This window comes from Flavobacterium notoginsengisoli, assembly GCF_014207905.1.
In the GTDB taxonomy this organism is placed as follows: Bacteria; Bacteroidota; Bacteroidia; order Flavobacteriales; family Flavobacteriaceae; genus Flavobacterium; species Flavobacterium notoginsengisoli_A.
In genome coordinates this window covers 986065-1043735 of record NZ_JACHLB010000001.1, presented here as the reverse complement: position 1 = coordinate 1043735, position 57671 = coordinate 986065, and the positions used below count along the sequence as shown (strand labels likewise).

Below are 57671 nucleotides of genomic sequence, written 5' to 3'. Positions count from 1 at the left end.
TGGACAATGTACGTAGTATCAACGTTCTAACTGGAGGATATTATGTTGGACCAAAAGTCTTTAACGGAATAGTTAGTATTATTACCGAAGAAGGTAATTATGTTAGTCCACAAAAAGAAAATTATATCTTAAAACCAGCACTTTTAAGACCATCATTAAAAAAATCATATTATAAAGCTGATTACGCTGATAGCGCCAAATATGAAAGAATTCCAGATTACAGAAGTCAATTATTTTGGAATCCAGAATTAGATTTTAGCAACGGAAAATCTATAACTTTTTTCACTTCTGATCTTTCTGGAACTTATGAAATCAGCATGGAAGGTTTTACAGAGAAAGGAAATCCCGTTTCAATTAAAGATTATATTGAAATAAAAGACATCTCATCAAATTAAAATTCAAAATAATGCCTCTTAAAAACTCCACTGCATCAATGCTTTGGAGTTTTTTTTTATTTTTTTTCTAATTAATTGTAACTTTTTTGACACTCTTTACGTATAACCATTTGTACACTTTAAAAAATAGGGAGACAACAACATGAGACAACTTAAAATCACCAAGCAGGTAACTAATCGTGAAACTGCATCGTTAGATAAATATCTACAAGAAATTGGAAAAGTTGACCTAATTACCGCTGATGAAGAGGTAGAATTAGCACAAAGAATAAAGGCTGGTGATCAAAGAGCTTTAGAAAAACTAACAAAAGCCAACCTACGTTTCGTAGTATCTGTGGCTAAACAATATCAAAATCAAGGATTAACTCTTCCGGATTTAATTAATGAAGGAAACTTAGGTTTAATTAAAGCAGCTCAACGTTTTGATGAAACTCGTGGTTTCAAATTCATTTCTTACGCTGTATGGTGGATTCGTCAATCGATTCTTCAAGCTTTAGCTGAACAATCTCGTATTGTACGTTTACCATTAAATAAAATTGGTTCTATCAATAAAATCAACAAGATGTACGCATTATTAGAGCAATCTAACGAGCGTCCGCCTTCTGCTGAAGAAATTGCAAAAGAACTTGACATGACAGTAAATGACGTAAAAGAGTCTATGAAAAACTCTGGACGTCACCTATCTATGGATGCACCTCTTGTTGAAGGTGAAGATTCTAACCTTTATGACGTATTGCGTTCTGGAGAATCTCCAAATCCTGATAGAGAATTAATTCACGAATCTCTTCGTACTGAAATCGAACGTTCTTTAGAAACACTAACTCCAAGAGAGGCAGATGTTGTACGTTTGTATTTTGGTCTTGGCGATCAGCACCCAATGACTCTTGAAGAAATTGGAGAAACTTTCGACTTAACTCGTGAGCGTGTTCGTCAAATTAAAGAAAAAGCAATCCGTAGATTGAAACACACTTCTAGAAGTAAAATCCTTAAAACTTATTTAGGATAAACAATATTAAATTTCAATATTTAAAATTCCAAATTCCAATCTAACTGGGATTTGGTTATTTTAAAATTGGAATTTTACGGTAAACAACAGTTTGATTGACTGTTCGTTTTTTGATTGATGATTGAAACTCCGGCTGATTACCGGAGTTTTTTATTTTTCTTTGTTTAATTTTTTTAACGCAAAGCACGCTAAGAATTTTCGCAAAGTTCGCAAAGTTTTTTGTTTGAGATTCTTCAAGAATAGAGAGTTTACAAAGCTTTGTGTTCTCTGTATACTTTTAAAATAAAGAAAAAACTTTCCGAACTTTGCGTAAAATCTTAGCGCACTTTGCGGTTAAACTTTATCTTTGCTATAAAACAACACTAAAATGAAAAATACATTTATTGCTCCTTCTGTTCTTGCAGCCGATTTCGCAAATTTACAGCGCGATGTCGAAATGATTAATAACAGTCAAGCTGATTGGTTTCATATCGATATTATGGACGGAGTTTTTGTACCTAATATCTCTTTTGGAATGCCAGTTTTGGAAGCTATTTCAAAACACGCCAAAAAATATATTGACGTACATTTAATGATTATTGATCCTGATCGCTATATAAAAACTTTTGCCGATTTAGGCGTGAATGGCTTAACGGTGCATTACGAAGCTTGCACGCACTTACATAGAACACTTCAAGCCATTAAAGCAGAAGGAATGAGAGCTGGAGTAGCAATGAACCCTCATACAAATGTCGATTTATTAGAAGACGTTATTAATGATATTGATGTGGTTTGCATTATGAGCGTGAATCCAGGATTTGGCGGACAATCATTCATAGAAAACACTTACGATAAAGTAAAAAAACTAAAAGCTTTGATTACACGCAAAAACGCATCAACATTAATTGAAATTGACGGCGGTGTAACCAGCAAAAATGCCAAACAATTAGTCGAAGCCGGAGCAGATGTTTTAGTAGCTGGAAGTTTCGTTTTTAGAGCCGAAAACCCAACAGAAACGATTGCCGATTTAAAAGTCCTTACTACTTTTTAAGTTTTTAAGGTTCGGAAAGAAATCAATTCCAGTCATTTTTTCTAAAGTCTCAATCGGAACTACGAAATCGTAAATAGATTTGTCGCTTTTTTCGTTTGGAACCAAAAATGCAATTGCTTTGTGTTCTTTTCCAGATTTAGCCAAAACAATTTTATAGAAATATTTAGGAACAGCAACTTCTTCTGTTCCTATTTTTTTATCTGAATCTTTCGCAATTCCACCTGTTACGACGTAAATATCATTATATTTCTCTGCCCAATAACGCGTCTTTTGCTCTATTCTATTCCAAATTCCGGCATTAAATTCTTTTTTCTGAGGGGAAATATTCGAAGTGTAAAATGTATCATTATAAGCCTCTTTACTGAATTCCATATCTCCAGCTGGACAAAGATGTCCCTTATCATAACCAGATTTTTTGTAATTTCTCCAATCGGCAGAACCTGTAGTTACTTTTGGATCTTCAATAAAATAAGGCCTTTTAAAATCGTTATTTTTTAAATATTCCTTTTTCAATTCGTATGCAACCCATTCGGCCTGTTCGAATTTTTCATTATAAGAAAGCGTATAATATTTATGCTTTACAATTTGTTTGGTTGTCGAAGTCGGAAGATAAGCAAATGTGTATAAAGAATCTTTCGTTGTCGAATTTCCTTTAAAAGAAACAACTTCTTCTTTAGTTATATTTTCATTAATTTCTGCATTTTCTTTTTTGCACGAAAACAGAGTAAAAACCAGCAGTAGTAAACTAAAACAACCTTTCATAATAACTTTTTTAAGAAGTTAAACTTACAAAAAAACGCTCCATAAATTAAAATTTATAGAGCGTTTTTAAACAAATTAAATTCCTTTAGAACTTAAGACTTTACCAATTTATCCTTTTTCATTTTAGGAGAAACGTTATTTTTCACCAATCCTTTTGTTTGCAAATCATCCAAAACATTTAAAGCTTCTTCAACATAAACATCTTTAGATAAAGCTTGGTGCCAAGCATCTCTTTTTTCCTTTAAAGCCGCATCATTAGCTGTTTCAGCATCTTCGTATGGAAGAGATTTGAAAACTAAATTATTTTTATAATCAGAAATTGGTTTGTATTTTTTTCCTTCATTTTCAACTTGCTCTTGAGTTTCTTTAAAACTCTTAATATTCAAGCTGTATGTGTTTTCTTTATTTTTTACATCAATCCATTTTGCATTGTCTTCAATCAATTTGAATTGAGCATTTTGAGCAATTCTATTTTTACTGTTTAAAATCGCTTTATTAAAGTTTTCACTAGAAGTCCAAGTTGTGTAATCTGCCGGGTCAATTTTATCCCAAGGCATTGCATTATCAATATCTCTTTCTCCCATTTTTAGGTAAGCATAACGATCTGGCATAACTACATCACTATGAACACCTTCTAATTGAGTAGAACCTCCATTAATTCTGTAAAACTTCTGACCTGTAATTTTCAAAGCTCCAAGGTCTCCGTAATTTGCATTACGCACAAATTGATTTAAGTCTAATACATTTTGAACAGTACCTTTACCATAAGTTTGTTTACTTCCAATAATTACACCACGTTTGTAATCCTGAATTGCAGCAGCTAAAATTTCAGATGCCGAAGCAGAGAAACTATTTACCATAATTACTAACGGACCGTCCCATTCGATTTTTTTATCTTTATCGTATAAAACTTCTTTCTTTTTACCAGCAGATTTTACCTGAACAATTGGCCCTTCTTCGATAAATAAACCAGCAATATCAACTACTGTAGAAAGAGATCCTCCACCGTCATCACGAACGTCTAAAACAATTCCGTTTATATTTTCTTTTTTCAATCTTTCTACCTCAAGCGCGATATCTTTTCCTGCATCACGACCATCTTTGTTTTCAAAATCGATATAGAATTTAGGAAGATAAATTACTCCATATTTCAAACCGTTTTTCTCAACAATACTAGATTTTGCATAAGTTTCTTCGATCTCAACAACATCACGAATGATTGAAATTACTTTAATAGAACCATCAACTTTTTTAACTGTAAGTTTTACTTCAGTTCCTTTATGTCCTTTAATTTTCTTAACAACATCGTCTAAACGCATTCCGACAACATCTACAGGCTCTTCATTTCCTTGAGCAACTTTCAAGATCAAATCACCTGCTTCTAGCTGTTTTCCTTTCCAGGCTGGACCTCCAGAAATTAATTCGTCAATTTGAGTAAAGTCGTTTTTCTTAGTCAAACGAGCTCCAATACCTTCCAATTTACCACTGATATTCACATCAAAACGGTCTTTTTCTTCTGGTGCAAAATAACTTGTGTGTGGATCAAAACGAGCCATAATTGAATTCAAATACACAGAAAACCAATATTCTCTATTTAAATCTTTTATAACACTAAAATTGTCATCTAAAGATTTTAAAGAGCTTTCGCGCGTTTCTTTTTCTAAAGCATCAAAAGTTTTCTCTTTATATGAAGGATCTTTTTTCTTCTTTTCCTCTTCAATTTTTTGTTTCGTTACCAATGAAGAAAGTGTCGACAATTTAATTTGCTTTCTCCATCTTTCATTGATTTCAGTAAGATTTTTTGCGTACGGAATATTCTCGTAATCAGCATTAAAAGTCTCATCAACATTGTAGTTAAAAGGCTGTGCTAAAATCGTTTTGTAACGTTTTTTACTTTCTTCCATACGTTTCATCAATCTTGTATAAGTAAGATTGAAGAACGTGATATCTTTATTCAAAAATTGATCATCAAGCATTAATTCATATTGCTTAAATTCATCAATATCAGATTGAAGGAAAAACCTTTTTGAAGGGTCTAATGCATCAATATAATCCTTAAAAATACCTTTTGAAAATTCATCATTTATTTCTGCAGGGCTGTAATGTCCTTTTTCAATAACAAATGCTAATAATTCTAAAAGTGTTTTATCTCTGTTCGGATCCGGATCGATTGTCCTATCGGCATTCATCTTAAAAGCGAATAATGTCAGCGATAAGCACAACACGGCTATAATTATCTTATAATTTCTTTTCATAAACTTTATAATAGCATTCATCAATTTTTTTATCTAAGTTACGTTAAAAACTATGCCACGATAGCTAACGTCACGATAATTTTTTGTTAAAGATATAAAAATGTTTAATTCGCAAAAAAGTTCTTTAAATTAGTTGACAAATTTTACAATATTTGTGACTTATCTCAAAGAATCTGTCACTACATTTGTTTTTAAAATCTTACAATTGTTAAAATTACACATAATATTCATAAAATGAAAGCCGAAAAACCATTAATACTTGTCACTAACGATGACGGTATTTTAGCCCCTGGAATTAGAGCGCTAATAAGTGTTATGGAAACCATCGGCGAAGTTATCGTCGTTGCGCCAGACAAACCTCAAAGTGCAATGGGACACGCCATTACAATCAACAACACTTTATTTTTAGATAAAATTTCGAAAGATGGCGATGCAATTGCAGAGTACAGCTGTTCTGGAACGCCTGTAGATTGTGTAAAATTGGCTGTGAATGAAATTTTAAAACGCAAACCCGATCTATGTGTTTCGGGTATTAATCACGGCTCTAACTCTTCTATAAATGTAATTTATTCAGGAACAATGAGCGCCGCTGTAGAAGCAGGAATAGAAGGCATTCAATCGATTGGATTTTCTTTATTAGATTTTGACTGGAATGCTGACTTTGAACAAATTAAATCTTTCGTAAAAAAAATAGCTTTGGAAACTTTAGCTAATAAACTGCCACCTGGAGTTGTTTTAAATGTCAATTTTCCGAAATTAAAAGAATCTGAAATAAAGGGAATTAAAGTTTGTCGTCAAGCGAAAGCATATTACGCACAAAAATTTGACAAAAGACAAACTCCTTTTGGAAAAGATTATTACTGGCTTGCCGGAAAATTTGTCAATGAAGACAAAGGCGAAGATACAGACGAATGGGCATTAGAAAATGGATATGTTTCTGTAGTTCCTGTTCAATTCGACTTAACGGCTCATCACTCAATTCAGCAACTTAACACTTGGAAATTAAATGATTAAAGAAATAGCAATCGGTTTTATAATCGGAATTTTTACAGCACTTTTAGGAAGTTATTTATTCATCACTTTTTTTACCACTTTTGATGTTTCTTCTGGAATTCATGTCATGAAAGAGTATGGATATCTTGGAAAAATAATCACTTTAGGAACATTACTTGATCTTGCTGTTTTTGCCATTTTATTAAAAAGAAATAAAGAATTTATGGCACGAGGCGTAATTTTAGCGGTGATTGTACTGGCAATTTCTACATTAATTGTTTAAAATCTTATCTTTGCGAAGTTAACGCTAATGCGGAATTACAACTTTAGCACATTCAAAAAAACCAACATGAAATATTACATAATTGCAGGAGAAGCCTCTGGAGATTTACACGGTTCTAACTTAATGAAAGCCTTATTGGTTGAAGATCCTGAAGCCGAAATAAGATTTTGGGGAGGCGATTTAATGCAAAAAGTTGGCGGAACTTTAGTGAAACACTACCGTGAACTGGCTTTTATGGGATTCATTGAAGTTGTTTTTAACTTGAAAACCATTTTAAACAATATCAAAATCTGTAAAAAGGATATTTCTGAATTTCAGCCTGATGTAATTATTTTTATTGATTATCCAGGTTTCAATATGCGAATTGCAAAATGGGCTAAAGAATTAGGATACAAAACGCATTATTATATTTCTCCACAAATTTGGGCATGGAAAGAAAATCGTATTAATGCGATCAAACAAGATGTTGACAAGATGTTTGTTATTCTTCCTTTCGAAAAGAGCTTTTACGAAGACAAACACCATTTTCCAGTAGATTTTGTTGGACACCCCTTGATTGATGCTATTCAGAATCAACCTGCTTTTGATGAAGCTTTATTTAGAAAGGAAAATAATTTAGGTGAAAAACCAATTATTGCTGTTTTACCAGGAAGCCGCAAGCAAGAAATTACCAAAATGCTAAGTGTTATGCTAAGCGTTGTTGATGATTTTCAAGATTATGAATTTGTAATTGCTGGAGCTCCAAGTCAGGAATATGAATTTTATCAGCAATTTCTAAAAAATAAAAACATTGCCTTTGTTTCGAATAAAACTTACGACTTGCTTCGTTCATCAACCGCAGCTTTAGTTACTTCTGGAACTGCAACTCTTGAAACGGCACTTTTTAAAGTTCCCGAAGTAGTTTGCTATAAAGGAAGCGAAGTTTCGTATCAAATTGCAAAACGTATTATTACTCTAAAATACATTTCTCTTGTCAATTTAATTATGGATCAAGAAGTTGTGACTGAATTAATTCAGGGCGAATGCAATAAAAAACGAATTAAAGAAGAACTTCAAAAATTACTAGAGCCAGAGTATCGCAAGAAAGTACTTCATGATTATGATGTTTTAGAACAAAAATTAGGAGGAATTGGCGCGAGTAAAAAAACCGCAGAATTGATTGTTGCCGATTTAAAAAAATAAATTTAAAACTTCTGTTTTGAAAAGAATTATAATTTTCTTGCTGCTTGCCGTTGCTTTTACTTCTTGTAAATCGACTTCTGCGGTTGCAAACAAAAACGAATCAAAAAAAGAAAATCGAGCTTTAGTCAATAATCTAATTGAAAAAGCAATGGACAATATTGGCGTTCGATACAAAGCTGGTGGAACTACAAGAAATGGTTTTGATTGCTCTGGATTAGTTTACACCACTTTTCAAAGTGAAAATATAACATTGCCAAGAGCATCTTATGAGCAGGCAAAAATCGGAAAAGTGATCCCACTAAATGATGCAAGAAAAGGCGATTTGATTTTCTTTAAAACCAATAAAAGCAGACAAATCAACCACGTTGGACTTATCACAGAAGTCAATTCTGATGAAATAAAATTTGTTCATTCTTCTACTTCCAAAGGCGTAATTATTTCTTCGACCAAAGAAACCTATTATAAAAATGCTTTTGAACAAGTAAATAGAATTCTTCCGTAAAAACATTTTTTTATTATTTTTCTTACAAATATTTAATACTTTTGTCACATGAAAGTATTAGATTTTCCGTTAGCAAAAGTTACAATTGCCTTTTTAAGTGGAGTAATTACTGCCTATTATCTTAATTTTTCGATCACCACAATATTAATAGCACTTTCCTTTTCATTAGTTTTATTTTGCTTCTCCTATTTTTGGAATTTAAAATACCGCAGAAACAATTTTCTGTTTGGAACTTCAACTTATTTTCTCGCTTTTTTTATTGGTGCTTTAACCTTATTTAGTCACACCGAAAGCTTTCAAGAAAGCAATTACACTCATTGCAAAAAAGCATTTGAGAAAAAACAGCTTATAACTTTAATTCTAAGAGAAAAACTAAAAGGAAACGATTATAGCGATCGCTATATTGGCCACATAAAATCTATTTCTGGTAAAAGTTATTCAGGCAAAATAATCATCAATATTCAAAAAGACAGTGCAAAAAATCATTTGATAATTGGTAATATTATTAAAATTGAAACTGTTTTACAACGCAGTCCATCCAATAAAAATCCTAATCAGTTTGATTACAGCAAATATTTGTCTAACAAACAGATATACGCGCAAATCTATTGCCGGAAAAATGAAATATTGGTTAATAAACTAATTCAAAAAGACATCTGGTATTACTGCGCCAAATTACATTCGAGAATACTTTCAAACCTTGAAAAATCAAATTTCAATAAAGCAGAAATGAATGTTGCTCTTGCATTGATTTTAGGACAACAACAAGAAATTTCACAAGATATTATTCAAGATTACCAATATTCTGGAGCAACACATATATTATCGGTTTCTGGATTGCACGTTGGCTTTATAATGCTTTTTATAACTTTTATTCTAAAACCAATTCCAAACACAAAAAAAGGATCGTTATTTAAGCTTTTATCCGTTTTAATTTCTTTAGCTGGATTTGCAATTATTTCTGGTTTATCACCGTCAGTTTTAAGATCAGTAGTTATGTTTTCTTTTCTCGCAATTGGAAATCATTTAAGGAGAAACGGCAATATTTACCATACTTTATTGGTTTCAATTCTACTGATATTATTATTCGAACCTTACTTTTTATTTGATGTCGGATTTCAATTAAGCTATTTGGCATTGTTTTTCATTCTTTGGCTTCAGCCACTCCTAAAAAATCTTTACAAACCAAAATACAAACTAACAAATTACATTTGGGAAGCCTTGACCGTTTCTTTTGCAGCTCAAATAGGAACTTTACCTTTATGTCTTTATTATTTTCATCAATTTCCAGGTTTATTTTTTGTAACGAATATTATAATTCTCCCCGTTTTGTCTTTTATAATGATTGCCGGAATCGTAGTAATTATAATTGCCATTTTTACTAGTCCGCCATTATTTATAACCATGATTTTTGAAAAGAGCATTTATCTTTTAAACCTGATGATACACGCTGTAGCCTCAGCAGACACATTTGTTATTCGAAATATTGGTTTTAATTCTTATTATCTGCTAGCCTTTTATCTTTTGATAATAAGCACTATAATGTGGCTCAAAAAACCAAATTTTAATAAAACAATATTTGTTTTGAGTGCCGTAATTTTAGTGCAGTTGTCATTCATTATAACTAAAATTCAAACTGAAAAAGGGCAAGAATTTATTATTTACAACCAAAAAAAGAGCACATTAATTTCTACTCGCACAGGAAAAAACATTGTGTTTTATAAAAGAGATACTTTATCTAAAAACGAACAAATTGACAGAATTATAAATTCTTATTTAGTTGGAAATTCGGTCACTTTCAACAAAAGTGAAAAGCTAAAAAACCTAATGTATTTTAAAAACAAAAAAATACTCTTGATAGACAGTTCTGGAGTTTATCCTTCTAATTTATCTCCAGATCTGCTGGTCATTACCCAAAATCCTAAGATAAATCTAGACCGATTATTAAACAAAATACAGCCAAAAATTATAATAGCAGACGGATCAAATTCCAATTCCATTCAAAAATATTGGGAAGAAAGTTGTTTCAAAAAAAATATCCCTTTTCATTCAACGAAAGAAAAGGGATATTATAAATTCTAATTGGATTATTCTTTATTCAACATAGAATTACATTCAGCGATCCAAGATTTCACACCCAGTTGATTATCTGTCATTAAACCTAATTTATTAAAGCTTGTTCTTCCTTTCCTTAAATAAACTTCGGTTAAACATACTTGCGGAATTTGTTCAACTCCAAAAGCATTTTTTAATCGTATTGTCTGTTCTTTGATGTTTTCAGAAACTGTTGGATCTGAAAGATCAAGTTTTACTAAAACAACATTTTTACGAGACCAATCTTCAAAATCACGAGTAGCAAAAATCTCATTTTGAAATTTCTGTCCAACACCTTGACCCGTAAAAAAAATGAGCAATGGCTTTCTTTGTTCTGAACTTACTGTAACAGCATCATTAATATCGGTTCTCCAAACTAAACCTTGAGAACGCACAAAAAAGGAGCTCAAAAAGAGCACTAAAATAAGTAGTTTTTGGAGCATAATAAATTGGTTTTGGTTAAGTTATTACGACTAAAATAATATAAAAACAACACCAAACTAATTATTTAACGAATAAAAAATACTCATTTAATAATTAAAATCACATTGATAATAAACGATTCTTATTTTAATAATTTTATAAAAAACAATGCCATAAAAAATCAAATTCTCGGTTCGAAATTTTTAAATTCAAAAAAAATACCTCCCTGTCGGGGACAGAGAGGTATCAAAAAAAAATTAAAATAAAAGTTGAAATGAAATCTTTATTCAGGCGGATGTAAAATCGTATTCGATTCTGCAATCCAAGCTTTTGCTCCTCCAGGTTTATAAGCTATTTTCCCTAGGGCACTGAATGTTGTTTTGTTTTTTCTAACTGATGCCATGGCAAAGCATACTTCTGGAAGTTCTTCGACACCAAATGCATTTTTCAATTTTAAATTTTGTTCACGATCACTATCAGAAGCATTCATGTCTGATAAATCTAATTTTACTAAGACCACGTTATCGCGCGACCATACGGCAAAATCTGGAGTCTTAAAAATTTCGTTTTGAAGATTGTCTGGTACACCTGAGGCAGTGAATAAAATCAACATTGGTTTTCTTTGTTCATTACTAATTGCAATTGCATCTGTCATGTTAGTTCGCCATGCCAAATTTTGCGCTTGCATAAAAAATGAACCCAAAAAAAACAGTAGGATAAGTAGTTTTTTGGTCATATTAATTGGTTTTGGTTAGATTAGCGAAACGAAATTAACATTATATTTTAATTATCCAATTTTTATTAGCACAAAAAATACATTATATGTTTTTTTAATAACAATAAAATATAAAAATCATAATTAAACCTTTTAATTGAAATTATTTTCCTACTAAACAAAAAAGTCCTTTGCTTGCACAAAGGACTTTTTTTATAATTTATGATTGTATTTTTAAGATTTCTTCGGATGAACAATTCCGTCTGCGACTGTTAACCAAGCAGAAGGTCCTCCAGCCACATATCCTGTTTTGCCAAGACCTTTAAAATTAACTTTTCCATCTTTAGCTTCTGCACTAGTAAAGAAAATAGTCGGAAAACCTTGAATTTGGAAAGCTTGTTGCAATTCAAGATTTTGATTTTTAAGTTCTGGCGTTTGAGCAACAGCTCTTGGATAATCTAATTCGACCAAAACTACGTTTGTTACCGCCCATTTTTTAAATTCTTCCGTCTTTAAAACCTCATTTTGCAGACGAATACACCAACCGCACCAATCGCTTCCTGTAAAAAACATTAACATTGGTTTCTGTTCTTTATTGCTCACAGTAATTGCTTCTCTAACATCTGTATACCATTTTAACTCTTGTGCTTGAAGGTTCATTGCACCAAGTAAAAAGAAAGCGATAAGTATTATTTTTTTCATAATGAGAAATTTTCCACAAATTTATGTAAAAACTAATTACAATCTAATTATTTAACTTCTTGCATTAATCTTCTAATTAACGGAGTTAAAACAATAAAAGCAATACCAGCAACAAGTGCATATACGGCTAATTGATAATATCCGCCAGTGTAAGCAATAAGTTTAGACATTAATGTTGTTCCAGTATTCGAATCAGACATTTCGGCTCCTAATTTACCTGCTGCAAACTGGCCAAATGCACTCGAAAGAAACCATAATCCCATCATCATTCCGAATAATCTTTTAGGAGATAATTTTGTAATTACAGACATTCCGATTGGACCAATGCACAATTCTCCAAGTGTATACAAAAGATATCCTAAAGCAAATACATCTAGAGAACTTAAGCCATCTTGATTTACAAAATATCTAGCAGCATAAAAGATAAAGAAACCTGCCGCCAACAAAATAAATGACAAACCGAATTTGATAACCGTATTTGGTTCTATTTTACGTTTAGACATGTAAATCCACAAAAAGCCTACTAATGGACTAAAAATAATAACATAAAGAGAATTTATACTATTATTAACCACATTTGGATCAATATTGAAAAACAACAGTTTATTCGTTAAATTATCTTTAGCAAATAAAGACAAAGAACCTCCCGATTGCTCAGAAATTGCCATAAACATAAAATAGGCAAAAATAAAGATAAAAGCAGCCAAAAACTTGAGTTGCTGTTTTCTCTCTTTTATCATTATCAATTCATATAAAAAATATACTAATGCCAAAATTCCAATGGTATACATAAAATACTCTGTAAAATCGGAATTAATAACCATTATGTATACTAACGGCACTACAACAAAAGAGCCTACATAAACGGCAATTTCATACAAATTACGTTTTTTAGGTTCATGATTTTCTAAAGGAGAATTTCCAATTGGTGCTAAATGTTTTTTTGTTAAAAGAAAAGTCACCACTCCTATTATCATAACAATCGCTGCCGAAAGAAAACATAGACTCCATGAATAATTCTTTCCTAAATAAATTGGTATTGCGCCTCCTAGCATTCCACCAATATTAATTCCAGCATAAAATAATCCGTAACCTGCATCACGACGACTGTCGTTTTCGTGATAAAGCTCCCCAACCATTGAAGAAACGTTCGGTTTAAAAAAGCCTGTTCCAATAATAGAAAGCGTTATTCCGTAATAAAAGAAATCATGTGGATTTGCAGCAATTAGCAAATTCCCCAGAATCATAACGATTCCTCCAAAAAGAAGTGATTTTTTAAATCCTAAAATTTTGTCGGCAAAAATTCCTCCAATAAATGTAAAAGCATAAACAAAAGCCTGCACAGCACCATATTGAAGATTTGCTTTGCCTTCAGCCAGACCTAATTGATCTACCATAAAAACTGCTAAAACCCCTCTCATTCCGTAGAAACAAAAACGTTCCCACATTTCCACTAAAAACAAATACCATAATTGCTTTGGGTAATTGCCTTTAAAATTTTGAATTTCTTCTAAACTTAAATTCTGACTCATTTTACTTTATTATTTAAAGTACTAAATAAAAAACATCATCTTTCATAATTATATAAAAGATGATGTTTTAAAAATATTTTTATTTCATTAATCTATCTAACACCGTGCATCATTTTTTTCAACAATGGAGTCAAAGCAAATAATACTATTGCAGCAATTCCAGTAAGCACTACAAACACCATGAAAAACTCATAAAGGTTGTGAATTTCAAATCCAGCAAAAAAGTGATTTGCTGCACTAATTTGGTGTTTTTCCAAAAGAGCTAATTGCTCTGCAGTTGGCGTAACAGTTTTATCTAAAATTGCTTGAAGATCTATTCCTAATTCTTTTGCTTTTGCAAATTTGTCTCCTGTTGCAGGAAGAATAGAACCTAAAGTTCCTCCTAAAGCATAACCAGAAGCATTAGACAAAAAGAATACCCCGTATAATAAAGATGCAAAACGTTTTGGAGATAATTTACCAACCAATGACAAACCAATTGGAGATAAGCATAATTCAGCACAAGTGTTCAAGAAATATAATAAAATCAACCATTTTACCAATAACAAACCTGAAGTTCCTAAACCAGCAACTTGATTTGCAATCATGAAAAAACTGATTGTAATAATAACTAAACCAACTGCTAATTTTACAGGAGAAATTGGCTCTTTACCTTTTGCTCTTAAAGTATCCCATAAAACACTAAAAGGAACCGCTAGCAACACAACGAACATTCCATTAAAAATTTGAACCATAGATGCTGGCATCAAAAATCCAAAGAAATTTCTATCTGTTTGATTATCTGCTATAAATGTTAAAGAAGAACCTGCTTGCTCAAATGCTGCCCAGAAGAAAATAATAAAGAACGAAACGATATAAATTACAAAAATTCTATCACGCTCTATTTTAGTTAAAGATTTATCCGAAATAATTAATCCGGCTAAAGCCAAACCACTTGAATAAATTAAAGTATAAATTAAATTTTGACCTACAACGTAGTGAAAAAACAATCCTAACACTAAAAATGCAACTCCAGCGATAGTTAAAGATTTAGAAGAAAAATTAGCTTGTTGCGCTTCACCTTCTTCAAAGTCTTCTGCCACATTTTTAGAAGGCAATCCTCCTAATGGCCTTCCTTCTGGAGAAACAACATATTTATTTTTCAAAAAGTAAAATAAAATTGTTCCTAAAAGCATTGCAATTGCCGCTGCCAAGAAACCCCATTTAAAAGCGTGAACATCTCTAAAACCGCCAGCATCTTTAACATCTCCTAAAAGCGGACAGATAGATTGTCCTAAAAATGCTCCGATATTAATTCCCATGTAGAAAATTGTAAAAGCAGAATCTAGTTTTGTTTTCTCTTGTTTTGGATACAAACTTCCAACCATACTAGAGATATTTGGTTTAAAGAATCCGTTTCCAAAAACGATTGTTCCTAAACCGCAAAACATGATTATTCTAGCTAATTCTTGATTTCCTTCAAAAATACTTCCACTTGTAAACAATAATAATTGCCCGCAAGCCATCATTAAACCTCCAAGTAAAATACAATTTCTATTTCCAAAATACCTGTCAGCAATAAAACCTCCAAGCATTGGCGTTAAATAACAAAGTCCTAAGAAACCTCCATAAATTAATGACGCTTCTTCTTCTTTCATTAATAATGAATTTACAAGAAATAAAGTCAATAAAGCTCGCATTCCATAAAAATTGAACCGCTCCCACATCTCCGTTCCAAACAATACCCAAAGTCCTTTTGGATGCGCAGTTTTTACTTGAGTTTCTCCCATATTATTCGCTTATTTAATTAAGTTTAAAAGATTTAAGATTATAGATTTTCTTTGATAAAATTAGTCATTTTATTGTACAGCTGGATTCTAGTAGCCCCACCATAAATACCGTGATTTTTATCTGGATAAATTTGAGAATCAAATTGTTTATTTGCCTGAATTAAAGCTTCCATCATTTGCATTGAATTCTGAACGTGAACGTTATCATCACCAGAACCGTGAATCAATAAAAATTTACCTTTCAATTTATCTACGTGATTAATTGGTGAATTTTGATCGTATCCGCTTGCATTTTCTTGTGGAGTCTGCATGTATCTTTCTGTGTAAACGCTATCGTAGAATCTCCAGTTAGTTACAGGAGCAACAGCGATTGCCATTTTGAAAACATCATTTCCTTGGAAAATACAGTTTGAAGCCATAAATCCTCCATAACTCCATCCGAAAATTCCAATTCTTGCAGGATCAACATAAGAATAAGAACCAATTACTTTTGCAGCATCGATTTGATCTTCTACCTCATATTTCCCTAATTCTTTTTGAGTCACTTTTTTGAAATCTGCACCTTTAAAACCAGTTCCTCTTCCGTCAACACAAGCTACAATGTAACCTTGTTGCGTAAGAGATAAAAACCAATAATCGTCAGTATTATTCCAATCGTTGTTTACCTGCTGAGATCCTGGACCAGAATATTGGTACATAAAAACTGGATATTTTTTTGAAGGATCAAAATCTTTTGGTTTTAAAATCCAAGCGTTTAATTCGTTTCCTTTTGCTGTTTTTAAAACGATAAACTCTTTTGCTGGCAAGTTGTATGCTTTTAATTTATCAGCAAGAGCTTGATTGTTTTCTATAACTTGAATTTCTTTTCCTGTTTTAGACTCGTTTAAAGTATAAGTCGTAGGCACTAAATTACTTGAGAAAGTAGTAATAAAATATTGAAAGTTAGGGCTGAAAGTTGCAGCACTTGTTCCCACTTTTTTAGACAAACGCAATTTGTTTTTTCCGTCTAATGAGATTCTGTAAAGATCTCTGTTAATTGAACCATTTTCTGTAGATTGGTAGAAAATAGTTTTTGTTTTTTCGTCGAAACCGTAGTATGAAGTTACTTCCCAGTTTCCTTTCGTAACCTGATTTTTAAGTTTTCCTGTTTTATCATAAACATAAATATGATTAAAACCGTCTTTTTCGCTTGTCCAGATAAAACTGTTATCTTTTAAGAAAGTTAAATTATCTGTTACGTCTACGTAAGCTTTGTCTTTTTCATTTAAAACCACTTTTGCAACTGCAGTATTTCCATCAACAAACAATAAATCTAAATTATCTTGGTGGCGATTTAAAACTTGTGCAGAAAGCACATTTGCATCGTTAGTCCATTGTAATCTTGCAATATAGAAGTCATTATATTTTCCTAAATCAACTTTCTTAGTTGCACCTGCTGCTACATCATATATATATAATGAAACATCTGAATTTTTTTCTCCTGCTTTTGGATATTTAAAAGTCTCAATTGTTGGATACAAATCTTTGTGAAACATTGACATTGAAAATTCAGGAACCTGGCTTTCGTCAAAACGAATGTATGCTACTTTTTTACTGTCTTTACTCCAATCGAAAGCACGAACAAATGCAAATTCTTCTTCGTAAACCCAGTCAGTAATACCGTTAATTACAGCATTCTTTTTACCATCAGTTGTAATTGGTGTAGATTTTTTTGAAGCTACATCGTATACATATAAGTTATTTTCTTTTGCATAAGCGATTTTTGATCCGTCAGGAGAGAAAGTTGGCTCTTGAACTTGAAAATCAAAAAGTTTTGTTAGCGATTTAGAAGCGATATCATACAAATAATAATCAGCTGTGAAAGAATGGCGGAAAATCTGATTGGTATTGCAAGCAATTAAAATTTTCTTTTCCGAAGCATCAAATGTATAACTATCAATACCTTCTGCTAACTCTCTATGATTTTTTGTATCAATTAAATTAGATACTTTTTTTAAAGTGGCAAAATCATATAAATCAATCTGCATACTTCTGCTTGCTCTATCGATATTTAATACAGTATATTGATCTGTATTTTTTAAAGACTGCAGCTCATCCATTCCTTTTGCTCGGAAAGCGCCGCCATAAATATTTTCGATAGTGATTTTTTGTTGACCAAAAACGGTTGCAACTAGAAATAAAAGTATTACAGTAATTTTACTTGTATTCATTACAATTAATTTAAATATAAAAAAGAGCCCAATTTTAGTAAAAAAAATAAACATAATACACATTTTAAGTGTTAAATGTTAAAAAAAATAACGATTGCGTAGTACCTCTTTTTAAAATAGATTTTAAACAAATCTCTTAAAATGGTATATTTGCCGCAACATTATTATTTAATATACTGAGAATGAACAACGCTGTTGCCGGATTTTCTAAATTATCCAAAAAAGAAAAAATCAACTGGATTGCAAATGAATATTTTTCTAACCCTGAAGAGGCCAAAAATATTATAAGAAATTACTGGAATTCAGATGAAAAGCTTCAGCAACTTCATGACGAATTTATCGAAAACACCATTACAAACCTCTATATCCCACTTGGAGTTGCTCCAAACTTTTTAATCAACGGAAAATACAAAACCATTCCGATGGCAATTGAAGAGAGTTCTGTGGTCGCTGCGGCATCAAAAGCGGCAAAATATTGGTCAACTCGCGGTGGCTTTAAAACTACAATCATTAATACCGAAAAAATTGGTCAAGTTCATTTTAATTATAGCGGAGATGCAGAAAAATTAAAAACTTTCTTTGATCAAATTAAACCTAAATTCTTTTCAGAAACGCAAAGCATTACCAAAAATATGCAACAGCGTGGTGGTGGTATTTTAGATATTAAACTAAAAGACAAAAGAAGTTTACTTGAAAATTATTATCAGCTGCATGCTACTTTTGAAACAAAAGATAGTATGGGAGCTAATTTTATAAATTCTTGTTTAGAGCAATTTGCTACGACTTTAAAAGAAGAAGCACACAATTCTGATTTGTGTGAGAATGGAGAAAATTTGGAAGTTGTAATGAGCATTTTGTCTAATTATGTTCCGAATTGCCTTGTAAGAGCAGAAGTTTCTTGCCCGATTGAAGATTTAACTGAAAAACATATTTCGAACCCAACAGCATTTGCCGAACGTTTTGTTCAAGCCGTTCAAATTGCCGAAGTAGAACCTTTTAGAGCGGTAACGCATAATAAAGGAATTATGAACGGAGTCGATGCAGTAATCTTAGCAACTGGAAATGATTTTAGAGCTGTAGAAGCTGGCGTTCATGCGTACGCAGCAAAAAATGGACAATATGCGAGTTTATCTCACGCCAAAATAGAGAACGGAATTTTTACTTTCTGGCTTGAAATTCCGCTTGCGTTAGGAACTGTCGGCGGACTGACATCTTTGCATCCTTTGGTAAAACTTTGTTTAGAAATTTTAGAAAAACCATCTGCACAAGAATTAATGGAAATTGTTGCCGTTGCAGGTTTAGCACAGAATTTTGCAGCTTTACGTTCCTTAACTACAACTGGAATTCAGGAAGGCCACATGAAAATGCACCTAAACAATATCATCAATCAATTTGAAGCTACCGAAGAAGAGCGTCAATTAATAAAGACGCATTTCAAAAAAACAGCCGTTTCTCATAGTGCTGTGGTAGAATTTATTGAGAATCTAAGAAAATAAATAAAATTCCAAAAATTATAGCATTCAACAAAGTACCAAATCCCAATCTTAGTTGGAATTTGGAATTTTTAGATTTTGGAGTTTTAAAAAAAATAAAGCATGAAGAACACCTTTTACAGTAACGGAAAACTTTTTATCGCAGGAGAATATTTGGTTTTAGACGGAGCAGAAGCTTTTGCACTTCCAACAAAATTTGGTCAAGATTTAATTATAGAAAATCTTGAAAACAAAGAAATTGAATGGAAAAGTTACGATTCTGACGGACATTTATGGTTTCAAGAAACGCTATCTTTTTATGAAGTTATTAAGGGTTCTAATTTGCAAATCGATACTGTAAAATCAACTTTAATTAATATTCTACACGAAGCATATATTTTAAATCCAAAGTTTATTGACAATTCTAATGGTTACAAAGTAAGCACTCACTTGACTTTTCCAAGAAATTGGGGATTAGGAACTTCTTCTACATTAATCAACAATATTGCACAATGGGCAGATGTTAATGCTTTTACCTTATTAAATAATAGTTTTGGAGGCAGTGGTTATGATATTGCATGCGCACAAAATAACACTCCTGTTTTGTATCGCATAAAAGACAATTTAGTAGAACAAGTTGAGTTTAATCCAGATTTTAAAGATCATATTTATTTTGTTTATTTAAACAAAAAACAAAATAGCAAATCAGCTATATACGCTTACAATAATCATAAAAACAATCATTTAGCGCAAAGTGTTGCTGAAAATGACAAAATAACTCACGCTATTCTAAATGCCAAAACATTAAAGGAATTTGCATCAGCAGTTCAGCGACATGAAATTCACCTAAGCAATATTCTGGAAATGCAAACAATAAAAGAAGCCGTTTTTCCAGATTTTAATGGTGTAATCAAAAGCCTTGGTGCTTGGGGAGGCGATTTTGTTATGGTAGTTTCTAATGAAAATCCTAAAGAATATTTTGCTAAAAAAGGCTACGAAACAATATTAACCTACTCTGAGATGATTTTATAACAAGAGATTTAGAAGTTATTAATTCTCTTTTTTTTCGTTGGTTTTATATCCAAACGGCGTACTGTTTGATCTTGCTCATTTGACTCTATAAGTCTATTGTGCAAGCGCTCAGCCATTTTCTCTATACTATTTGTAATAGAATCGTACACAAGTTCCATTCTACGATGTTTTTCTTCTTTTACAGCTTTTAGAACATCTTCAACAAAAACCTTATCGTATTTCTCGGCAACAGAATCATGTGTATTAGTTAACCTAATAACATAATCATTACTTAAGATCGTAACTTTAAAGTGTTGTTCTTCATTACTTAAATAATACTTTCCACCCAATTCATCTACATTGATGTCGGTGCTGCTCACTTTTAAAAGTTCTATAATAATACCATAAATATGACTTTCTATTTTGGTATATTCTCTTTGCTTTCTTCTAAAAAAATTAAACGTAGTAAACATTCAAATAGCTGATTATTAAAGCAATTCGTTAATAATGTATTTCGTCGATTATTTTACACTGAAAAATCCCGTTAAACGAGAAAATCGAACAAATTAACTGTAATAATTTGAATATCACAAATTTTTTAGATTAAATATCTACTTTCCCTACAGACTTTCAAAAAATTAACTAAAAAATATTACAAAACGAAATTGTATAATATCCATAAAAAAGAAGCCCGAAACTTTCAACGAAAGTTTCGGGCCTTTATAGAGTAGATTGCTAATTCTTAGTAATTGAATTGTAATCTGTTATCTTCAATTTTTGCATTGTTTTTCAACGCTGGTAATACTCTGCTTCCGTCTGCTGCACTTTGAGCTTTTACTTTCTCTACATAAGCAGCGTGATTTGCAATTGCAGGTGCTTTTACCGTTTTAATGTTTTTTACAACATAAACTCCAGTATTTCCTTCAATTGGAGCAGAAACTTTATTTGCTGTTAAAGCAAATGCATTTCCAACAACTCTTGGCTCTTGCCCAACTCCTCCAGGTAAAACTGGATTATCCAAAGTTACATCGGCTGCTTGCTGAACAGCAACTCCTACAGCTTTAGCAATAGCATCAAGATTAGAACCTGTCATTTTAGCTTTTAACAATTCAGCTTTTTTCTTGTTTTTCAAGATTGGCTCAACATAAGGTCTTGCCATTGTAACAGAAACTAAACCTGATTTGTTTTCACCTTTATATTGTGCAATTACGTGTCCGATATTTGCAATTTCAAAACGTTTAACATCTCCAGTGCTAGTTTCTTTATCAAACGCCCATCTAACAATGTTACGTTGATTTCCTAATGGTCCAAATGCTTCATCCATAGCTTTAGCGTCTACCGGTGGAGCAACTTTTAAACCTAGTTCTTTTGCAGCAGCATTAAAATCTTTGCTTGCAGCATCCATTTCAAATTTAGTTGCTAATGTAAATACTTTATCAGAAGTAGCTTCAGAAGGCTCAATTTTTTGAGCGATTGTAGCTAAACGAATTCCGTCTTGTTTATCAGTAATTTTAATTACGTGAAATCCGAAAGGAGTTTCTACTAAACCAACTTTACCAATTCCGTTGCTGAATACAAAATCATTAAATGGTTTTACCATTTGGTTTGGACCAAAATATCCTAAATCACCACCTTGTTGTGCAGATGAATCATCAGAACTTGTAAAAGCCAACATCATAAAACTATCTGGATTAGCTTGTACTTGAGCTAAGATTTCTTCAGCTTTAGCTTTAGCTTCTTCTTTAGTTCTTTTTTCTTTTTGGTTTGGAGTTTGAGATCCTTCGTAACCAATTAAGATATGGCTTGCTTTTGCATTAACTCCAGCTTTAAATCCTTGAGATTTAGAAATAGCATAGTATTTTCCGTAAACATATGGACCGTAAATTGCTCCAGCTGGTAAGCTGAATAATTTATCAGCATCAACTGCTGGTAAAGCATTTTTAGGAACATAAGTAGAATCGTAAGGAACGTCAGAATTTGCATTTACAAATTCAGCAACGTTTGTAGCATTTTTGAATCCAGGTAATGTATCATTTTTACCAGTTTTAGCATTGTAAACAACACTTCCAGATAATAATGCAGTTAATTTACCTTTAATTTCAGCTTCATCTTCTTTAGAAGGTTTGTCTTCAACTAAAACATATTGAATTTCGCGAGTTGCGTCTGCTTTGAATTTTTTCTCATTTTTCTTCATGTAGTCTACAATCTCTGAATCAGAAATTTTAACTTCACTATCTTTAATAGAAGAATAAGGAGCTGCAGCAAATGCAAAAGTAACTTTGTTTGCTTCCATTTCGTACTTCAATTTCCCTTCACTAGCAGTTGTGTAAAGTCCTGATTTGATTAAAGTATTATAGATTTGGAATTTTGCATTTAATTCTGCGTCTTTTTCTTTTTCAGCAATAAATTGTGCCGCTTCTGGATTTGCTTTGAAGTAATCTTTAAATTTAACTACGTCAAAAATTCCTGCTGCATTTAAGAACATTGGATTTTTACCAATATTTGGATCTGATTTTAAAACCTCTAATAAGTGTTTCTCACCTACTCTCAATCCTAATTTTTCAAATTGTGATGACAATAAAGCGATTGAAACTTCTTGATCCCAAACTCTGTTTGCAGCTTCAGTGGAAGTAATACCTTGCCCACTTTTTTCAAGATTACTAACTTTAATTCTAAAGTCTTCAAATGAAATATCTTTTCCGTCGATGCTTCCTACATCTTTTGAACTTTGACTAAATGTTCCTTTACCGATTAAGTCTTGTATTATAAATGCAAATAATGCAAGTGCAATAACTCCTATCAATAAAGCGGAACGCTGTCTAATTTTTGCTAAAACTGCCATTTTATTATCGTTAATTTTATATTCAGTTTGCGAAAATACAATTATCTAGTTAATAACAATACAACTAGCGTTTTATTTTCAACATTTTTTTTCATTAATTTAAAAAATCACTCTTTAATTGTTAATTTGACCAGTTCAATTTTCTTATTTGAGGCCTCTTTTATAAAAAAATGATACTTATCTATTACAATTTTATCTCCTTTTTGTGGGATTTCCTTCGTATGATTAACAATAAAACCTCCTAAAGTTCCGTAAGAGTCTTCTTCGGGAATCATTAATTTGTACGTTTCATTCAAATATTCCACATCTAATCGGGTTGAGAACAAATATTTCCCTTCTCCTATTTCTTCTTCTATTAATTCTTCATCCAAATCATGTTCGTCCTCAATTTCCCCAAAAAGCTCTTCTACAATATCTTCAATGGTCATAATTCCAGAAGTTCCTCCGTATTCATCCAAAACAACTGCGACATTTTTTCGTTTTTTGATCAGTAAATTCAAAACATCTTTTATCAAAATGGTTTCTGGAACAAATTCTACTGTCATCAGAACAGATTTGATTGTTGCTGGCTTTTTAAACAAATCGAACGAATGCACATAACCTACAATATCATCTAAAGAATTCTGACTTATAATTATTTTAGAATATCCTGTCTCAATAAACATCTTTTTCAGATCGTCGACCGAGTCAAAAAGATCCATATCTACAATTTCCGTTCTTGGCGTCATGATATCGCGCGCTTTTACAGCAGAAAATTCTAATGCATTCTGGAAAATCTGAATTTCAGAATCGACCTCTTCATCTTCTTCAACAGTGCTCATTTGTTCTGTGATATAATTACCCAGTTCACTTCTGCTAAATAAATGAATCTGACTTCCTTCAGTTCTAAAAAATTTACTTAATACAAAATCTGCAATCCAAATAAAGAAAGTAGAAATGTAATAAAACAGACGATAAAACAAATAAGCTGGAAGCGCCAAAATCTTAATTAACGAATTGGCATAAATCTGAAAGAACACCTTAGGAAAAAACTCAGAAGTCAGCAAAACTATAAATGCAGCAAGCAAAGTCTGAATTAAAATATCCCACCAATCAGAAAAAACGAAACCGAGTTGAGTGATCCAATTTAGAATCAGATCGCCCATAAAAAAACCGTAAATTACCAAAGCTACATTGTTGCCAATAAGCATTGCGGCAATAAATTTCGAAGGATTTTCGGTGAGTTTAGTTAAGATTCGAGACAAGAAATCATCCTGCTTTTTCTCTATTTCAAGGTAAATTTTGTTGGAGGAAATAAAAGCGATTTCCATTCCAGAAAAAAAGGCTGCTAGTATTAAACATATTATTATAATACTAATCTCCATTTTTATTGCTTTTTGTTACGATTCAGAAATCTTCTTCTAAAGAAAAACATAAAAACGGCCATCCCAGCAATTACAAAGCTTAACGGATACCCTTCATTTCCTTCATTAAGTTTTATTACACCATCATAAATAAAGAAAAGTGCAAAAAGGATGTAAACGTATTGTGTATATTTTAAATAAGCCATAATTTATAATTTTTCTTCTGATGATTCAAACTCGCCGTTTACACGTTGCGAATTAATCACTTTAAAGTCTTTACTAAAATCTATTCCTTGTCCAAAAGAAACTCCTTTGGTGTCGGTAAGTTTAAATTTTCTTTCAGTGTAAAACCATTCGTTTTTCTGATCGAAATACAATTGTTCTGTTTCTAAAACCTGACCAGCTTCTGAAGTAATTACTACTTTTCCAATCAAATCGATAATTTGAGTTCTTTTATACGAAATAGCATAATTTGCTTTTATAAAAGTACGTTTTTGCTTTTTATCGTATAAAGTTACATCAATTCCTCTTGGAAATTCTGTAAACGGAAAATCAAGATTAGAATAATCGAGCATTTTACGAGCAACTAAAATACCTGTAATTCGGCCTGAGTCTGTATATTTAATATTGGCATTATCTGCATCGGTCGCAGGAACAAACTCTGAGAAGTTAATTTTTTGAACTTCTTTAAAATTACTTTCGCAACCAAAAAACAGTGTCACAGCAATAACTGTGACAACCATCAAACTATATCTCTTTGGTAAATTCATTTGCCAAATGTAGTAAATTGTAATGAGCTTAAAAAAGGTAAAACCGTTTCTTATTGGAATTTACTCTTAACAAACCATCTGTCGTTGAAAGAGAAGCTTAAGCTAAAATTCACGTAGTTTTCTTGCACTAAATTAGAAGAAACTGTACCACGTTTACCAAATTCAATTCCGAAATTGACATTTGAATATGATCCAGGAATTGGAATTCCAGCTCCTAAAGTCATTCCGACGTCTTTAATAGATTCGTTATTCACTATAAGACCAATTTTTTCATATTTCAAACCAGCTCTATAGGTAATTCTGCTCATATAACTTGTAAAAGAGTTATAATTAGGAAGGTAATAACCACCTATTGAGTATTTAGAATAACTTTCATACTTCACATTCTCAGCTTGATTGTAGTAATTCTCTAACTGTCCCGTTTCTTGAAAAGCCATATTTGCACCAACCAACCATTTTCTTGCTTCTCCAACTCCTAAACCAATACTTAATTTGCTCGGAATTTTTAATGTTTTCGGATCTACAGGATAAACATAAGGATCTGGATCTCCTTGTACAGAAATTACTCTAGTGTTCTCAGAATTCAAATCGCCTCCAAAAGAGTAACTTAAACTAGAAAAAATACTCATTTTTTTGTATATTTTTTTCTGATACATTGTTCCGATGCTAAAATTCATTCCAGACAATTCAGATGTATTTACTTCTGCTGTACTATTTTGAACCCCCGAAATACCTTCTACGGTTGTTGTTGTAATTTTTCCAAAATTATATTGCGCATCAGCTCCAATGTTCCAGCCTTTTGTAATTTTATAAGCCAAACCAAAGTACACTTTATTTACACCACCTTTTCCATCAAGTTGTGAGCTTACTGCACCTTCTGTTGCCGAATTATCATTCAAAATTTTATATCCTACCGACGTTACTGGTATTAAACCAAAAGAAGCTCCAAATTTCCCCATCGGAATTCCTAAAGCTAAATAATCAAAAGTAGAACGCTGCGCTTTTTCAGATTGAGAACTTGTTTTTAAATTAGAAGTAGCAAAAGTCCCTCCAACTGTAAAAGTAGTCTGAAACAAACTAGCATAACTTGCAGGGTTTTCTATATTTAAATGTATCGAATCTTGCTCGACAGCAACACCTGCCATAGATCTGTTTTCAAGAGTTCCCTTGAATCTCACATCACCAATTCCGAAAAAAGAATAAGGTGAAGCAGTACCTTGTTGAGCGAATGAAACGAACGATATAAGCAAACAAGCGCTTATTATTACTTTTTTAATCATTGTCGATTTTATATTGATATGTTTGGCTCAAACTTTCTAAAAGGAAATTTGAATTGGCAAATATGGTATTTTTTAATCGTTTAGCCAAAAATTCTGCATCGCCTCCCGTTAAAATTATGATAAAATTTGAAAACTGCTTGCGATATTCATCGATAAAACCGTCAATCTCATAGACGAAACCGTTGACAACACCAGAATGTATCGCTTGTGGCGTTGAGTTTCCTACATAATTATCTGGAGCCTCTAAAGTAAGCAAAGGCAGTCTAGCCGTGAAATTATGAAGAGATTCGTATCGCAATCGAAGGCCTGGAGAGATTGCTCCTCCTAAATAATTATCATTTTCGTCGATAAAATCGTAGGTAATACAAGTTCCGGCATCTATAACGAGTCTATTTTGTTTTGGAAATTGCAGGGTTGCTCCTCCTGCCAAAATCATTCGGTCGATTCCTAAAGTTTTAGGAGTTGCATATTTATTGTGGAATGGAAATACGTCTTCGTGTGTAAAAAAATGAACTTTTAACCTGTTTTCGAAAGTTAAAAAGGCTTGTTTTTCGATACTTCCCACCGAAGCAACTACCAAATCAGAGCAATCTGGAAACTTTTTTAAAATTTTTTCAATTTTTTTTTCGAGCTCGTTTTTCTCAAAAACAAAATTTTCAAGAGCATTATTCCCCTCAAATACAGCTGCTTTAATTCTAGTATTTCCGATATCAACCGTTAAAATCATATTTGCTTTTTTGCTTTTGCGAAGATACGAATAGATTTTTTCTAAAAAATGTTTTGCTCAAACCAAAAATGATTATATATTTGCACCCGCAACAAGCACGGTACCTTAGCTCAGATGGTAGAGCAATGGACTGAAAATCCATGTGTCCCTGGTTCGATCCCTGGAGGTACCACAAAACCCGAATAGAAATATTCGGGTTTTTTGTTTTAAAAAATTATTTATAATGCATTACCTATACATTCTTTATTCAAATTCTTCTCAGAAATTCTACATTGGAGAAACGAATAATATAGATGAAAGAATCTCTAAACATCAAATGCATTTTTACTCCAATTCCTTTACCAAAATAGCTGATGACTGGCAAATAGTCATGACTTTTACCTGCAACAATAGAGAAGAAGCAGTCTATTTAGAGAAATTTATTAAAAGAATGAAAAGCAAAAACTTCAATAACAAAATAATAGCCGATCCTTTTATATTGAAAGATATTTTATCTAAAAGAAAATCATAATGTGTCTCTGGTTCTCCCGAAGCCTCGGGACTGGAGGTACCACAAAACCCGAATAGAAATATTCGGGTTTTTTGTTTTAAAAAATTATTTATAATGCATTACCTATACATTCTTTATTCAAATTCTTCTCAGAAATTCTACATTGGAGAAACGAATAATATAGATGAAAGAATCTCTAAACATCAAATGCATTTTTACTCCAATTCCTTTACCAAAATAGCTGATGACTGGCAAATAGTCATGACTTTTACCTGCAACAATAGAGAAGAAGCAGTCTATTTAGAGAAATTTATTAAAAGAATGAAAAGCAAAAACTTCAATAACAAAATAATAGCCGATCCTTTTATATTGAAAGATATTTTATCTAAAAGAAAATCATAATGTGTCTCTGGTTCTCCCGAAGCCTCGGGACTGGAGGTACCACAAAACCCAAATAGAAATATTCGGGTTTTTTGTTTTTATACTTTTCTGTTTTTTTAACCGCAAAGAGCGCAAGGAAAAAAATGCAAGGTTCGCAACGTTATTTTTAAACTTTGCGAACCTTGCATAAATCTTTGCGCTCTTTGCGGTTAAATTCTTTTTTACTTTGAAATCAAATGTCAACAAATAAATAGTTTTTGTTAAAAAAGTATTAACTGAATAAAAAAATATCTTCTATATTCGTAAAACTATATTTTTAGCATTCATTTATTAACAAGATCTCAAAGCGGTTTTATGAGCAAAACTTCTACTAAGGGCATTTGGAAAGTAATTTCAGCCTCTTCTATGGGCACCATGATTGAATGGTACGATTTTTATATTTTTGGCAGCCTTGCTGTTGTTATTTCTACTAAATTTTTTCCAAGCGACAATCCTACCGCTGCATTCTTATCTACTTTAGCGACTTTTGCTGCCGGATTTGTAGTTCGTCCTTTTGGAGCTTTATTCTTTGGAAGGCTTGGAGATATCATTGGCAGAAAATATACTTTTATGGCTACCTTATTATTAATGGGTGGCTCTACTTTTTTAATTGGCTGTATTCCGAGTTATGAAACCATAGGCTTTTTGGCTCCTTTATTAGTTTTGATTCTGAGATTATTACAAGGACTCGCTTTAGGAGGTGAATATGGCGGAGCAGCCACTTATGTTGCTGAACATGCTCCTGCTGGCGAAAAAGGCTATTGGACTTCTTGGATCCAAACTACTGCAACTGTTGGTTTGTTTATTTCTTTAATGGTTATTCTAGCTACTAAAAGTGTGCTTTCTGCAGAAGATTTTGATTTATGGGGATGGCGTGTTCCATTCTGGGTTTCCGTTGTTATGGTTGGCGTTTCTTATCTTATACGTAAAAATATGGACGAATCTCCTGTTTTTGCAAAAGCTAAAAAAGAAGGAACTACAAGTACGAATCCTCTAAAAGAGAGTTTTGGAAACAGATATAATTTAAAGTTTGTTTTGTTAGCACTTTTCGGAGCAACAATGGGACAAGGTGTTGTTTGGTATACAGGACAGTTTTACGCAATGAGTTTCATGAAAACTGTAATGAATGTAGATTCTTCTCAAGTCGATGAATTGTTAGGAATTGCGCTTTTAATAGGAACTCCTTTTTTTATTGTTTTCGGATGGTTGAGCGACAAAATTGGCCGTAAATATATTATGATGTTCGGAATGTTGATTGCGATATTATCATACAGACCTATTTATAAAACAATGTATGAAACAACTGATATTTCTAAAAAAACTGAAATTTTAGAAAATCCAAAAGAAACTACTGAAAACAAAGAAAATGGAAGCTCAATTGTAACGACTGAAAAAAAATATACAGATGGTACATCCGCAATTGAAAAAAAAACGTACATGGATAAGAAAGAAGTGCAAAGCAGCATTTCTGTCGTAATTAATTCTAGCGATAAATGGACTTTAATTTTCTTAGTATTTATTCAAGTACTCTTTGTAACCATGGTTTATGGTCCAATCGCTGCATTTTTGGTCGAAATGTTTCCAACTAAAATTAGATATACTTCGATGTCACTTCCATATCATGTTGGAAATGGAATTTTTGGCGGATTGCTTCCTGCAATTTCCACCTATTTTGTGACGCATGCCAAAGCAAGCGGAAAAACTGATTTTTATCTTGATGGATTATGGTATCCTATAATTATTGCAGGAATCTGCTTTGTAATAGGAATGATATATATTGACAACAAAAACAAAATTAATCACCTTTAAAATTTAAAAAAATGAATGTAATCAAACAAGTTTTAGGGGCGTTATGGATTGCTTTAGCGGCAGCTGCTGCTTATTTTTGCATATTTGAATTTGGCTTGCCTAAGTTACTTTCAGACCAGCAAGACGATTTAGTATTTGGAGTTATTATTCTCTTTATACTAACCCCACTAATCACTATGGGATTAGGGACATTTGGGTATTATTCTCTCATTGGAGAATACAGCGATAAAAAGAAGTAAATAAAAAATACCCCAAACAAAAAACACAAAAAAAAGGCTGTCCGTTTCCAGACAGCCCTTTTTCATTACTAACCTAACCTACTTTTTAATAAACTTCACTACTTGAACTTTATTGTTTTCATCTAACGTTTTCACTAGATACAATCCAGTATTTAAATCACTAACTGAGAATTGAAAATCTGTGTTTCCGTTTGTATTAAATATTTTTACCAATTGTCCTGTTACAGCATAAATCTGCACTTTTGAAGCCACAAAATTTAATGTAAAATAATCTGCAACTGGATTTGGATATAAACTCACAGCATTTCCTTTTTCAAAATTTTCAATTGCCAAATTCGCTTGTTTATTACCATAAATTCTATATTCGCCTGGAGGTAAATTTATAGGAGCGTTTACATCTGTAACATTTATAGTTGTATTGTCCATTAAATTGTACCAAGCTCCCACGTAAGGAAAACCTGTAGCAACATTTTGTGCTGTAGTATCAAAATTGGCAAGAATTACAACATCTTTTAATTGTGTTGCAGTTAAACTAGCATTTGTTATTTTGATATTTACAATTTTAGAATTCGAATTTGTTATAGTTGAAGTCCCTAAAAAAACAGGTTCTACTTTTTTAAGCGTAATCATTTTTGCCCAATCGTTATAAATTTTATTACGATTTGAATCCCCCAACCAATTATTAACCCATTGAGGCTGTGGTTTAGTATCCAACTTACAATCTCCACCTATCGCATCTGAATCTGTATTTACCGTATTGTCATTACAGGTAAAGATTGAACTTTCCCAACCTAGTTCTCCAAAATGCCAAATCATTTTTGGCCCCGGAACTAATAAGGAAACTGCTCCAATTGCAGACATTCTAGACAAAGCGGTGTTTAATGTTTTTACATTGTAAGTTCCGTTTGTTGCTCCATATTGGACATTTTTATACATTAGACGCTCTTCATCATGACTTTCTGCATAACCAATCAAACGGTTAGCTGCAAATCCCCTGCTTGCACTCGACATTCTGGTAATATTACTTGTATATCCCATTGACAATTCATTATAAGGATCTGTCATTTTACCCCACATCATAATTCCTTTACTTGGACTTTCTGTAACTCTGTAATCTGCCCATTGTTTTTCTTCAGCATCTGTTCCTAAATGTTCAAAAATGGTATAATGAGTCGGATCTAAACTCCATGAATAATCTGCATACTTTTTCAGGATATCAACTCTATCCTGCTGATATGCATTTGTACAACTTTCGTCTGATGCTGTACAAGCTTGAGTAAATCCTTTCGTTAAATCCCAACGGAAACCATCAATTTTATATTCTTCGATCCATTGTTTAACCACTCGTTCAACATAATATTGTGTTTTGGCAGACTGATGATTAAAATCTTCTCCTACACTATAAGTATGTTTTGCGACTGTATTAAAATAAGGATTTTCAGCTGTTGGCGATCCAAAACCATCACCGTCTGGGTCATTCATCCACATTCTAACCATCGGATTTCTTCCAAAAGCATGGTTTAAAGCGACATCCAGAATAACTGCAATTCCGTTTTGATGGCATAAATCAATAAATTCTTTTAGTTTATCAGAAGTTCCATAGAATTTATCTAAAGCCATATGAAATGAGGTATTATAACCCCAGCTTTCATTTCCTTCAAATTCCATTACAGGCATTAATTCGATTGCATTGATTTTAAGATTTTTAAAATAATCAATTCTATCGATCAAACTTTGGTAACTTTTAGAAGCATCAAAATCTCGAACCAAAAGTTCGTAGACTACTAATTTTTCTTTTTCTGGTTTAATGAAATTAGTTACTTGCCAATTGTATGGAGTTTGCCCTGTTTTTAAAACGGTAACTTCAAAATTTTGTCCTGCTGGATAAGCTGGCATATTTGGATATTTTGAAGTAGGGATGTAAGGATCATCATAAGGAGACAAAACCAATGTAGAATACGGATCGGCCGTTTTTACCATTGACGGCGAATTTGCCAATGGAGTTGTATCAACTACCCAATATTGATAGGTATTATTTACACCCGAAACCAATCCCGTAAGTTCTAACCAAAATTTTCCAGAAGTTGGATCTTTTTTCATGGCATAAGCCGATGTTGGCTGCCAATTGTTGAAACTTCCAGCAACGTAAACAAAATCTTTTAAAGGTGCATCTAAAACTAAAGTTGCTTTTGTAGCATCGGCTGTATTATAATTAATTCCGTCTACTAAACCAGAAGGCATAGCTTGAGAAACTGTATTCGGATTTACAACAACTGAAAATTTCTTGCTAATTGTTGTCGTGCCTTGAGTTACCGTCAATTCATAACTTTGATTTGCTGTAATATTGGTATGTGAATACGAATAACTAGAAGTACTTGCATTGGTATTAATTATTGTTCCGTTTGCTTTCAAAGTATAACTTGCCGCTCCATTTGTATTTGTTGCACTGATATTCAAATTACCTCCAGATGCAATAATTGAAGTGCTATTTTCTGCTGGAGAAGTTAGCGAAACTTGAAAAGAACCCACTTCGACAACAATATCTTGTGATTTTTTATCACCAGTTCCATCTTTCGCTTTAACCAAAAAACCAATTCTTCCAATTCCATTTCTTGAGAAATAGGTAGAAGGCGTAATTGTTTTGGTATACGTATCTGTCCCTGCATTATAGGTAAATTTTGCAGCTTCGTTTGATGCAGTCCAAGTTCCATTAGAAGGACTATCCGATTGATTGGTATCATTTATATCATAGGACCACGACCAAAGATATAATGCGTGAGTGGTACTAATTCCCCATGAAGTTTCATTAACACTATTGCCATTAATAGTAATAGTTATAGGCGTTGTATCTTCAAAAGTGGATGGGTTTATTGAATACGTAACCGTTTGTTGTTGGGCAAAAACGGTCACTGCCATCAATAAAAATATTGATAGTAAAGTTTTTTTCATAATCGTGTGGTTATTTAGTTAGTCGATTAAAAAAGGGCTATCTCGAGATAGCCCTTTTCAGTTATTAACTGAAGTTTATTGATTAGGAATCATCAAGTAACTTCCGTCTAAATCATTAAAATAAATAAGATATTTTGATTTCGAAACAGGAGTGTTGTCACCAGTACTAACACCTGAGAAAGGAGTTTTTCCTCCCCATGAAACATCCCATGCATCATTTGCTCTGAATTTTATTTCTCCATCGTTTAAAGGTGTTACACCTAAAGTCCAAACGTGTGCGTTGAACGTTGATTTTACCATTGGAGTTGAAGCATCCCAACCTTTAGAAGTAGCGCTTCCAATAATACCAATTGTTGAATAAGTTGGAGCTGTAGCACCAGCAGCATATGCATCAAATGTATACGTTAACTTTTGCACATCCATTTTAAATTTATAGTATCCATCAGCAGGCACTTCGATACTTGCAGGATCAGCATCACCGTCTGTCGCTCTATAAACTAAAGTACCATTAGAACCTCCATACATTGGAGCCCAATTTCCTAAGTTTTTAATAGCTTTGAAATATCCTTTTTTAAAGAATCCTGTAAAGGTATATTCGTTAGAATTTGTTGCACTTCTGAATAATATCTGGTTTCCTTTATTATTATCCCAACCAGAAACTGTAGCATCTCCAACTAAGTACCATTCAACAAAGTCATAAGGAACTTTTCCTGTGTAAGGAGTTACACTAATAGTAATTAAGCCTTTAGATACTTGAACAAATTCTCCTGAAACGTTTGCTGTAACCTTTACATCATATTGAGCAGCAACCTCTGGCTGACCTCCTAAATCAATAGCTGCCTGATTTAATTCTCTAGCTAACACTGAAACTTCTTTAATACTATTTGTCGTAGTCTGTAAGGTTACAGCAGATTTAAAATCGCCACCTTTTTTATCAATCAATAAAGTATACTTAACTGCAACTGCCGAAGAATACTGAGCAGCTGACCAAGTGAATTTAGCAACTTCTTCTCCAGCTTTTTCAACATCCAGAACGTAGCTTTGTCCTGTTGCCGGTGCAGTAATTTCTGGAGCCGTACCCACACTAAGAGTTGGTCTTTCATCTACAGAATCCGTATTACACGACACTGCTAATACACCAACAAATGCGATTAAAATTTTATATATATTTTTCATTTTACAGTTCTATTAGATATTAGTATCCAGGATTTTGCTTCAATGTCGGATTCGCTTGGATCGTCTTAGCAGGAATTGGCATTAAATCTCTGTATGATTCTGTTGCCACACCGCTCATTGTTCCACCTTTCCACTGCCAAATTTTGCTTCCTCCTGTGAATTTTCCAAAACGAATTAAATCTGTTCTTCTATGACATTCCCAGAATAACTCTCTTCCTCTTTCTGCCAAGATAAAATCAAGATTCAAATTTGCACTTGATATTTGAGAAGCCTGAGCTCTTGTTCTTAATTGGTTGATATAACCAACAGCAGTAGCAATATTTCCTGTTGATGCACCTCTAACCACAGCTTCAGCATACATTAAATAAGCATCAGACACACGGAAAACAGGAAAATCTGTATCAGGAATATCTGTTCTTTGAGCTGGAGAACCATCAGATTTTTTGTTAATATATTTAGTTACAGCATAACCATCTGTAAATGTTGATATATTAGTAATATCTAAAGCTTGTCCATCAGTATGGAAAGTTCCTCTTTTATCTCCAGTCGCAGTTGCATCAGGAAAAAGAGCTACAAATTCTTTACGAGTTCTAGTACCGAACCAACCACCGTCCATTCCTCTAGACGCAGCATCAATACTTCCTCCAATAGAAGCGTGAATAATAAAACTCATTCCTCCACCTGTTGCACGAATAGCATTTCCATCACTGATGATTGGGAAAATAAATTCATTTTGCGCACCATTTTTATCATTATCTGCAGAGAATAAATAAGCATAAGGAACGTTTGCAAACGTATATCCAGAATTAATAATTTCAGTACATAAAGTAGCTACTTCATTATTTCTTTCTGTTCCAGTATAAACTTTAGAGTTTAGATAAATTTGAGCTAATAAAAATTTAGCAGCTACTTTATCAACTCTACCATATTCATTTGCTCTTGCATTTGCTAAACTGCTATCTAAATCTTTCAATTCAGACTCTACGAAAGCAAAAACTTCTGCTCTTGTTTTTTGCACTGGATAAAAGAATCCAACTGGGTCAGCTTCTGTTGTAATTGGCACATTACCAAACAAATCCATTAAATTCACATAAGAATAAGCTCTTAAGAATCTTGCTTCTGCTCTAAAAGTTGCGATTTCAGCTTTTAAACTTGCATCAACTCCTCTTGAAGTTAATTTCTCATCTGTAGTTTGTCTTAAAAATTCATTTGCCAAACTAATATGGTAAGATGCTCTTGAATAAGTTCCATATAAAAACTCATTAGCAGGAGACCATGTTTGTGTATTTAATGTTGGCAAACTACCATCAGCCCAAGCAATAACAGCTTCATCTGTAGGCAATTCCTGAGTTACAAAAAGTAAACGCAAGTAACTGCTGAAATCTCCACTAAGACCAGCAATATCTGCCTGCCCGTCACCATCATTTCCTCCTACATATAGTCCTGCATATAATTTTGCTAAAACTTGTTTATAAGATGCTGGATCTTGAAAAAAGGTTTCAGATAAAAACTCATCGTCATCTTTTGGTGTCACGTTTAAATCGTCAGTACACGAAGTAAGCGTCATACTTATTCCTAAAATAAATAGGAAGAAATAAGATATATATTTAAATGATATTTTCATTTTGTATGTTTTAAATTTTGTTTTTCAATGTACTATTAGAAACTTGCATTTACTCCAAACAAGTAAGTTCTTGCTCTTGGATAAACGTTACCATCAATTCCGTTGAATTTCTCCGGATCTAACCCATCATATTTTGTAAGTACAAAAACGTTCTGAACACCTGCTGAGAATCTTAAAGAAACATCTTTTAATAAAGATTTATCTAAAGTATATCCTAGAGTTACGTTATCTAATTTGATAAAAGAAGCATCTTTTACATAGTAATTAGATAAATAACGTTGTGTTCCGTTATCTTCAAAAACAAATCCAGTATTTAAGTAATCTGAACTTACGTTAGATAAATCTGTTTGTCTTCTTAAACCAGCATCAGAATATCCTAAGTTAGAATTTACGTTATCGAAAATGTAATTTCCTAAACTTGCTCTCCAGTTCATTGTAAAATCAAACTTTTTGTAGTTTAAAGTTGAGAATAAACCGAATGTATAATCAGCTGTTGGTTTTTTATATCTGTAACGATCGTTTGCATCAATTTTACCATCTCCGTTTCTGTCTACATAAGCACCAGCAATTGGTTTTTTATTAGCATCGTACAATTGTTCGTATACGAAGAATGAATTTGGAGCAGAACCAACTGTATTAATAAGTACTTTGTTTCCGTTTCCTCCTTTGATGTTATCTCCTACTTCATAACCTTGAAAACCTTCAACGGTTTGACCTAAACTTTCAATTTTCTGATCTAAATAAGTAGCATTAACCGCAACATTCCAAGTTAAATTATCCTTTTTAATAATATCTGATTGTAAACTAAATTCAACTCCTTTAGTTCTTAAATCTCCAATATTATTAAATCCTTGATTTCTTAAGTTTGCTCCATCAGGAACCAATACATCAGCTAACAAATCAGATGATTTTTTATCAAAATAGTTAACAGAACCAGTAATTCTATCTCTCAAGAATCCGAAATCTAAACCAATGTTCATCTCTGCTAACTCTTCCCATTTGATATTTTGGTTATATCCTTCTGGTCTAGCAGTTCTGTACACAACACCGTTAAAAACATACTGTGTATTTACTGTACCAAGCGTAACTCTTCTTAAATAGTCATACTGAGCAGAAATATCCTGCTGACCTGTTGTTCCGTAACCAACTCTTAATTTTAAACTAGAAAGTGTTTCGTTATCTTTTAAGAAAGATTCTTCAGCAAGATTCCATGCAAAAGCACCTCCCATAAAGTTACCCCATCTGTTTTCTTCAGAAAAACGTGAAGTTCCATCTCGTCTGTAGTTCAATGTCAATAGATATCTACTGTCCCAACCTAAATTCAAACGACCAAAATAAGATTGTAAATTGATGTCTGGGTCAGTAATAACGTCTTCATTTCTACTAGCAGCAGGTTGCGTAAGCTCTCCTGACTGATATTTTTCTTTTTGAAACAACTGATAGTTATAACCAGCAGTAGCGTCAAGTTTAAGTTTTCCAATATTTTTAGAATAAACAAAATACGTATTCAAGTTTTTGTTTTGAAGATCATCTGTGTACGTATTATTGTTTCCTAAATTCACCCAATTTCCAGAACTGAATGGATTTGGTTGGTATCCTAAAGCACTTTCTGTACTTTGTCTGTTGTATCCACTGCTATCAAATCTGTCAATACCAGCTTCAGCAACAATTCTTAAATCTTCGAAGAAGTGGAATTTATAGTCAATACTAATGTTACCCCATTTTCTTGTAGATTTAGATCTTTTATCTTCTTGGTTTAATCTCGCAACTGGGTTTTTTGCAGGTAATAATGCTAAGTTTCCGTTTGGCTCCAACCATTCAAAATATCCTCCATAACGAGAACCTGCTTGGTAAGGAGATTGTGTTGGATCAAAACTAATTGCAGAACCAATAACAGCATCTTCATCTTGAAATTGATTTTTACTGAAAGATAAGTTTCCGCTAATATCAATTTTTAAGTGATTGTCGAATAACACTGGGTTTAACGATATCGATGTCGTAGTTCTTTCAAAAGAAGTATTTCTAAGAATTCCAGGATTATCAACATTTCCAACAGATAAACGAACTGGTAATTTGTTAAATAAAGCACCACTTACAGAGATATTATTATTTGTTGTTAATGCTGTATGAAAAATTTCATTCTGCCAGTTTGTACTTGCAGTTCCCATTAATGCTTTTTGAGCATCACTTCCTTTTTCATTTACGAAAGCACGGAATTGATCTGCACTTAAAACATCAACTGTATTAGCAACTGTATTAACCCCAACTTGAGAACTGAAGTTAACTTTTACACCGCCTTTAGTTCCTTTTTTAGTCGTAATTACAATTACACCATTTGCTGCACGAGAACCATAAATTGCCGCCGCAGATGCATCTTTAAGAACTGTAAAAGACTCAATATCATTAGGATCAATAGTAGACAAGATACTTGTAGCACCACTTGGAACAGCATTACTCAATGGAAGTCCATCTAAAATAATTAATGGATCGTTTGAAGCACTTAAAGAAGATCCTCCACGAATTCTAATATCTGCTTTTGCTCCTGGAGCTCCTCCACCTACAACATTTACACCAGCAATACGACCTCCAATTAAACTTTCTGGAGTTACGTTAATACCTTTATTGAATTCTTTTGCAGAGATTTGAGAAACAGAACCTGTAGCATCTTTTTTCTTAACAGTACCATAACCTACTTGTACAACTACTTCTTGTAATTGGTTTGTATCCTCTTCTAAAGATACTGCTAAGTTTTTTTGACCATTAAATACGATAGTCGATGTTTTGTATCCAATAAATGAAACTAAAATTTTGTCTCCATTTTTTAGATTAGGCAATTGAAATTTACCATCAAAATCAGTAGATGTACCACCTGGGGCACCTTGCACATTTACATTTACCCCCGGTATTGGCTGACCTGTGGCAAGATCAGTTACTGTTCCACTTAAAGTGCTTTGAGCTAACACTGTAAACGGAAGCAGAAGGAATAAAAATAACAACTTTTTGTAAATTGTTTTCATACTTTTTGTTTAAATTAGTTTGAGTTTGTGACTGTTAGTTAAGTTTTTAATTTTACTTCGAATTTCAAAATTATGAATTTATTAACATGCTCGACCAACGACAATTTTTATTGCTTTACGAAAACGTGGTAGTGTTGAAAACTTTCTATATTTTGTAATCTTTTCGTATGAAAATTGTCAATTATAAAAATTTCAGATACCTTTATTATTAATTAGATTTTTTTCAACTATTCACATGAAACGCAAAATAACTCTAAAACAGATTGCAAAGGAACTAGATGTATCTATTTCAACTGTCTCAAAATCACTTAGAAACAGCCTTGAAATTGGAGAAGAAACTAGAGAAAAAGTTCAGGCTTTTGCAAAGTTTTACAACTATAAACCCAACAACATTGCTCTTAGTTTAAAGAACCGAAAAACGAAGAGTATCGGTATTATTATTCCTGAAATTGTACATTATTTTTTCTCTACTGTAATCAACGGAATTGAACAGGTTGCGAATGAATATGGATATAGTGTTGTCATCTGCGTATCTGATGATTCTTTCGATAAAGAAGTCCTAAATATGGAAATGTTAGCCAACGGAAGTATCGATGGTTTTATCATGTCTCTTTCCAAAGAAACTCAGTACAAAGGCGACTTCCACCACATAACCGAAGTTATAAATCAAGGAATGCCAGTTGTTATGTTTGACCGCGTTACCAACGATATTTTGTGTGATAAAGTAATTATCGATGATAAATCTGCAGCTTACGAAGCTGTTCAGAGTTTAATTGACAGCGGACGAAAAAAAATCGCACTCGTAACAACAGTTGATTATGTAAGTGTTGGAAAACTACGAACAGACGGTTACGAAAAAGCGTTATTGGATAACGGACTGCCATTTAATGAAGATTTAATCATCAAAATCGAAGATGTAGATACTTGTGAAATCACTATTTCTGAGCTTTTGCACGCCAGAGCTTTTGATGCTGTTTTTGCAGTAAATGAACTTTTTGCTGTAACTATCATCAAAACAGCCAATAAAATGGGATTAAAAGTTCCTGAAGATTTAGCCGTAATCGCTTTTACTGATGGAATTATCTCCAAATATTCTACTCCAACTATTACAACCGTTAGCCAAAGCGGTGAAAAAATGGGGAACAAAGCGGCTAAAATGCTTATAGAAAGAATAGAAGCCGAAGATGATGATGATGAAGAACACAATGAAAATTATATTACTGAAGTGATAGAGACTCATCTAATAAAACGAGAATCTACTGACTAATTTTCTAAAAATCAATACTTTCTAAAGCCATAAAAAATTTTTATGGCTTTTTTATTAGCATAAATAAAAAAATAATTTATAATTTTACGCCCGTCAAGGCTTTTAGTTTTACTTCGAAAGAAACAAAGTTTTGATAAGCAAAGCGCTTATCGTATAATTTTCAAATTACGATAATGGAAAAGCGTAAATTAAGTTTCTGGGAAATTTGGAACATGAGTTTCGGTTTCTTAGGAATACAATTCGGTTTTGCACTGCAAAATGCAAACACTTCTAGAATTTTTGAAACCCTTGGTGCTAAAATTGACGAAATTCCAATTTTATGGATTGCTGCTCCTGTTTCAGGATTAATAATCCAACCCATAATTGGCTATTTCAGTGATAGAACTTGGACACGTTTAGGAAGACGTCGCCCCTATTTTTTAGTTGGTGCAATTCTTTCTTCTGCCGCATTGTTTGTAATGCCCAACTCTCCAACTTTATGGATTGCTGCTGGAACTTTATGGATAATGGATGCATCAATAAATGTTTCAATGGAGCCTTTCCGCGCTTTTGTTGGCGACAATTTACCAGAAAAACAGCGAACATTAGGTTTTGCCATGCAGAGTTTCTTTATAGGAACTGGAGCAGTTGTCGGATCTGTACTTCCTTATCTTTTTTCAAATGTTTTTGGAGTGAGCAACACAGCTCCAGAAGGAATTATTCCAGACTCTGTAAAATGGTCTTTTTACATTGGCGGAATTGCTTTTCTTCTTTCAGTTTTATGGACTGTCTTCAAAACAACAGAATATACTCCTGATGAGCTTCATCAATTCGAGAAACAAAGCAAAAAAGAAAAAGAAGCATTCGTTAACAATGAAATCGAACCTAGTGTCAGTATCAAAAAACAGCTTTCCATGGGAGTTTCTCTTGCTGTTATTGGTGCATTAGTTTCTTTTTTGATTTTCGAAAACAGTTTGGCAAAAGAGCTATACATTCTATTCATCGGACTAGTTTTTATGGGTGTTTTGTTCATAATTGCATCACAACTTCGAAATTCTAAAGTTGATAACGGTTTCACTGTAATCATGACCGATTTATTGAATATGCCTGGAACAATGAAAAAACTAGCTTGGGTTCAATTTTTCTCTTGGTTTGCACTTTTCTCCATGTGGATTTACACCACACAGGCAGTTACACAACACATTTTCGGCACAACAGATACAACTTCAAAAATATACAATGATGCTGCAGACTGGGTTTCTGTATTGTTTACTGTTTATAATGGAATTGCTGCTGCCGTAGCCTTCTTGCTGCCAATTATCGCAAAAAAAGTTGGGGTTAGAGCTACACATTTATTAGCCTTATGTGCTGGAGGTGTCGGACTAATTTCAATTTATTTTATTGGCGACAAACAAATGTTGATTCTGCCAATGTTAGGTGTTGGTATTGCATGGGCTAGTATTTTATCAATGCCTTACGCTATGCTTTCTGGAGCTTTGCCAGCTGCAAAAATGGGCTATTACATGGGAGTTTTTAACTTTTTTGTAGTAATTCCACAAATTGTAGCCGCTACCATATTAGGATTTATAATAAAACAATTCTTTAATAGTGAACCTATTTACGCTTTAATTATTGGAGGAGTGTCTATGATTTTTGCTGGATTACTAACTCTGAGAGTAAATAACAAAACTAAAATTGAAATTCATGAATAACAAAAAAGCATTCATCTTCGATCTTGACGGAGTAATCGTTGATACCGCTAAATACCATTTTTTGGCTTGGCAAAAAATTGCCAAATCACTAAACATAAATTTTACACTTGAAGATAACGAACTTTTAAAAGGCGTAAGTCGTGTTCGTTCTCTTGATATTATACTTGGATTAGGAAAAGTTGAGGCTTCGCAAGAAGACAAAGACAAATGGTTAATTCAAAAAAATGAAGATTATCTATCTTATTTAGTTGACATGGATGAAAGTGAGGTTCTTCCAGGAGTTTTAAAAATTCTAAAACTATTAAAAGAGAAAAATCAGGGAATTGCATTAGGCTCAGCGAGTAAAAATGCAAGACCAATTCTAGAAAAAACAGGCGTTCTGTCTTACTTCGATGTTATTGTTGATGGAAATGACGTTACCAATGCAAAACCAGACCCTGAAGTATTCTTAAAAGCGGCTCAATTATTAAATATTGATCCAAAAAATTCAATTGTATTTGAAGATTCTGTTGCCGGAATTCAGGCAGCAAACATAGGAGAAATGGTAAGTGTGGGAATTGGTGAGGAAACAATTTTACATGAAGCTGACTATATTTTTAAAGATTTTACCCAAATCGAAACAAGCTTTATAGAGCAGTTAATTGGATAATTAGAAAATGTGTCAATGAGATAATTATGCTCGCTGACAAATATTCTAAGACTCTAATTATTGAAATGAATGTAAAAAAGTTATTAAAAAACAAGGCAATTATCTAATTATCAAATTGCCACATTATCTAATTTAGAAGATGAACCAAGATTATATAAAACCAGACAATTGGTCAATTATCGAAGAAGGATTTGATGCAGAAAGAGTAAAATCTTCTGAAAGTCTTTTTAGTATCGGAAACGGTGCTATGGGACAACGCGCCAATTTTGAAGAAACTTATTCAGGCGAAACTTTCCAGGGAAGTTATATCGCCGGAATTTATTATCCCGACAAAACAAAAGTGGGTTGGTGGAAAAACGGTTACCCAAAATATTTCGCCAAAGTATTAAATGCTCCGAACTGGATTGGAATTGACATTGAAATCAACGAAGAAAATCTTGATTTAAACACTTGTACAGAAGTTAGAAATTTCCGCAGAGAATTGAATATGAAAGAAGGATGGTACAACCGTTCTTTTGAAGCTGTTCTAAAAAACGGAACTGAAATCGCAGTAAACATTCGTCGTTTTCTTTCACTAGATTTAGACGAAGCTGGAGTTATAAAATACGATATTACACCTTTAAACAAAGATGCTAAAATCGTTTACAAACCTTATATTGACGCTGGTGTAACCAACGAAGATGCCAACTGGGAAGAAAAATTCTGGGAACCGCTTGAAGTTAAAAAAGGCACAAACGAAGCTTTTGTAACGGCTCAGACTTTCAAAACGCATTTCAAGGTTACGACTTTCATGCACAATACGATTTTAGCAAACGGAGAAAACATCAATGTTTCGCCATCTACAATCGATTCAACTACAGATAAAGTTCAGTACACTTACGGAACTATTATCGCAAAAGGACAAACCTCATCAATTCAAAAAATTGGTGGTTACACTGTTTCTTTGAATCACGAAAATACTTTGGCTGGAGCCGAAAAAGTAATCAAATCTGCTGTTGCTTTAGGATATGAAACCTTGCTTCAAAACCAAATCGATGCTTGGGCAAAAGTTTGGGAAATGTCAGATATTACAATTGAAGGCGATGTAAAAGCACAACAAGGAATTCGTTTCAACATTTTCCAATTGAACCAAACTTATTCAGGAAAAGATTCTCGTTTAAATATTGGTCCAAAAGGTTTTACTGGAGAAAAATACGGAGGATCAACTTATTGGGACACTGAAGCTTATTGTATTCCGTTTTACATGGCTACAAAAGATCAGCAAGTTGCGAGAAACTTATTGACGTACCGCTACAATCAATTGGACAAAGCAATTGAAAACGCTAAAGATAATTTAGGTTTCAAAAACGGTGCAGCTTTGTATCCAATGGTTACCATGAATGGTGAAGAATGCCACAACGAATGGGAAATCACACACGAAGAAATTCATAGAAATGGTGCGATTGCTTTTGCGATTTACAACTATAACCGCTACACAGGAGATTACTCTTATATTCCAGAAAAAGGTTTAGAAGTTTTAATTGGAATTGCGCGTTTCTGGCATCAGAGAGCTTCTTTCTCAAAAGATAAAAATCAATACGTAATTCTTGGCGTTACAGGTCCAAACGAATACGAAAACAACATCAACAATAACTTCTACACCAATTATATTGCAAAATGGTGTATCGATTTTGCTGCTGAACAAATCGAAAAAGTAGCTTCAGAATATCCTGCAGATCACAAACGTGTGATGGATAAAGTTAGCCTTTCGGCGAATGAAATTCAGGAATGGAAAAAAGTGGCCGATGACATGTATTTCCCGATTTCAAAAGAACTTGGAATCTACTTACAGCAAGACGGTTTCTTAGACAAAGATTTAGTTCCTGTAAAAGATTTAGACAAATCACAGCGTCCAATCAACCAAAAATGGTCTTGGGATCGTGTGTTGCGTTCGCCATACATCAAACAGGCAGACGTTTTACAAGGTTTCTATTTCTTCGAAGATCATTTTTCGAAAGAAGAATTAAAACGCAATTTCGAGTTTTATGAATCATTTACGGTTCACGAAAGTTCGCTTTCGCCTTGTGTACACTCGATTCAGGCTGCAGCTTTAGATAAAATGGACATGGCATATACATTTTATTTAAGAACTTCTCGTTTGGATTTGGACGATTATAATAAAGAAGTAGAAGAAGGTTGTCATATCACGTCAATGGCCGGTACATGGATGAGTATCGTGGAAGGCTTTGGAGGAATGCGTGTTAAAAACGACCAGCTTCATTTCTCACCAAAAATTCCAAAAGAATGGAAAGGCTATTCGTTTAAAATCAATTTCAGAAACCAAATTCTTAAAGTTGCTGTAAATCACAACGAAACAACATTTACTGTAGATGGCGATCAAGATTTAACAATTATTGTTAACGGAAAACCTGAAATTGCAAGTAAATTTGTACAAATAAATTAAATTACAATACACTAAAAATCTAAAAAACATGAAAAACTTATTTTTCGCAAGTTTAATCTTGTTTGCTTTTAGCTCTATTGCAGAAGCACAACAATTAAAATCACCCGAAGGAAAGTTCGTAATGGAATTTTCTCTTCAAAACGACGGAACTCCAGTTTACAATTTAAAATACAAAAACAAAGAAGTTGTAAAAACCAGTAAACTAGGTCTTGAACTTAAAGATGACAAAAAATCTTTATTGAACGACTTTACAATTACTGATACAAAAACTTCAACTTTTGATGAAACCTGGAAACCAGTTTGGGGAGAAGTAGATCACATTAGAAATCATTATAATGAATTGGCGGTTACTTTAAACCAAAAAAGTACCGACAGACAAATCGTAATCCGTTTCCGTTTATTCGATGACGGTTTAGGATTCCGTTACGAATTCCCAGCGCAAAAGAATCTTACTTATTTTGTAATTAAAGAAGAAAGATCACAATTTGCTATGACGGGAGATCACACTGCTTTCTGGATTCCAGGAGATTATGACACTCAGGAATACGATTATACAAAATCGAAATTATCAGAAATTAGAGGTTTATCTGAAAAAGCATATACTGCAAACGTTTCTCAAAAATCTTTTTCACCAACAGGAGTTCAGACTTCTTTGATGTTAAAAACGGCTGACGGAATCTACATCAACTTACACGAAGCGGCTTTGATCGACTATTCTTGTATGCATTTGAATTTAGATGATAAAAACTTAGTTTTCGAATCTTGGTTAACGCCAGATGCAAAAGGAGATAAAGGTCATATGCAGGCGCCAAATCATTCGCCTTGGAGAACAATTATTGTAAGCGACGATGCTAGAGAAATCTTAGCTTCAAAAATGACTTACAACTTAAACGATCCATCAAAAATTGAAAATACTTCTTGGATTAAACCAGTAAAATACGTTGGTGTTTGGTGGGAAATGATTACAGGAAAAAGCTCTTGGTCATATACAAACGATTATCCAACAGTTCAATTGGGTGTTACCGATTTCGCGAAAGCAAAACCAAACGGAACACACGGAGCTAACAATGCTAACGTAAAAAAATACATTGACTTCGCTGCTGCAAATGGTTTCGACGCTGTTTTGGTTGAAGGATGGAACGAAGGTTGGGAAGACTGGTTTGGTCATTCAAAAGATTATGTTTTTGATTTCCTGACTCCTTACCCAGATTTCGACGTAAAAGGTCTTCACGAATATGCTAAATCTAAAGGTGTAAAAATCATCATGCACCACGAAACTTCTGGATCTGTTCGTAACTACGAGCGTCACATGGATGCTGCTTACAAATTCATGAACGATAACGGATACGATGCTGTAAAAAGCGGTTATGTAGGTGATATTTTGCCAAGAGGCGAAAACCACTACAGCCAATGGATTGTAAACCATTACCAATACGCTATCGAAAAAGCAGCTGATTACAAAATTATGGTGAACGCTCACGAAGCGGTTCGTCCAACAGGAATCGCAAGAACATATCCTAACTTAATTGGAAACGAAGCAGCAAGAGGAACAGAATACCAAGCGTTTGGTGGTTCTAAACCAAATCACGTTACTGTATTGCCATTTACACGTTTAATTGGTGGCCCAATGGATTACACGCCTGGAATCTTCGAAATGGATATCAGCAAAATGAATCCTGAGAACAAATCGCATGTAAACAGCACATTGGCAAATCAATTAGCATTATACGTTACGATGTACAGCCCATTGCAAATGGCTGCTGATACTCCAGAAAACTACAACCGTTTTCCAGATGCATTCCAATTTATTAAAGATGTTGCTGTTGACTGGTCTGAAAGTAAATATATCGAAGCTGAGCCTGGAGATTTTATCACTGTTGCGCGTAAAGCAAAAGGAACAAACAACTGGTTTGTTGGAAATGTAAACGGAGAAACACCGCGTACTTCTAACATCGATTTCAGTTTCCTTGAAAAAGGCAAAAAATACACAGCTACAATTTACGCTGATGCAAAAGATGCGCACTACAAAACAAATCCGCAAGCTTACACTATCAAGAAAATTGCTGTAACGAATAAATCAAAATTATCTCAGTTTTCTGCTCCAGGAGGAGGATATGCGATAAGCATTATCGAAAACAAATAATTTTTTTCAAAGACAAGTAATTTCCCCCATATTACTTGTCTTTTTTTAATCTTTTTAGTTGTCCTGCAAGGTTTCAAAAACCTTGTAGGTATTTCAAATTGAGTAAAATTGTAGAAAACCTACAAGGTTTTTGAAACCTTGCAGGAAATCGAAGTAAAAACAAAAATTATGAACAACCTCAAAATAAACCATCATATCTTTAGATTAGCACTAATGGTTTTGTTGTTTTCCGCTTCCGCGAAAGCGCAAATCCAAAAAGTAGAACCTCCGTTTTGGTATGCCGGAATGAAAAATTCGGAACTGCAAATTATGTTCTACGGAAAAAATATTGCACAATACGAAGCTTCAGTTTCTAATAATGTTGTGATTAAAAACGTTGAAAAAACAGCAAACCCAAACTACCTTTTCGTAACCATCGATACAAAAGACGTAAAAGCTTCTGAATTAACTTTTTCATTCAAAAACAAAAATAAAGTTGCTTTTACTCAAAAATATTCGCTTAAAGAAAGAAGAGCCAATTCTGCCGACAGAAAAAGTTATGATGCTTCTGATTTGATTTATTTAATCATGCCAGATCGTTTTGCAAACGGAAATCCTAAAAACGACAGCAATGCTTCCTTAACCGAAAAAGCAAACCGCCAAGATCCCAGCGGACGTCATGGTGGAGATATAGAAGGAATGATCAAAAATCTAGATTATATTGCGTCTCTTGGCGCAACCACAATTTGGAGTACACCTTTATGCGAAGACAACGACAAACAGCATTCGTATCATACTTACGGACAATCTGATGTTTACAAAATTGATCCGCGTTACGGAACGAATGACGATTACGCTCGTCTTTCTGCAGAAATGCACAAAAAAAACATGAAACTGGTTATGGATTATGTGACGAATCACTGGGGAATCACACACTGGATGATGAGTGATATTCCAACTAAAACTTGGTTCAATCAGTTTGAAACTTTTACACAAACTCATCACCGTCGTGAAGTTATTACAGATATTCACGCTTCAAAAACAGATCAGGAAGTTTGTATTGATGGCTGGTTTGTTCCTTCAATGCCAGATTTGAATTTAAGAAATCCATTAGTTGCAAAATACTTGACTCAAAACGCAATTTGGTGGATTGAATTTGCCAACCTTGACGGTTTCAGAGTAGATACTTACAACTATTCAGATAAAACTGCGATGGCAAATTGGGCGAAATCAATTACAGATGAATACCCGAATTTCAATATCGTTGGAGAAATTTGGATGCACAATCAGGCGAATTTAGCTTTTTGGCAGAAAGACAGTAAAATTGGTGCGATTGAAAACTACAATTCAAATCTTCCAAGTGTAATGGATTTTACGCTTCAAAGTCAGATTACTTCTGCTTTCAACGAAAATGAGCCAAGTTGGGACAACGGATTGATAAAATTCTACAACAATTTTGCAATGGATTTTCTATATCCAAACACGAATAATATTTTGGTTTTTTCCGAAAATCATGATACCGATCGTATGAACGATAAGTTCAAATATGATTTACCGAAATACAAACTGGCGATGACTTTGTTGGCAACAGTTCGTGGAATTCCGCAGATTTATTACGGTTCAGAAATCGGAATGGGTGGTGATAAAGGCAAAGGCGGAGATGCCGATATTCGTCAGGATTTCCCAGGCGGATGGGCTGGTGATAAAAACAACGCTTTTACCAAAGAAGGAAGAACGGCTGAGCAAGCTGCATTCTTTGATTTCAGTGCAAAACTATTCAACTGGAGAAAAACAAACGAAGCGGTTCATTTCGGAAAAATGACGCATTATATTCCAGAAAATAACACTTATGTATATTTCAGATATACAGATGCTAAAACGGTAATGGTCGTTTTCAATAACAATGCAAAAGAGCAAGTTGTAAAAACCAATCGTTTTAAAGAAAACATCAAAAACTACAAATCAGGAAAAGATGTTATCACAGGAAAAACATTCGATTTAGCTTCTGAAATTACTTTAGAACCAAAATCAGCTTTGGTTTTAGAATTGGAATAAAGCTTTTATTTAAACACATAGAGACATAGTTTTTCTAGCTGGATAAAAGGCGTTTCACTTGCATCAATACACATATCTATGTGTGAATGACTAGTCATTTATTTCAATCTTTTAAGACAAAGAAAAATCTATGATTCTATGTGTTTAAAATTTTATTGCCACAGATTAAAGGATTATCACAGATTTTAAAAAATCATTTTAATCTTGTAATCTGTGGCAAAACTTTATTATAAATCTTCGTTAAATTTGAAATAAATGAAAAAATACACTTTCCTTTTTTTATCTTTAGTATTCATAATTACGGGTTGTTCTGGCTCAAAATCAGTTACAATGAATGATACTTCAAAAACACCTTTCGTTTGGGAAGGAGCAAATGTTTATTTTTTACTTACAGATCGTTTTTACAACGGAGATACTTCCAACGACGTCAATTTTAACCGAACCAAAACTCCAGGAAAACTCCGCGGATTTGAAGGCGGTGACATTATAGGAATCACAAAAAAAATAGAATCAGGATATTTTGAAAAACTAGGAATAAATGCCATTTGGCTTACGCCGATTGTCGAACAGATTCACGATGGCGTTGATGAAGGAACCGGATTGAGTTACGGTTTTCACGGTTATTGGGCAAAAGACTGGACAGCTCTTGATCCCAATTTCGGAACCAAAGAAGATTTAGCCAATTTGGTAAAAAAAGCACACGAAAAAGGCATCAGAATAATTTTAGATGGTGTAATCAATCATACCGGACCAGTAACTCCGGAAGATCCTGTTTGGCCTTCTGATTGGGTGAGAACTGGCGTGGTCTGCGATTACAAATCGTTTGAAAACACAACGATGTGTACTTTAGTAGAAAATCTTCCAGACGTAAGAACTGAAAGCGTTCAGGAAGTTGAACTGCCTCCTTTCTTAATCGAAAAATGGAAAAAAGAAGGCCGTTACGAAAAAGAAATCGCTTCATTAGATGAATTTTTCAAAAGAACAGGCTATCCAAGAACACCAAAATATTATATCATAAAATGGCTTACCGATTATATTGTAGAATTTGGAATTGACGGTTATCGTGCCGATACGGTAAAACATACCGAAGAAGGTGTCTGGGCTGATTTTAAAAAAGAATGTGAATACGCTTTTGAAACTTGGAAAAAACATCATCCGATGCAGGTTTTAGACCAGAATCCGTTTTACACTATTGCAGAAGTTTACGGTTACGGAATTAGTGGTGGTCAGGATTATGATTTTGGAGATCGAAAAGTAAATTATTTTCAAAATGGTTTCAACAGCATGATCAATTTTGAGTTTAAATGGAATGCGGGTCAAAACGATTATGAAGGTTTATTTTCGAAATATTCAAATGCTTTAAATAATGAATTAAAAGGCTATTCTGTCCTTAATTATATGTCTTCACACGACGACGGACAACCGTTTGATGCCAATAGAACAAAAAGCATCGAAACAGCCAATAAACTATTACTTTCTCCGGGAATGTCTCAGGTTTATTACGGAGACGAATCGGCAAGATCTTTAGTTGTTGAAGGCACTCAGGGCGATGCAACTTTACGTTCGAATATGAATTGGGACGATATTCAGAACAATCCAGAAACTCAGAAAACACTTTTACATTGGCAGAAATTAGGTCAGTTTAGACGAAATCATCCTGCCGTTGGTGCTGGTATTCATAAATTGATTAATCCATATCCTTATACTTTTTCGAGAACCTTTACTCAAGGTACTTTTACAGATAAAGTAGTTATGGGAGTAGATTTACCAAAAGGCAGAAAAGAACTTCCGGTTGGCGACGTCTTTCCAAATGGAACGAAACTAAAAGACACTTATTCAAATCAGGAAGTTGAAGTAATTGATGGAAAAGTGATTATCGACAATGATTTTGATATAGTTTTATTGGAAATTATTTAACCGCAAGGAACGCTAAGATTTACGCGATGTTCGCTATGTTTTTTTTAGCCACGAATTCACGAATTATTTTTTTACAATCTTTGAGAATAAAAATTCGTGAATTCGTGGCTATTTAATTTTCACAAATCATTGCGTTCTTTGCGTAAAACTTTGCGACCTTTGCGGTTAAACTCGCAACAGATGCTCAAGATCGCACATAGAGGCGCCAAAGCCTACGAACCTGAAAATACTTTACAAGCCTTTCAAAAAGCCTTAGACCTAAATTCAGACGGAATTGAACTCGACGTTCATTTGAGCGCTGATGGGCATATAATAGTAATTCACGATGAAACCATCGATAGAACAACTAATGGAAAAGGAGAAGTAAACACTTTTACTTTAGCAGAATTAAAATCGTTTTTGATTGATGGAAAATACCAGATTCCAACTCTAAATGAAATTTTTGATTTGGTTGATAAAAAATGTCTAATCAATATCGAATTAAAAGGTTTAGGAACTGCTCCAAAAGTTGTGGCTTTAATTGAAGAATATATTGCAGTAAAAAACTGGAAATACGAGGATTTTATCATTTCAAGTTTCGATTGGAATATGTTGGAAGAAACATCAAAACTAAATCCAAAAATTCCAATTGGTATTTTAACCGAAGAAGATATTGAAACCGCTTTGGCTTTCGCCGAAAAAATAAAAGCAAAAGCCATTCATCCCGATTTTCAGTTATTAAACGCTGAAAATGTGAGCGAAATGCAAAAAAAAGGTTTTCTAGTTTTACCATGGACAGTAAACAGCGAAGAAGACATTCAAAAAGTAAAAAGTTATAAAGTAAACGGAATTATCTCTGATAATCCAGACAAAATATAAAGTTTAAATAGCCACGAATTCACGAATTTTTATTCTCAAAGATTGTAAAAAATAATTCGTGAATTGCTTCGCCCGTTCGCTATCGCTCGGGTCGTGGCTAACAAAAAAATATGATCAAAAATTTCGACATAATTATAGTTGGCGGAGGCGCAGCAGGTTTTTTTACTGCAATTAATATTGCAGAGAAAAATCCGAAACTGAAAATCGCCATTTTAGAAAGAGGAAAAGAAGTGCTTTCTAAAGTCCGCGTTTCTGGTGGTGGAAGATGTAACGTAACGCATGCTTGCTTTGAACCAAATGAACTGGTAAAATTTTATCCTCGGGGAGAAAAAGAACTTCGCGGGCCATTTCATCAATTCTGTTCGGGAGATACTATCGAATGGTTTGAAAAACACGGTGTAGAACTTAAAATTGAAGAAGATGGCAGAATGTTTCCTGTTTCCAATTCATCACAAACCATTATTGACTGTTTCTTAAAAGCAACAGAAAAGTTAGGCATAAAAGTCTTGACTGGACAAAGTGTACAATCGATTTTCAAAAAAGAAAATCATTGGAAAATTGATACTCAAACAGATAATTATGCTGCCGAAAAATTAGTAATGGCAACAGGAAGCAATCCTAAAATATGGGAAATGCTTCAAGAACATGGACACGCTATTGTAAGTCCCGTTCCTTCCCTATTTACTTTCAATATCAAAGATTCTAGAATCAAAGAATTGCCTGGTGTTGCAGCACAAGTAACGGTTCATGTAAAAGATACTAAACTAGAATCAACAGGGCCTTTATTGATTACGCATTGGGGAATGAGCGGACCGGCAATTCTAAAACTTTCGGCTTGGGGTGCGCGTATTCTGCATGATAAAAATTATCAATTTACCATTTTTGTAAATTGGCTAAATGATGTTGATTACGAAGATGCCGAAAAAATCCTAAAAGATTTAAAACAAGAACACGCTAAAAAAGCAGTTTCTAAAAAATCTCCTTTCGACTTCCCGAATCGTTTGTGGGAAAGTCTGGTGTTAGCTTCGGGAATTGATTCTGAAACCAAATGGGCAGATTTATCTAAAATTCAATTACAGAATCTAACTTCACAACTGACAAAAGCCGAATTTAAAGTCAACGGAAAAAGTACTTTCAAAGAAGAATTCGTAACCGCTGGCGGAATCGATTTAAAGGAAATCAATTTCAAAACCATGGAAAGCAAAATTCATGAAAACCTTTATTTTGCTGGTGAAATCGTAAATATAGACGCTATTACAGGCGGATTTAATTTTCAGAACGCCTGGACAAGCGGGTTTATTCTGGCTCAAAATATTTAATAGAATGAAATTTAAAGGAATTATATTTGATTTAGACGGAACTTTAGTCAACTCATTACACGACATTTCAGATGCGATGAATAAAGTACTTACTGCTTTAAATTATCCTACACATACTTACGACACTTATCAATATTTTATCGGAAGCGGTTTACGAAATTTGGTGAGCAAAGCATTGCCAGCCACAAACAATTCTGATGATGAAATTGAAAGCTGTTTTGAATGTATGGTCGATGAATACACTAAAATTTGTACGCTGAAAACAAAACCGTATGAAGGAATTGTAGAATTGTTAGAAAAACTAACTTCACAAAATATCAAAATGGCGGTTTTCTCCAATAAAGCCGATGAGTTAACTAAGAAAATTGCTCATGAATTATTTCCTGAACAATTTGATACAGCGGTCGGTTTAAGCACAGAAGAACTTAAAAAACCAAATCCGTTTGAAGCGATTGAAATCAGTAAAAAATGGAATTTAAAACCAGAAGAAATCCTTTTTGTAGGCGATTCTGATATTGATATGAAAACAGCTGTAAATGCGAATATGTTTCCTGTTGGCGTTACCTGGGGTTACAGAACCGAAGAAGAATTGAAAGCCAGCGGTGCAAAAACAGTTATTAATACTGCTTCAGAACTGATTGATATTTTATAAATCGTGAATCCTTCTTTACAAAAACAAATTATATCAATCGCTTCGTTTTCTGAAAATGAAATCGAAATGATCGATTCTTGTTTTGAATACGAAAGTTTTACTGCCAAAGAATTTCTTTCTGAAATGGGAAAAATCAGCAGTAAAATCTTTTTTATTGTTCAAGGTTTAGCCCGCGTTTATTATTTGAAAGACGGAAAAGAAATTACAACTTATTTAAGCTCTGATGAAGGTTTTATCGCTTCTTATTCTAGTTTTATAAATCAATCCGTTTCTTTTGAAAATATTCAATGTATTGAAGATTGTGAAGTGCTTTCGATCACTTTCGAAAAAATGCAGTTTCTGTATAACGAAATTCCAAATTGGGAACGTGTCGGGAGAATTCTAGCTGAACAGAATTACCTTTGCATGGCCGACAGAGTTTTAAAACTGCAAATGATTCCAGGAAAAGAAAAATATCAGACTTTTTTAGCTTCGGCTCCAGCCAAAATAATTCAGCGAACACCTTTAATTTATATCGCTTCTTTTCTCGGAATTACACCCGAGTCTTTGAGCAGAATTCGTCAGGACATTTCTTAACATTTATCAAGTGAGTTGAGAAACGGAATTCAAATCTTTGTCAAAATAAAATTTGAAAAAGATGAAAAATATTGCCCAAGACGTTTACCAAATTCCTTTATTTCCAAGAAATGCTATTAATTGTTATTTGATCGAAGATGTTTTAATTGATGCCGGAATTCGAAGTTCATCAAATACCATTTTAAAAGCTTTAAAAGGTAAAATCGTAAATAAACACGCCTTAACACACGCTCATGCCGATCATCAGGGAAGCAGTAAAATTATCTGTGAAACCTTAAATATTCCGCTGTTATGTAGTGAACCTGAAAAAGAATTTGCCGAAAACGGAAATGTGATTATAGAGTATCCAAATCCCAATCATATTATTTCGAAATTTCAGAAAAACTTCTGGGCAGGAAAAGGACATCTTATTTCTCAAACTTTAAAAGAGGGCGATCAAATTGGAGGATTTACCGTTATTGAAACCCCAGGACATTCTAGCGGTCATTTGTCTTTTTTCAGAGAAAAAGACGGTGTTTTAATTGTTGGCGATGTGATGACAAATATGAATCTGTTAACTACAAAAGTTGGTTTACATGAACCTCCGAATTTATTTACAGCCGATAAAGAAACCAATCGAAAATCGATTATCAAACTGGCATCATTAAAACCCAAAATATTATGCTTTGGTCATGGACCTGTTTTAATGAATAATGGTGAAATGGAAAAGTTTATTCAAAAACTCAAACAAATTTATTAACAAGAATTTACATATTCTGTAGGTTTTCGTTAAGACTATTCTAATAATTTTACTCTCAACTAATTAATCCTATATGAGAGTAAAATTACTTACCACAATTTCTATTTTCACTTACCAATTAAGTTTTTCTCAAACAGATAAACTACTTCATGGAAAAGTTCTTTCACAGAATGTCCCGCTTAATAAGGTCGAAGTAATTAATAAAACGGCCAAAACCAGCACAAGAACAAATGAACATGGCGAGTTTTCAATTCTGGTTCGACCAAAAGATAGTCTGTTGTTTTTCTCTAAAGATTATTTCTTTAAAAGGATGAAAATTTCACAGGAAAATATTGATCAGAACAATATTATCGTAAATATGATTCTGAAACCCGAAGAACTCGATGAAGTTTTAATTACGGAGATAAAATTTCCTAAAGTTAGCGCAGCTGACGAAAATTCTACAGTAATACCAAGGCCCCCAATATCTAATCCTGGCGTTTATTCTGGTGGTATTGCAAACGGAGCAGATTTGCTTGCTATATTCAGTTTGTTTAGAAAAAAGGATAAAAAAATAAAAGCTATTAAATTCAAAGAATTAGATTTTAAACAATTGGCTGAGGCAACAGTTCCATTAGATTTTTTTACGAATGACTTAAAAATAAATTCTGAAGAAAAAGATTTGTTTTTACAATTCTGCGATGCCGATCCTCAAGCTAAAGAACTTGCAAAACGGAAAAACTTACTTTACACTATGGACTTTTTAAACACTAAAAACAAAGAATTCAAGAAACTAAGTTCTGAAATCAAAAACTAAAAGCCCTTAAATGAAAGTAAAACTACTCACAACCATTTCTTTTTTCACTTATCAACTTTCAATTTCTCAAACCGAAAAAGTATTGAACGGAAAAGTTCTTTCTCAAGACATTCCGCTTAACAAAGTTGAAGTAATTAATAAAACTGCCCAAACTAGTACGAGAACAAATGAATTGGGAGAATTTTCAATTTTGGTAAAAGAGAAAGACAGTTTATTATTTTTTTCAAAGGATTTCTTATTTACAAGATTGAAGCTGACTTTGAAAGATTTAGAAAAAAATTATCTGATTGTTGAAATGACACCAAAAGCCGAAGAATTGGAGAATGTTTTAGTTTCTAGATCTGTTTTTAATAAAACTCAAATTAAAAACATCGCCAATAATAAGGAAGAAATAAATAAGATTATAGTTAGAAAGAAATTTGACGAAGTAGCTTCAAAAGTTAATGTTTATGATGGTAAAATTAAAAATGGATTAGATTTTAGTTATCCCATTTTTGATAAACCGAAGAAAAAAATTGAGCCTCGTGACGATAGTTTTAAGAAAGTTATAAATGCATCAATTTCTCCAGATTTTTTCATTAAAAACTTAAAAATAAAACCAGAAGAAAAAGAACTATTTATAAAATTCTGTGATGCCGATCCGAAATCTAAAACACTTTTAGTAAAACCAAATATTTTAGAATTAATGGATTTTTTATATGCTAAAAATGAAGAATTTAAGAGGTTGGAGTAACTCTTTTCAACTTCTTCCATTTTATAAACATTACGACAAAAGCAATTAATATTATAAAAAGTATGGTAGACAAAATGATCAAACTGGTTTCTAATTGATAAACATAATCTAAATCAATTCCTTTTTTAGTTTCTCTAAGAGATTTCAGTTTCGTACCAAACTCTATCGTTTTTTGTTTATAATATGCCGCTTTGCCTTGAGCACTAAAGATCATTCTTGCAACAATCAAATCATTATCAAAACCATAAACTCTTGCCTTATTATAAATTCGAAGTGCATTTTCATGCTCTCCAATTAGCTGTACAAGATTTCCTAATTCAAAAAGCAAAATAGAAATAATTTTATCCTTTGGTTCAATAAATGAAATTCTTTCATTTACCTGATAATAAACCTCTTTTGCTAATTTTTCAATCTCTTCTTTAGATAATTTAGTCTCAGGAGTAGCAGCAGTTCCAAAATTAGTATTAATCAAAAATTGCCCCGTTACATCGGTTAGTTTTTTAATTTTAGCTTCTAAAATTTTCAAATGCAACCATTCAGAACCATTATGCGATTCTGGATTAATTTCGATTGATTTTTTGATCCAGTCATAGGCTTTTTGGTTTTCTCCCATTAACTCATACAGAGTTCCAAGATTTGATGCAGTAGAATATCGATTAGGTTTTATCTTTTCAATATTCAAATAGAGATTTTCGGCTTCATTATACTTCCCTAATAAAATTAAAAGATATCCTTTATCAGACAAGTAATCAAGATCGTTTGTTTTTTTATATAGACCTTCAAGTTCTTTTATTACTGCGGGATATTCTTTAGGAAAAAAATTATGGCCTTG

At 33.0% G+C, this 57671-nt stretch carries 48 protein-coding genes and 1 tRNA gene (2 of these 49 only partly in view); 29 read left to right on the top strand and 20 right to left on the bottom strand.

Annotation, left to right across the window (positions count from 1 at the left end; genetic code table 11):
* From HNP35_RS04510 to rpe, 3 genes are all read left to right on the top strand, one after another.
* Window positions 1-395, top strand: partial view of a hypothetical protein gene (locus HNP35_RS04510; RefSeq protein ID WP_184158029.1) — the 3' end only. The gene continues 1357 nt to the left of window position 1, outside the view; only the last 395 of its 1752 coding nucleotides appear in the window; its start codon lies off the left edge, out of view; it ends in the stop codon at window positions 393-395.
* Between the two features lie 142 nt (window positions 396-537).
* On the top strand, window positions 538-1401 hold the full coding sequence (locus HNP35_RS04505; protein ID WP_007804760.1) for a sigma-70 family RNA polymerase sigma factor: 864 nt from the start codon (window positions 538-540) through the stop codon (window positions 1399-1401).
* 367 nt (window positions 1402-1768) lie between these two features.
* Window positions 1769-2431 (top strand): ribulose-phosphate 3-epimerase, encoded by a 663-nt coding sequence (gene rpe / locus HNP35_RS04500; RefSeq protein WP_184158031.1) that lies wholly within the window; start codon window positions 1769-1771, stop codon window positions 2429-2431.
* Here the strand turns inward: rpe and HNP35_RS04495 are convergent.
* Together HNP35_RS04495 and HNP35_RS04490 are read right to left on the bottom strand one after the other, a co-directional pair.
* Entirely contained in the window at window positions 2408-3193 is a 786-nt protein-coding gene (locus tag HNP35_RS04495) for a DNA/RNA non-specific endonuclease (RefSeq protein WP_184158033.1), read from the bottom strand. The genes rpe and HNP35_RS04495 overlap by 24 nt on opposite strands.
* A gap of 92 nt (window positions 3194-3285) precedes the next feature.
* On the bottom strand, window positions 3286-5469 hold the full coding sequence (locus tag HNP35_RS04490; protein WP_184158035.1) for a carboxy terminal-processing peptidase: 2184 nt from the start codon (window positions 5467-5469) through the stop codon (window positions 3286-3288).
* A 213-nt stretch (window positions 5470-5682) separates the two neighbouring features.
* On the opposite strand from HNP35_RS04490, the gene surE reads away from it, so the two are divergent.
* The 5 genes from surE (at window position 5683) to HNP35_RS04465 (ending at window position 10490) form a co-directional block, all read left to right on the top strand.
* Window positions 5683-6462 (top strand): 5'/3'-nucleotidase SurE, encoded by a 780-nt coding sequence (surE, locus tag HNP35_RS04485; protein WP_184158037.1) that lies wholly within the window; start codon window positions 5683-5685, stop codon window positions 6460-6462.
* Window positions 6455-6724, top strand: a complete 270-nt coding sequence (locus HNP35_RS04480) for a hypothetical protein (protein ID WP_184158039.1) — start codon at window positions 6455-6457, stop codon at window positions 6722-6724. The genes surE and HNP35_RS04480 overlap by 8 nt, the downstream gene beginning before the upstream one ends.
* A gap of 66 nt (window positions 6725-6790) precedes the next feature.
* The gene (gene lpxB / locus HNP35_RS04475) at window positions 6791-7906 is read left to right on the top strand and encodes a lipid-A-disaccharide synthase (protein WP_184158041.1); all 1116 of its coding nucleotides are present in this window, start codon (window positions 6791-6793) and stop codon (window positions 7904-7906) included.
* A 16-nt stretch (window positions 7907-7922) separates the two neighbouring features.
* Entirely contained in the window at window positions 7923-8408 is a 486-nt protein-coding gene (locus HNP35_RS04470; RefSeq protein ID WP_184158043.1) for a C40 family peptidase, read from the top strand.
* A gap of 48 nt (window positions 8409-8456) precedes the next feature.
* Window positions 8457-10490 (top strand): ComEC/Rec2 family competence protein, encoded by a 2034-nt coding sequence (locus tag HNP35_RS04465; protein ID WP_184158045.1) that lies wholly within the window; start codon window positions 8457-8459, stop codon window positions 10488-10490.
* 5 nt (window positions 10491-10495) lie between these two features.
* Here HNP35_RS04465 and HNP35_RS04460 read toward each other — a convergent pair whose 3' ends face one another.
* The 6 genes from HNP35_RS04460 to HNP35_RS04435 form a co-directional block, all read right to left on the bottom strand.
* Window positions 10496-10945: a thioredoxin family protein gene (locus tag HNP35_RS04460; protein ID WP_184158047.1), complete on the bottom strand. Its 450-nt coding sequence runs from the start codon at window positions 10943-10945 to the stop codon at window positions 10496-10498.
* 263 nt (window positions 10946-11208) lie between these two features.
* Window positions 11209-11661, bottom strand: coding sequence for a thioredoxin family protein (locus HNP35_RS04455; RefSeq protein WP_184158049.1), 453 nt, complete (start codon window positions 11659-11661; stop codon window positions 11209-11211).
* Between the two features lie 213 nt (window positions 11662-11874).
* A complete protein-coding gene (locus HNP35_RS04450) occupies window positions 11875-12342 on the bottom strand; it encodes a thioredoxin family protein (protein ID WP_184158051.1) in 468 nt (155 codons plus the stop codon).
* A 47-nt stretch (window positions 12343-12389) separates the two neighbouring features.
* Window positions 12390-13874: a peptide MFS transporter gene (locus HNP35_RS04445; protein ID WP_184158053.1), complete on the bottom strand. Its 1485-nt coding sequence runs from the start codon at window positions 13872-13874 to the stop codon at window positions 12390-12392.
* A gap of 92 nt (window positions 13875-13966) precedes the next feature.
* Window positions 13967-15643, bottom strand: a complete 1677-nt coding sequence (locus HNP35_RS04440; RefSeq protein WP_184158055.1) for a peptide MFS transporter — start codon at window positions 15641-15643, stop codon at window positions 13967-13969.
* Window positions 15644-15681: 38 nt separating this feature from the next.
* A complete protein-coding gene (locus HNP35_RS04435; RefSeq protein WP_184158057.1) occupies window positions 15682-17853 on the bottom strand; it encodes a S9 family peptidase in 2172 nt (723 codons plus the stop codon).
* Window positions 17854-18035: 182 nt separating this feature from the next.
* Here HNP35_RS04435 and HNP35_RS04430 point away from each other — a divergent pair, with 182 nt between their 5' ends.
* Window positions 18036-19349, top strand: a complete 1314-nt coding sequence (locus HNP35_RS04430) for a hydroxymethylglutaryl-CoA reductase, degradative (protein WP_184158059.1) — start codon at window positions 18036-18038, stop codon at window positions 19347-19349.
* A 99-nt stretch (window positions 19350-19448) separates the two neighbouring features.
* Window positions 19449-20357: a GYDIA family GHMP kinase gene (locus HNP35_RS04425; RefSeq protein ID WP_184158061.1), complete on the top strand. Its 909-nt coding sequence runs from the start codon at window positions 19449-19451 to the stop codon at window positions 20355-20357.
* An 8-nt stretch (window positions 20358-20365) separates the two neighbouring features.
* Here the strand turns inward: HNP35_RS04425 and HNP35_RS04420 are convergent, their stop codons facing one another.
* The 7 genes from HNP35_RS04420 to HNP35_RS04390 all read right to left on the bottom strand — a co-directional run bounded on the left by HNP35_RS04420 (window position 20366) and on the right by HNP35_RS04390 (window position 27298).
* Window positions 20366-20809 (bottom strand): hypothetical protein, encoded by a 444-nt coding sequence (locus HNP35_RS04420; RefSeq protein WP_184158063.1) that lies wholly within the window; start codon window positions 20807-20809, stop codon window positions 20366-20368.
* A gap of 269 nt (window positions 20810-21078) precedes the next feature.
* Window positions 21079-23178, bottom strand: a complete 2100-nt coding sequence (locus tag HNP35_RS04415) for a peptidylprolyl isomerase (protein ID WP_184158065.1) — start codon at window positions 23176-23178, stop codon at window positions 21079-21081.
* 107 nt (window positions 23179-23285) lie between these two features.
* The gene (locus HNP35_RS04410) at window positions 23286-24542 is read right to left on the bottom strand and encodes a hemolysin family protein (RefSeq protein ID WP_184158067.1); all 1257 of its coding nucleotides are present in this window, start codon (window positions 24540-24542) and stop codon (window positions 23286-23288) included.
* A gap of 2 nt (window positions 24543-24544) precedes the next feature.
* Entirely contained in the window at window positions 24545-24727 is a 183-nt protein-coding gene (locus HNP35_RS04405; RefSeq protein ID WP_184158069.1) for a hypothetical protein, read from the bottom strand.
* Window positions 24728-24730: 3 nt separating this feature from the next.
* Window positions 24731-25291, bottom strand: coding sequence for an LPS export ABC transporter periplasmic protein LptC (lptC, locus tag HNP35_RS04400; RefSeq protein ID WP_184158071.1), 561 nt, complete (start codon window positions 25289-25291; stop codon window positions 24731-24733).
* A gap of 50 nt (window positions 25292-25341) precedes the next feature.
* Complete coding sequence (locus HNP35_RS04395; protein ID WP_184158073.1) at window positions 25342-26571, bottom strand: hypothetical protein; 1230 nt, start codon at window positions 26569-26571, stop codon at window positions 25342-25344.
* A complete protein-coding gene (locus HNP35_RS04390) occupies window positions 26564-27298 on the bottom strand; it encodes a type III pantothenate kinase (protein WP_184158075.1) in 735 nt (244 codons plus the stop codon). The genes HNP35_RS04395 and HNP35_RS04390 overlap by 8 nt, the downstream gene beginning before the upstream one ends.
* 99 nt (window positions 27299-27397) lie before the next feature.
* Here HNP35_RS04390 and HNP35_RS04385 point away from each other — a divergent pair.
* The 5 genes from HNP35_RS04385 to HNP35_RS04365 all read left to right on the top strand — a co-directional run bounded on the left by HNP35_RS04385 (window position 27398) and on the right by HNP35_RS04365 (window position 30256).
* Window positions 27398-27470 (top strand) — tRNA-Phe (locus HNP35_RS04385).
* Between the two features lie 51 nt (window positions 27471-27521).
* The gene (locus HNP35_RS04380) at window positions 27522-27809 is read left to right on the top strand and encodes a GIY-YIG nuclease family protein (RefSeq protein ID WP_184158077.1); all 288 of its coding nucleotides are present in this window, start codon (window positions 27522-27524) and stop codon (window positions 27807-27809) included.
* Window positions 27810-27902: 93 nt separating this feature from the next.
* On the top strand, window positions 27903-28190 hold the full coding sequence (locus HNP35_RS04375; protein ID WP_184158077.1) for a GIY-YIG nuclease family protein: 288 nt from the start codon (window positions 27903-27905) through the stop codon (window positions 28188-28190).
* Between the two features lie 333 nt (window positions 28191-28523).
* Window positions 28524-30017 (top strand): MFS transporter, encoded by a 1494-nt coding sequence (locus HNP35_RS04370; protein WP_184158079.1) that lies wholly within the window; start codon window positions 28524-28526, stop codon window positions 30015-30017.
* Window positions 30018-30028: 11 nt separating this feature from the next.
* On the top strand, window positions 30029-30256 hold the full coding sequence (locus tag HNP35_RS04365; RefSeq protein WP_184158081.1) for a DUF6814 family protein: 228 nt from the start codon (window positions 30029-30031) through the stop codon (window positions 30254-30256).
* Window positions 30257-30334: 78 nt separating this feature from the next.
* On the opposite strand, the gene HNP35_RS04360 is transcribed toward HNP35_RS04365, so the two are convergent.
* The 4 genes from HNP35_RS04360 to HNP35_RS04345 form a co-directional block, all read right to left on the bottom strand.
* On the bottom strand, window positions 30335-33205 hold the full coding sequence (locus HNP35_RS04360; RefSeq protein WP_184158082.1) for an alpha-amylase family glycosyl hydrolase: 2871 nt from the start codon (window positions 33203-33205) through the stop codon (window positions 30335-30337).
* A gap of 75 nt (window positions 33206-33280) precedes the next feature.
* Window positions 33281-34381, bottom strand: coding sequence for a SusE domain-containing protein (locus HNP35_RS04355; RefSeq protein ID WP_184158085.1), 1101 nt, complete (start codon window positions 34379-34381; stop codon window positions 33281-33283).
* A 19-nt stretch (window positions 34382-34400) separates the two neighbouring features.
* Complete coding sequence (locus tag HNP35_RS04350; RefSeq protein WP_184158086.1) at window positions 34401-36005, bottom strand: RagB/SusD family nutrient uptake outer membrane protein; 1605 nt, start codon at window positions 36003-36005, stop codon at window positions 34401-34403.
* Window positions 36006-36040: 35 nt separating this feature from the next.
* A complete protein-coding gene (locus HNP35_RS04345; protein ID WP_184158089.1) occupies window positions 36041-39022 on the bottom strand; it encodes a SusC/RagA family TonB-linked outer membrane protein in 2982 nt (993 codons plus the stop codon).
* A gap of 235 nt (window positions 39023-39257) precedes the next feature.
* Between HNP35_RS04345 and HNP35_RS04340 the strand changes: the two genes are divergently transcribed.
* The 14 genes from HNP35_RS04340 (at window position 39258) to HNP35_RS04275 (ending at window position 56839) form a co-directional block, all read left to right on the top strand.
* Window positions 39258-40289 (top strand): LacI family DNA-binding transcriptional regulator, encoded by a 1032-nt coding sequence (locus tag HNP35_RS04340; protein WP_184158091.1) that lies wholly within the window; start codon window positions 39258-39260, stop codon window positions 40287-40289.
* A 173-nt stretch (window positions 40290-40462) separates the two neighbouring features.
* On the top strand, window positions 40463-41980 hold the full coding sequence (locus HNP35_RS04335; RefSeq protein WP_184158093.1) for an MFS transporter: 1518 nt from the start codon (window positions 40463-40465) through the stop codon (window positions 41978-41980).
* Entirely contained in the window at window positions 41973-42629 is a 657-nt protein-coding gene (gene pgmB / locus HNP35_RS04330; protein ID WP_184158096.1) for a beta-phosphoglucomutase, read from the top strand. The genes HNP35_RS04335 and pgmB overlap by 8 nt, the downstream gene beginning before the upstream one ends.
* Window positions 42630-42768: 139 nt before the next feature.
* Window positions 42769-45072: a glycoside hydrolase family 65 protein gene (locus HNP35_RS04325; protein WP_184158098.1), complete on the top strand. Its 2304-nt coding sequence runs from the start codon at window positions 42769-42771 to the stop codon at window positions 45070-45072.
* Between the two features lie 28 nt (window positions 45073-45100).
* A complete protein-coding gene (locus HNP35_RS04320) occupies window positions 45101-47215 on the top strand; it encodes a glycoside hydrolase family 97 protein (protein WP_184158100.1) in 2115 nt (704 codons plus the stop codon).
* A 168-nt stretch (window positions 47216-47383) separates the two neighbouring features.
* A complete protein-coding gene (locus tag HNP35_RS04315) occupies window positions 47384-49249 on the top strand; it encodes a glycoside hydrolase family 13 protein (RefSeq protein ID WP_246453324.1) in 1866 nt (621 codons plus the stop codon).
* A gap of 255 nt (window positions 49250-49504) precedes the next feature.
* Complete coding sequence (locus HNP35_RS04310) at window positions 49505-51166, top strand: alpha-amylase family glycosyl hydrolase (protein WP_184158102.1); 1662 nt, start codon at window positions 49505-49507, stop codon at window positions 51164-51166.
* 180 nt (window positions 51167-51346) lie between these two features.
* Window positions 51347-52024 (top strand): glycerophosphodiester phosphodiesterase, encoded by a 678-nt coding sequence (locus HNP35_RS04305; protein WP_184158104.1) that lies wholly within the window; start codon window positions 51347-51349, stop codon window positions 52022-52024.
* A gap of 110 nt (window positions 52025-52134) precedes the next feature.
* Window positions 52135-53343, top strand: coding sequence for an NAD(P)/FAD-dependent oxidoreductase (locus HNP35_RS04300; protein ID WP_184158106.1), 1209 nt, complete (start codon window positions 52135-52137; stop codon window positions 53341-53343).
* Between the two features lie 4 nt (window positions 53344-53347).
* Window positions 53348-53995 carry an HAD family hydrolase gene (locus HNP35_RS04295; protein ID WP_184158108.1) on the top strand — a complete coding sequence of 216 codons (648 nt, stop codon included), beginning with the start codon at window positions 53348-53350 and terminating at the stop codon, window positions 53993-53995.
* A 3-nt stretch (window positions 53996-53998) separates the two neighbouring features.
* Entirely contained in the window at window positions 53999-54571 is a 573-nt protein-coding gene (locus HNP35_RS04290; protein WP_184158110.1) for a Crp/Fnr family transcriptional regulator, read from the top strand.
* A 61-nt stretch (window positions 54572-54632) separates the two neighbouring features.
* Window positions 54633-55310, top strand: coding sequence for an MBL fold metallo-hydrolase (locus HNP35_RS04285; RefSeq protein WP_184158112.1), 678 nt, complete (start codon window positions 54633-54635; stop codon window positions 55308-55310).
* Window positions 55311-55383: 73 nt separating this feature from the next.
* Window positions 55384-56106: a hypothetical protein gene (locus HNP35_RS04280; RefSeq protein ID WP_184158114.1), complete on the top strand. Its 723-nt coding sequence runs from the start codon at window positions 55384-55386 to the stop codon at window positions 56104-56106.
* A 10-nt stretch (window positions 56107-56116) separates the two neighbouring features.
* Complete coding sequence (locus HNP35_RS04275) at window positions 56117-56839, top strand: hypothetical protein (RefSeq protein ID WP_184158115.1); 723 nt, start codon at window positions 56117-56119, stop codon at window positions 56837-56839.
* Here HNP35_RS04275 and HNP35_RS04270 read toward each other — a convergent pair.
* Window positions 56823-57671, bottom strand: the 3' portion of a protein-coding gene (locus tag HNP35_RS04270; RefSeq protein WP_184158117.1) for a tetratricopeptide repeat protein. Its footprint extends 129 nt past the window's final position; 849 of the gene's 978 nt are visible here — the last part of the coding sequence; the start codon falls outside the window, past its right edge; its stop codon occupies window positions 56823-56825. The two genes, HNP35_RS04275 and HNP35_RS04270, sit on opposite strands and share 17 nt — an antisense overlap.

What these genes read in the sequence shown, in the direction of transcription:
- HNP35_RS04505 (WP_007804760.1), top strand. Translation starts at nt 538, where the DNA reads ATGAGACAACTTAAAATCACCAAGCAGGTAACTAATCGTGAAACTGCA.
- rpe (WP_184158031.1), top strand. Translation starts at nt 1,769, where the DNA reads ATGAAAAATACATTTATTGCTCCTTCTGTTCTTGCAGCCGATTTCGCA.
- HNP35_RS04495 (WP_184158033.1), bottom strand. Translation starts at nt 3,193, where the DNA reads ATGAAAGGTTGTTTTAGTTTACTACTGCTGGTTTTTACTCTGTTTTCG.
- HNP35_RS04490 (WP_184158035.1), bottom strand. Translation starts at nt 5,469, where the DNA reads ATGAATGCTATTATAAAGTTTATGAAAAGAAATTATAAGATAATTATA.
- surE (WP_184158037.1), top strand. Translation starts at nt 5,683, where the DNA reads ATGAAAGCCGAAAAACCATTAATACTTGTCACTAACGATGACGGTATT.
- HNP35_RS04480 (WP_184158039.1), top strand. Translation starts at nt 6,455, where the DNA reads ATGATTAAAGAAATAGCAATCGGTTTTATAATCGGAATTTTTACAGCA.
- lpxB (WP_184158041.1), top strand. Translation starts at nt 6,791, where the DNA reads ATGAAATATTACATAATTGCAGGAGAAGCCTCTGGAGATTTACACGGT.
- HNP35_RS04465 (WP_184158045.1), top strand. Translation starts at nt 8,457, where the DNA reads ATGAAAGTATTAGATTTTCCGTTAGCAAAAGTTACAATTGCCTTTTTA.
- HNP35_RS04460 (WP_184158047.1), bottom strand. Translation starts at nt 10,945, where the DNA reads ATGCTCCAAAAACTACTTATTTTAGTGCTCTTTTTGAGCTCCTTTTTT.
- HNP35_RS04455 (WP_184158049.1), bottom strand. Translation starts at nt 11,661, where the DNA reads ATGACCAAAAAACTACTTATCCTACTGTTTTTTTTGGGTTCATTTTTT.
- HNP35_RS04450 (WP_184158051.1), bottom strand. Translation starts at nt 12,342, where the DNA reads ATGAAAAAAATAATACTTATCGCTTTCTTTTTACTTGGTGCAATGAAC.
- HNP35_RS04445 (WP_184158053.1), bottom strand. Translation starts at nt 13,874, where the DNA reads ATGAGTCAGAATTTAAGTTTAGAAGAAATTCAAAATTTTAAAGGCAAT.
- HNP35_RS04440 (WP_184158055.1), bottom strand. Translation starts at nt 15,643, where the DNA reads ATGGGAGAAACTCAAGTAAAAACTGCGCATCCAAAAGGACTTTGGGTA.
- HNP35_RS04435 (WP_184158057.1), bottom strand. Translation starts at nt 17,853, where the DNA reads ATGAATACAAGTAAAATTACTGTAATACTTTTATTTCTAGTTGCAACC.
- HNP35_RS04430 (WP_184158059.1), top strand. Translation starts at nt 18,036, where the DNA reads ATGAACAACGCTGTTGCCGGATTTTCTAAATTATCCAAAAAAGAAAAA.
- HNP35_RS04425 (WP_184158061.1), top strand. Translation starts at nt 19,449, where the DNA reads ATGAAGAACACCTTTTACAGTAACGGAAAACTTTTTATCGCAGGAGAA.
- HNP35_RS04420 (WP_184158063.1), bottom strand. Translation starts at nt 20,809, where the DNA reads ATGTTTACTACGTTTAATTTTTTTAGAAGAAAGCAAAGAGAATATACC.
- HNP35_RS04415 (WP_184158065.1), bottom strand. Translation starts at nt 23,178, where the DNA reads ATGGCAGTTTTAGCAAAAATTAGACAGCGTTCCGCTTTATTGATAGGA.
- HNP35_RS04410 (WP_184158067.1), bottom strand. Translation starts at nt 24,542, where the DNA reads ATGGAGATTAGTATTATAATAATATGTTTAATACTAGCAGCCTTTTTT.
- HNP35_RS04405 (WP_184158069.1), bottom strand. Translation starts at nt 24,727, where the DNA reads ATGGCTTATTTAAAATATACACAATACGTTTACATCCTTTTTGCACTT.
- lptC (WP_184158071.1), bottom strand. Translation starts at nt 25,291, where the DNA reads ATGAATTTACCAAAGAGATATAGTTTGATGGTTGTCACAGTTATTGCT.
- HNP35_RS04395 (WP_184158073.1), bottom strand. Translation starts at nt 26,571, where the DNA reads ATGATTAAAAAAGTAATAATAAGCGCTTGTTTGCTTATATCGTTCGTT.
- HNP35_RS04390 (WP_184158075.1), bottom strand. Translation starts at nt 27,298, where the DNA reads ATGATTTTAACGGTTGATATCGGAAATACTAGAATTAAAGCAGCTGTA.
- HNP35_RS04380 (WP_184158077.1), top strand. Translation starts at nt 27,522, where the DNA reads ATGCATTACCTATACATTCTTTATTCAAATTCTTCTCAGAAATTCTAC.
- HNP35_RS04375 (WP_184158077.1), top strand. Translation starts at nt 27,903, where the DNA reads ATGCATTACCTATACATTCTTTATTCAAATTCTTCTCAGAAATTCTAC.
- HNP35_RS04370 (WP_184158079.1), top strand. Translation starts at nt 28,524, where the DNA reads ATGAGCAAAACTTCTACTAAGGGCATTTGGAAAGTAATTTCAGCCTCT.
- HNP35_RS04365 (WP_184158081.1), top strand. Translation starts at nt 30,029, where the DNA reads ATGAATGTAATCAAACAAGTTTTAGGGGCGTTATGGATTGCTTTAGCG.
- HNP35_RS04360 (WP_184158082.1), bottom strand. Translation starts at nt 33,205, where the DNA reads ATGAAAAAAACTTTACTATCAATATTTTTATTGATGGCAGTGACCGTT.
- HNP35_RS04355 (WP_184158085.1), bottom strand. Translation starts at nt 34,381, where the DNA reads ATGAAAAATATATATAAAATTTTAATCGCATTTGTTGGTGTATTAGCA.
- HNP35_RS04350 (WP_184158086.1), bottom strand. Translation starts at nt 36,005, where the DNA reads ATGAAAATATCATTTAAATATATATCTTATTTCTTCCTATTTATTTTA.
- HNP35_RS04345 (WP_184158089.1), bottom strand. Translation starts at nt 39,022, where the DNA reads ATGAAAACAATTTACAAAAAGTTGTTATTTTTATTCCTTCTGCTTCCG.
- HNP35_RS04340 (WP_184158091.1), top strand. Translation starts at nt 39,258, where the DNA reads ATGAAACGCAAAATAACTCTAAAACAGATTGCAAAGGAACTAGATGTA.
- HNP35_RS04335 (WP_184158093.1), top strand. Translation starts at nt 40,463, where the DNA reads ATGGAAAAGCGTAAATTAAGTTTCTGGGAAATTTGGAACATGAGTTTC.
- pgmB (WP_184158096.1), top strand. Translation starts at nt 41,973, where the DNA reads ATGAATAACAAAAAAGCATTCATCTTCGATCTTGACGGAGTAATCGTT.
- HNP35_RS04325 (WP_184158098.1), top strand. Translation starts at nt 42,769, where the DNA reads ATGAACCAAGATTATATAAAACCAGACAATTGGTCAATTATCGAAGAA.
- HNP35_RS04320 (WP_184158100.1), top strand. Translation starts at nt 45,101, where the DNA reads ATGAAAAACTTATTTTTCGCAAGTTTAATCTTGTTTGCTTTTAGCTCT.
- HNP35_RS04315 (WP_246453324.1), top strand. Translation starts at nt 47,384, where the DNA reads ATGAACAACCTCAAAATAAACCATCATATCTTTAGATTAGCACTAATG.
- HNP35_RS04310 (WP_184158102.1), top strand. Translation starts at nt 49,505, where the DNA reads ATGAAAAAATACACTTTCCTTTTTTTATCTTTAGTATTCATAATTACG.
- HNP35_RS04305 (WP_184158104.1), top strand. Translation starts at nt 51,347, where the DNA reads ATGCTCAAGATCGCACATAGAGGCGCCAAAGCCTACGAACCTGAAAAT.
- HNP35_RS04300 (WP_184158106.1), top strand. Translation starts at nt 52,135, where the DNA reads ATGATCAAAAATTTCGACATAATTATAGTTGGCGGAGGCGCAGCAGGT.
- HNP35_RS04295 (WP_184158108.1), top strand. Translation starts at nt 53,348, where the DNA reads ATGAAATTTAAAGGAATTATATTTGATTTAGACGGAACTTTAGTCAAC.
- HNP35_RS04285 (WP_184158112.1), top strand. Translation starts at nt 54,633, where the DNA reads ATGAAAAATATTGCCCAAGACGTTTACCAAATTCCTTTATTTCCAAGA.
- HNP35_RS04280 (WP_184158114.1), top strand. Translation starts at nt 55,384, where the DNA reads ATGAGAGTAAAATTACTTACCACAATTTCTATTTTCACTTACCAATTA.
- HNP35_RS04275 (WP_184158115.1), top strand. Translation starts at nt 56,117, where the DNA reads ATGAAAGTAAAACTACTCACAACCATTTCTTTTTTCACTTATCAACTT.